This window comes from Klebsiella sp. LY (assembly GCF_004010915.1).
In the GTDB taxonomy this organism is placed as follows: Bacteria; Pseudomonadota; Gammaproteobacteria; order Enterobacterales; family Enterobacteriaceae; genus Klebsiella; species Klebsiella quasipneumoniae.
Genome location: NZ_CP022444.1, coordinates 790104 through 847774, shown reverse-complemented (window position 1 = coordinate 847774; position 57671 = coordinate 790104). Strand labels below are relative to the sequence as shown.

45 protein-coding genes and 2 pseudogenes (2 of these 47 cut by a window edge) are annotated in these 57671 nt (G+C 49.7%); 33 read left to right on the top strand and 14 right to left on the bottom strand.

Annotation, left to right across the window (positions count from 1 at the left end):
- Both CE636_RS06950 and CE636_RS06945 read right to left on the bottom strand, forming a co-directional pair.
- Positions 1 to 1475: the 5' end (the start) of an MdtB/MuxB family multidrug efflux RND transporter permease subunit gene (locus tag CE636_RS06950; protein ID WP_017899361.1), read on the bottom strand. Its footprint begins 1648 nt before the window's first position; the window shows 1475 of its 3123 coding nt (coding positions 1-1475); it begins with the start codon at positions 1473 to 1475; its stop codon lies off the left edge, out of view.
- On the bottom strand, positions 1475 to 2713 hold the full coding sequence (locus CE636_RS06945; protein WP_004201552.1) for an MdtA/MuxA family multidrug efflux RND transporter periplasmic adaptor subunit: 1239 nt from the start codon (positions 2711 to 2713) through the stop codon (positions 1475 to 1477). The genes CE636_RS06950 and CE636_RS06945 overlap by 1 nt, the downstream gene beginning before the upstream one ends.
- Positions 2714 to 3013: 300 nt before the next feature.
- Between CE636_RS06945 and CE636_RS06940 the strand changes: the two genes are divergently transcribed.
- Positions 3014 to 4288, top strand: a complete 1275-nt coding sequence (locus tag CE636_RS06940; protein WP_017899362.1) for a dicarboxylate/amino acid:cation symporter — start codon at positions 3014 to 3016, stop codon at positions 4286 to 4288.
- A gap of 273 nt (positions 4289 to 4561) precedes the next feature.
- Here CE636_RS06940 and CE636_RS06935 read toward each other — a convergent pair whose 3' ends face one another.
- From CE636_RS06935 to yegD, 5 genes are all read right to left on the bottom strand, one after another.
- Positions 4562 to 5173: a helix-turn-helix transcriptional regulator gene (locus CE636_RS06935; protein ID WP_004201550.1), complete on the bottom strand. Its 612-nt coding sequence runs from the start codon at positions 5171 to 5173 to the stop codon at positions 4562 to 4564.
- Between the two features lie 116 nt (positions 5174 to 5289).
- A complete protein-coding gene (locus CE636_RS28600) occupies positions 5290 to 5430 on the bottom strand; it encodes a small membrane protein (protein WP_004146563.1) in 141 nt (46 codons plus the stop codon).
- 237 nt (positions 5431 to 5667) lie between these two features.
- The gene (locus CE636_RS06930) at positions 5668 to 6375 is read right to left on the bottom strand and encodes a response regulator transcription factor (RefSeq protein ID WP_017899363.1); all 708 of its coding nucleotides are present in this window, start codon (positions 6373 to 6375) and stop codon (positions 5668 to 5670) included.
- A gap of 14 nt (positions 6376 to 6389) precedes the next feature.
- Complete coding sequence (locus tag CE636_RS06925; protein WP_025999156.1) at positions 6390 to 8246, bottom strand: sensor histidine kinase; 1857 nt, start codon at positions 8244 to 8246, stop codon at positions 6390 to 6392.
- Positions 8247 to 8534: 288 nt separating this feature from the next.
- The gene (gene yegD, locus CE636_RS06920) at positions 8535 to 9887 is read right to left on the bottom strand and encodes a molecular chaperone (RefSeq protein WP_004201546.1); all 1353 of its coding nucleotides are present in this window, start codon (positions 9885 to 9887) and stop codon (positions 8535 to 8537) included.
- A 137-nt stretch (positions 9888 to 10024) separates the two neighbouring features.
- Here yegD and alkA point away from each other — a divergent pair, with 137 nt between their 5' ends.
- The 4 genes from alkA (at position 10025) to asmA (ending at position 14179) form a co-directional block, all read left to right on the top strand.
- Positions 10025 to 10873, top strand: coding sequence for a DNA-3-methyladenine glycosylase 2 (gene alkA / locus CE636_RS06915; protein WP_017899366.1), 849 nt, complete (start codon positions 10025 to 10027; stop codon positions 10871 to 10873).
- A 114-nt stretch (positions 10874 to 10987) separates the two neighbouring features.
- Positions 10988 to 11629, top strand: coding sequence for a uridine kinase (gene udk / locus CE636_RS06910; RefSeq protein WP_002912442.1), 642 nt, complete (start codon positions 10988 to 10990; stop codon positions 11627 to 11629).
- A gap of 90 nt (positions 11630 to 11719) precedes the next feature.
- Positions 11720 to 12301: a dCTP deaminase gene (gene dcd / locus CE636_RS06905; protein ID WP_004151145.1), complete on the top strand. Its 582-nt coding sequence runs from the start codon at positions 11720 to 11722 to the stop codon at positions 12299 to 12301.
- A 30-nt stretch (positions 12302 to 12331) separates the two neighbouring features.
- A complete protein-coding gene (gene asmA / locus CE636_RS06900; RefSeq protein WP_017899367.1) occupies positions 12332 to 14179 on the top strand; it encodes an outer membrane assembly protein AsmA in 1848 nt (615 codons plus the stop codon).
- A 416-nt stretch (positions 14180 to 14595) separates the two neighbouring features.
- On the opposite strand, the gene CE636_RS06895 is transcribed toward asmA, so the two are convergent.
- Positions 14596 to 16179 (bottom strand): TerC family protein, encoded by a 1584-nt coding sequence (locus tag CE636_RS06895; protein WP_017899368.1) that lies wholly within the window; start codon positions 16177 to 16179, stop codon positions 14596 to 14598.
- Between the two features lie 758 nt (positions 16180 to 16937).
- Here CE636_RS06895 and galF point away from each other — a divergent pair.
- Positions 16938 to 17866 (top strand): annotated as a pseudogene (gene galF / locus CE636_RS06890) (GalU regulator GalF).
- 360 nt (positions 17867 to 18226) lie between these two features.
- Positions 18227 to 18856: a phosphatase PAP2 family protein gene (locus CE636_RS06885; protein ID WP_017899370.1), complete on the top strand. Its 630-nt coding sequence runs from the start codon at positions 18227 to 18229 to the stop codon at positions 18854 to 18856.
- 544 nt (positions 18857 to 19400) lie between these two features.
- On the opposite strand, the gene CE636_RS28595 is transcribed toward CE636_RS06885, so the two are convergent.
- Positions 19401 to 19547, bottom strand: coding sequence for a hypothetical protein (locus CE636_RS28595; RefSeq protein WP_158512652.1), 147 nt, complete (start codon positions 19545 to 19547; stop codon positions 19401 to 19403).
- Between the two features lie 266 nt (positions 19548 to 19813).
- On the opposite strand from CE636_RS28595, the gene CE636_RS06880 reads away from it, so the two are divergent.
- The 18 genes and pseudogenes from CE636_RS06880 to CE636_RS06800 all read left to right on the top strand — a co-directional run bounded on the left by CE636_RS06880 (position 19814) and on the right by CE636_RS06800 (position 40590).
- Positions 19814 to 21247 carry a capsule assembly Wzi family protein gene (locus CE636_RS06880; protein ID WP_017899371.1) on the top strand — a complete coding sequence of 478 codons (1434 nt, stop codon included), beginning with the start codon at positions 19814 to 19816 and terminating at the stop codon, positions 21245 to 21247.
- A 147-nt stretch (positions 21248 to 21394) separates the two neighbouring features.
- Positions 21395 to 22528: a polysaccharide export protein gene (locus CE636_RS06875; RefSeq protein ID WP_017899372.1), complete on the top strand. Its 1134-nt coding sequence runs from the start codon at positions 21395 to 21397 to the stop codon at positions 22526 to 22528.
- Positions 22529 to 22533: 5 nt separating this feature from the next.
- Positions 22534 to 22968 (top strand): protein-tyrosine-phosphatase, encoded by a 435-nt coding sequence (locus tag CE636_RS06870; RefSeq protein WP_017899373.1) that lies wholly within the window; start codon positions 22534 to 22536, stop codon positions 22966 to 22968.
- A gap of 17 nt (positions 22969 to 22985) precedes the next feature.
- Entirely contained in the window at positions 22986 to 25148 is a 2163-nt protein-coding gene (locus CE636_RS06865) for a polysaccharide biosynthesis tyrosine autokinase (protein ID WP_017899374.1), read from the top strand.
- A gap of 169 nt (positions 25149 to 25317) precedes the next feature.
- Entirely contained in the window at positions 25318 to 26259 is a 942-nt protein-coding gene (locus tag CE636_RS06860; RefSeq protein ID WP_017899375.1) for a glycosyltransferase family 2 protein, read from the top strand.
- A 32-nt stretch (positions 26260 to 26291) separates the two neighbouring features.
- A complete protein-coding gene (locus CE636_RS06855) occupies positions 26292 to 27230 on the top strand; it encodes a capsular polysaccharide synthesis protein (protein WP_017899376.1) in 939 nt (312 codons plus the stop codon).
- Positions 27231 to 27262: 32 nt separating this feature from the next.
- Entirely contained in the window at positions 27263 to 28306 is a 1044-nt protein-coding gene (locus CE636_RS06850) for an EpsG family protein (RefSeq protein ID WP_071600385.1), read from the top strand.
- A gap of 38 nt (positions 28307 to 28344) precedes the next feature.
- Positions 28345 to 29451 carry a glycosyltransferase gene (locus CE636_RS06845; RefSeq protein WP_017899377.1) on the top strand — a complete coding sequence of 369 codons (1107 nt, stop codon included), beginning with the start codon at positions 28345 to 28347 and terminating at the stop codon, positions 29449 to 29451.
- Positions 29452 to 29473: 22 nt separating this feature from the next.
- Positions 29474 to 30283, top strand: coding sequence for a glycosyltransferase (locus tag CE636_RS06840; protein WP_017899378.1), 810 nt, complete (start codon positions 29474 to 29476; stop codon positions 30281 to 30283).
- Positions 30284 to 30376: 93 nt separating this feature from the next.
- Positions 30377 to 31633 carry an oligosaccharide flippase family protein gene (locus CE636_RS06835; RefSeq protein WP_071600386.1) on the top strand — a complete coding sequence of 419 codons (1257 nt, stop codon included), beginning with the start codon at positions 30377 to 30379 and terminating at the stop codon, positions 31631 to 31633.
- Positions 31634 to 31665: 32 nt separating this feature from the next.
- Complete coding sequence (locus CE636_RS06830; RefSeq protein WP_223171686.1) at positions 31666 to 33609, top strand: Tat (twin-arginine translocation) pathway signal sequence; 1944 nt, start codon at positions 31666 to 31668, stop codon at positions 33607 to 33609.
- 263 nt (positions 33610 to 33872) lie between these two features.
- A complete protein-coding gene (locus CE636_RS06825) occupies positions 33873 to 34505 on the top strand; it encodes a hypothetical protein (RefSeq protein ID WP_017899380.1) in 633 nt (210 codons plus the stop codon).
- 1 nt (position 34506) lies between these two features.
- A complete protein-coding gene (locus CE636_RS06820) occupies positions 34507 to 35475 on the top strand; it encodes an IS5-like element IS903B family transposase (protein ID WP_077256550.1) in 969 nt (322 codons plus the stop codon).
- Positions 35476 to 35532: 57 nt separating this feature from the next.
- Positions 35533 to 36345, top strand: a pseudogene (locus CE636_RS06815) (undecaprenyl-phosphate glucose phosphotransferase); the annotation flags it as partial.
- Between the two features lie 173 nt (positions 36346 to 36518).
- Positions 36519 to 37925, top strand: coding sequence for an NADP-dependent phosphogluconate dehydrogenase (gene gndA, locus CE636_RS06810; protein ID WP_017899714.1), 1407 nt, complete (start codon positions 36519 to 36521; stop codon positions 37923 to 37925).
- A 171-nt stretch (positions 37926 to 38096) separates the two neighbouring features.
- On the top strand, positions 38097 to 39263 hold the full coding sequence (gene ugd, locus CE636_RS06805) for a UDP-glucose 6-dehydrogenase (RefSeq protein WP_004175261.1): 1167 nt from the start codon (positions 38097 to 38099) through the stop codon (positions 39261 to 39263).
- Between the two features lie 321 nt (positions 39264 to 39584).
- Positions 39585 to 39881: an acyltransferase family protein gene (locus CE636_RS29400; protein ID WP_228258415.1), complete on the top strand. Its 297-nt coding sequence runs from the start codon at positions 39585 to 39587 to the stop codon at positions 39879 to 39881.
- Between the two features lie 19 nt (positions 39882 to 39900).
- Entirely contained in the window at positions 39901 to 40590 is a 690-nt protein-coding gene (locus CE636_RS06800; protein ID WP_244609904.1) for an acyltransferase family protein, read from the top strand.
- 746 nt (positions 40591 to 41336) lie between these two features.
- Here CE636_RS06800 and CE636_RS28590 read toward each other — a convergent pair.
- On the bottom strand, positions 41337 to 41459 hold the full coding sequence (locus tag CE636_RS28590; RefSeq protein WP_000429184.1) for a small membrane protein: 123 nt from the start codon (positions 41457 to 41459) through the stop codon (positions 41337 to 41339).
- A gap of 399 nt (positions 41460 to 41858) precedes the next feature.
- Positions 41859 to 42863: an NAD-dependent epimerase gene (locus CE636_RS06795; protein WP_017899712.1), complete on the bottom strand. Its 1005-nt coding sequence runs from the start codon at positions 42861 to 42863 to the stop codon at positions 41859 to 41861.
- Between the two features lie 1076 nt (positions 42864 to 43939).
- On the opposite strand from CE636_RS06795, the gene CE636_RS06780 reads away from it, so the two are divergent.
- Genes CE636_RS06780 through wbdC form a run of 8 tightly spaced genes read left to right on the top strand, consistent with a single transcriptional unit; the run spans position 43940 to position 55847 of the window.
- Positions 43940 to 45355 carry a mannose-1-phosphate guanylyltransferase/mannose-6-phosphate isomerase gene (locus CE636_RS06780; RefSeq protein WP_012967599.1) on the top strand — a complete coding sequence of 472 codons (1416 nt, stop codon included), beginning with the start codon at positions 43940 to 43942 and terminating at the stop codon, positions 45353 to 45355.
- A gap of 24 nt (positions 45356 to 45379) precedes the next feature.
- Positions 45380 to 46762 (top strand): O9 family phosphomannomutase RfbK, encoded by a 1383-nt coding sequence (gene rfbK / locus CE636_RS06775; RefSeq protein WP_017899711.1) that lies wholly within the window; start codon positions 45380 to 45382, stop codon positions 46760 to 46762.
- Positions 46763 to 46767: 5 nt separating this feature from the next.
- Positions 46768 to 47553 (top strand): O9 family O-antigen export ABC transporter permease subunit, encoded by a 786-nt coding sequence (gene wzm, locus CE636_RS06770; protein WP_004203602.1) that lies wholly within the window; start codon positions 46768 to 46770, stop codon positions 47551 to 47553.
- A gap of 2 nt (positions 47554 to 47555) precedes the next feature.
- Positions 47556 to 48851: an O9 family O-antigen export ABC transporter ATP-binding subunit gene (wzt, locus tag CE636_RS06765; RefSeq protein ID WP_004203600.1), complete on the top strand. Its 1296-nt coding sequence runs from the start codon at positions 47556 to 47558 to the stop codon at positions 48849 to 48851.
- Between the two features lie 19 nt (positions 48852 to 48870).
- Entirely contained in the window at positions 48871 to 50997 is a 2127-nt protein-coding gene (locus CE636_RS06760) for a class I SAM-dependent methyltransferase (protein ID WP_017899710.1), read from the top strand.
- Positions 50998 to 51007: 10 nt separating this feature from the next.
- The gene (gene wbdA, locus CE636_RS06755) at positions 51008 to 53530 is read left to right on the top strand and encodes a polymannosyl GlcNAc-diphospho-ditrans,octacis-undecaprenol 2,3-alpha-mannosylpolymerase WbdA (protein WP_017899709.1); all 2523 of its coding nucleotides are present in this window, start codon (positions 51008 to 51010) and stop codon (positions 53528 to 53530) included.
- 46 nt (positions 53531 to 53576) lie between these two features.
- Positions 53577 to 54722: a glycosyltransferase family 4 protein gene (locus tag CE636_RS06750; RefSeq protein ID WP_004203596.1), complete on the top strand. Its 1146-nt coding sequence runs from the start codon at positions 53577 to 53579 to the stop codon at positions 54720 to 54722.
- 9 nt (positions 54723 to 54731) lie between these two features.
- Positions 54732 to 55847: an N-acetyl-alpha-D-glucosaminyl-diphospho-ditrans,octacis-undecaprenol 3-alpha-mannosyltransferase WbdC gene (gene wbdC / locus CE636_RS06745; RefSeq protein ID WP_017899708.1), complete on the top strand. Its 1116-nt coding sequence runs from the start codon at positions 54732 to 54734 to the stop codon at positions 55845 to 55847.
- Positions 55848 to 55885: 38 nt separating this feature from the next.
- Here wbdC and hisIE read toward each other — a convergent pair whose 3' ends face one another.
- The 3 genes in view from hisIE to hisA are tightly spaced (each overlapping or abutting the next) and all read right to left on the bottom strand, a layout consistent with a single transcriptional unit that may run on beyond the window.
- Complete coding sequence (gene hisIE / locus CE636_RS06740) at positions 55886 to 56482, bottom strand: bifunctional phosphoribosyl-AMP cyclohydrolase/phosphoribosyl-ATP diphosphatase HisIE (protein ID WP_004203593.1); 597 nt, start codon at positions 56480 to 56482, stop codon at positions 55886 to 55888.
- Positions 56476 to 57252, bottom strand: coding sequence for an imidazole glycerol phosphate synthase subunit HisF (gene hisF, locus CE636_RS06735; protein WP_017899707.1), 777 nt, complete (start codon positions 57250 to 57252; stop codon positions 56476 to 56478). The genes hisIE and hisF overlap by 7 nt, the downstream gene beginning before the upstream one ends.
- Positions 57234 to 57671, bottom strand: the 3' portion of a protein-coding gene (gene hisA, locus CE636_RS06730; RefSeq protein ID WP_004200373.1) for a 1-(5-phosphoribosyl)-5-[(5-phosphoribosylamino)methylideneamino]imidazole-4-carboxamide isomerase. The gene runs 300 nt beyond the window's last position; the window shows 438 of its 738 coding nt (coding positions 301-738); the start codon falls outside the window, past its right edge; the stop codon is at positions 57234 to 57236. Before hisA ends, hisF begins: the two co-directional genes overlap by 19 nt.

Here is a 57671-nt window from a genome sequence, read left to right as displayed (position 1 = left end):
GGCGTCAGGGTCAGGGAGACCACCGCCGAGATCAGGATGGCGACGGCGAGGGTAACGGCGAATTCGCGGAACAGGCGGCCGACGATATCGCCCATAAACAGCAGCGGGATCAGCACCGCGATCAGCGAGAAGGTGAGGGAGATGATGGTGAAGCCGATTTCTCCCGCGCCTTTCAGCGCAGCGGCCAGCGGCTTCTCGCCTTTCTCGATATAGCGCGAGATGTTCTCGATCACCACGATGGCGTCATCCACCACAAAGCCGGTGGCGATGGTCAGGGCCATCAGCGTCAGGTTGTTGATCGAGAAGTCGAGGAACACCATCACCGCGAAGGTGCCCACCAGCGACAGCGGCACCGCGACGCCGGGAATAATGGTCGCCGGCACGTTGCGCAGGAACAGGTAGATGATCATCACCACCAGGGCGATGGCCAGCATCAGCTCAAACTGGGTGTCGCGCACCGAGGCGCGGATGTTGGTGGTCCGGTCGGAGAGAACCTGCACCTTCACCGATTTCGGCAGGCTCTCGGTAAGCTGCGGCAGCATCTGGCGAATGCTGTCGGCGGTGTCGATAATGTTGGCCCCCGGCTGGCGCTGGACGTTCATCACGATCGCCCGCTGCTGGTTGGCCCACGCCCCGAGCCAGCTGTTTTCGGCCCCTTGTTCGACGCTGGCGACATCGCCGAGCCGGATCGGCGCCCCGTTCTGATAAGCGATAATCAGGCGGCGGTAATCCTCAGCGGACTGCATCTGATCGTTAGCGGAAAGCGTTACCGCGCGGGCCGGGCCGTCGAGGCTGCCTTTCGCCGAGTTAACGTTGGCGCTGGTGATGGCGGTGCGCACGGTTTCGCTGGTCAGGCCGAGGGCGGCGATGGCCTGGGCGTTAAGCTTCACCCGCACCGCCGGGCGCTGGCCGCCGGCGAGGGTCACCAGACCGACGCCGGAAACCTGAGAGATCTTCTGCGCCACCCGCGTCTCCACCATATCCTCTACCTGGGTCATCGGGATCGCGGAGGAGGTAACGGCGAGGGTCATGATCGGCGGATCCGCCGGGTTCACCTTGCTGTAGACCGGCGGGTTGGGTAGATCGTTCGGCAGCAGGTTGGTGGCGGCGTTGATGGCCGCCTGCACTTCCTGCTCGGCAACGTCCAGCGGCAGGGTCAGCTGGAACTGGAGCGTGACGACCGAGGCGCCGCCGGAACTTTGCGATGACATCTGCTTAAGCCCGGACATCTGGCCGAACTGGCGTTCCAGCGGGGCGGTGATGGCGGAGGTCACCACGTCCGGGCTGGCGCCCGGATAGAGGGTGACTACCTGAATGGTCGGGTAATCCACCTCCGGTAACGCGGAGACCGGCAGAAAGCGGTAGCCGATGATCCCGGCTAACAGGATCGCCACCATCAGCAGAGTGGTGGCCACCGGACGCATAATAAACAGCCGGGACGGGCCGCCAGTGCGGCCTGGGGGTAACACCTGCATCAGGAACGCGCTCCGTGTTTACCGCTCTGGCGCGGGGCGGGCTGCGCCTGCTCGCTGCCGCTGGCGGTGACAACTTCCACCTTCGCCCCCTCGGTCAGGCGGTCAATCCCGTCGGTGACCACGCGATCCCCGGCGGAAAGCCCGGCGCTGATGACCACTTTCTGGCTGTCCTGGATCCCCGGGGTGACGCTGTGTTTGCTGACCTTATTCTCATCGTTCAGCACCCATACAAAATGCCCTTCGTTGCCCATCTGCAGGGCGGCGGCAGGGATGACTACCGCGTTCTGCTGGGTGTCCACCAGCAGGCGGGCGTTAACGAACTGGTTGGGAAACAGGGCGTCGTCCAGATTGCTGAAGCGCGCCTTCAGCTTGATGGTCCCGGTGGTCGCATCGATCTGGTTGTCGAGGCTCAGCAGCTCCCCGACGCTGATTTTCTGCTTATTGGTGCGGTCCCAGGCTTCGACGCTGAGCGCTTTACCCGCTTTCTGCGCCTGCACCACCGTGGCGATGCTGTTTTCCGGCAGGGTAAAGACCACGTCGATCGGATGCGTCTGGGTGAGAACCACAATCCCGGTGGTATCCCCGCTGGAAATTTGGTTGCCGATATCCACCTGCTTTAAGCCGACGCGGCCGTCGATCGGCGCGGTAATGCGCGTCCAGTCGAGCTGCAGCTGGGCGCTGGCGACGGCTGCTTCATCGGCTTTTACGGTGCCAGCGGATTCCACCACCAGCGACTGCTGGGTGTCGAGCTCCTGGCGGGAGACGAGATTGGTTTTCACCAGCTGCTGGTAACGGGCGAGATCGCGGCGGGCATTCGCCAGAGTGGCGTTATCTTTCGCCAGCTGACCCTGCGCCTGGGCGAGGGCGACTTTAAACTGGCTGGGATCGATCTGCGCCAGCAGATCGCCGGCTTTGACCTGCTGACCCTCCTGGAAGTGAAGGCTAAGCAGCTGGCCGTCGACCCGGCTGCGCACGGTGACGGTATTGGCTGCCGTCACGGTACCCAGCCCGGTGAGATAGCGCGGGACCGCTTGTTCGGTCGCGGTGGCGGCCTGCACCGGCGCCAGCGCGCCGCCAAAGCGGCCATGGCGCGCGCCACCCGGCCCCTGCGGACCCTGCCCGGCGGCGGGCGTCCCGCTGCCGCTCGTTCCACGATCGTGCCAGAACCAGTAGGCGGCCCCGGCGATAATCACTACCGCCAGCGCGGCGCCCCAACGACGTATGTTACTGCCTTTCATTAGTTTACGGTCTCATCCTGAAGCGTTTCGCTGAATGATACTAGTTTAGTGAGGGAAGGGGCCGTAAAAATGGAGGAATTATGAAAAGAAGGTTGAGAAATGTCTGGATAACGGCGGCGACGCCGGGCGTTCTCGCCGCTGATTTCCGGTGTGATATCAACTTTTAGTTTAAAAAAGCAAAAAATAGTTGTATCCGCGGGGGCTTTAATTAGATTTATGCGGTGAATAAATCAGTGCATTCTCATAATAATAAAATATGCACTTAAAAATCAACGTGTTAAATAATCAGGGGTCATTGCTGTGGCAAACGCAAACAAACTCACGCTCTTCATCGTCGTTTTTATGCTGATGGGGATCCTCTCCGGCGCGGCTATCCATGCCTACGCGACGCCGACTACTATCTCCGCCTGGGCAGACAACATCACGCTGCTGACCGATCTGTTTCTGCGCTTAATCAAAATGGTTATCGCGCCCTTGGTGTTCAGCACCCTGACGGTCGGGATCATGCGTCTCGGCGAGACGGCGACCATCGGCCGGGTGGGCGGTAAGGCGATGGTGTGGTTTATCACTTCATCGGTATTATCCATTCTCGTCGGGCTGGTGATCGTCACCTTCCAGCACCCGGGCGCCGGGCTGAACCTGACGGTACCGAAAGAGGCGGTGGATACCGGCCTGGCGGTCAGCGGCATGACCCTGAAAGGGTTCCTGTCGCATACCATCCCTACCAGCATCACCGAGGCGATGGCCAACAACGAGATCCTGCAGATCGTGGTGTTCTCGATGTTCTTTGGCATCGCCGGCGCGTCGCTGGGCGAGAAGTTTAATGCTCCGCTGGTGGCGGCCCTTAACGTGGTGTCGCACATTATGCTGAAGGTGACCGGCTATGTGATGTACGTTGCGCCGCTGGCCATCTTCGCCGCCATCTCGTCGGTGATTGCCTCGCAGGGGTTGGGGATTTTACTCAACTACGCTTCGTTCATCGGCGGTTATTACCTGGCGGTGCTGTTGACCAGCGCGGTGCTGATTGCCGTCGGCTATATGGTGCTGAAGAAAGAGGTCTTCCGTCTGCTGAACATGCTGAAAGATCCGGTGCTGGTAGCCTTTACCACCAGCAGCTCGGAGGCGGCCTATCCGAAGACCCTCGAACGGCTGGTGAAGTTTGGGTGCTCGCGCAATATCGTCTCGTTCGTTCTGCCGATTGGCTACTCGTTTAATCTCGTCGGCTCGATGGTCTACTGCTCCTTCGCCGCGATGTTTATCGCCCAGGCCTACAACGTGCCGCTGAGCTTCAGCGAGATTACGGTCATGATGTTGACCCTGATGCTGGCCTCGAAAGGCATCGCCGGGGTACCGCGCTCGGCGCTGGTGGTGCTGGCGGCCACTATCCCCAGCTTCCATATCCCGGTTGCCGGGATCCTGCTGCTGATGGGCATCGACCATTTCCTCGATATGGGGCGCTCCGCCATCAACGTACTGGGTAACGGCATCGCCACCGCTATGCTGTCGAAAAACGAAGGTCTGCTGACCGACGAGGAAGGGCAGCCGGACTGGCAAGTGGAGAAAGTGGAAGCCTGATCCTGCCGCGCCCTCGCGCAGAGGGCGCCATTCCACGCCGAAAAAAGACCCCTGACAGGCACGTCAGGGGCAATGTGACGAAGTATCAGTTTTCCTCGTAAATAGTCTTTTTTCTTATATAAAGGCGCGCGGTAACGTCTTTATACCGAGGAAGCGTCAGAGTTTAACGTTATGTCTGGCAGCGCTGGCGCTTTTTTAGCATCCTGTGGCTATTTTCGGATTTACGACAATATCGCCAGGCGAATATCTTATTCTCTTCTGCTCGCTATTTACCTACCAGCGCTCTCGTAACAGATTCATAAACTGGAAAAAGTCATGGTTATTATTCAGACTGTATTTTTCCATAATCTTATTTTTATGATAGGCGGCGGTACGGGGACTGACGCGCTGCAGAGCGGCGATTTTACTCATATCCATCCCTTCGAGAATACCGTGCACCACGGCGGTCTGCGAGCGCGACAGCACGCGGTGCGGGCAGCTGGCGCAGCTGAGTTCCCGACCCGCGGCGTCGGTGGCTGACGGGCTCATACAATGCTGGAGCTCGCTTTTAATGATCGTCAGCAGTTGCGGAATACTGGCGGTTTTTAGCGAAACAAAAATAACCCCTTTCAGGCAGTTAATCATGAAATCATCTTCCGGCAACTGGTCGTAGCTGTGGAGGATAATCAGCGAGCTGCCTTTTTTCCTGTTTTTAATCAGCGTATTGCACAGGTAGATTTCGCCGGGGATCACTTCGCAAATGATGATATCTTCCCCTGACAGGTCATTATTACGCCAGGAAAAACGCGCCCGTATTTCGCCCTGCGTGAGGTCATTGACCATAGCCATCAGCGATTCACGGACAAAGGTATTGCGGGTGTTGATGGTGACATTAATGTTTCTCATGGCGTTATTTCCTTACGCAAAAACATAACGCCATGCTGTGACACATCCTCCGGGCGTATGCGGTGTGTTGACTGTATTAAAGTACCTACAATATGTTTTTATTATTCTACAGTGAATTATTTACGACGCATTGAACGCTTATCGTTAAAGGTAAATTTCTGCCGTCTCCTGTCTTTCAGATAGGAAATAAAACTGTATACAGAGATGCTGAAGAAAAAAATGCATAGCAATAAAACTAACCACGTTTGCATGGCCATTGTTTATACCTTGTTTGTGTTGCATGGTGTCAGAATTTGCCGCGAACGGCTAATACGTTTTGTTATATGCTTTTCTGTCCGATGAAAATCATACGACATCATCCTGATGTAGTAGCACTATAAGAAAGTTCTTAAGGTCATCGTCAGTCTCATTCCTCTCATTTCTCTCAGAAAATGAGAAAAATTAACACTTGCGAGTCATTCATATCCCGCGCGGCCGCCGACATGCCCCGTCGTTCAGGAGATAAAAGCCAGCCCCTTACCAAAGATTGCGCGTACGGGCAGGTGGATCCCCTGCTGGCGAGCCTTGTGGCGCAGGCGGCTAACCACCACGTCGATACGGTGCAGGTCAGGCTCGCTTTCATGGGCAAACAGGCAAGCATGAAGATCCAGTTTGCTACACACTTCGTTGCGATTGCGCATTAAGAGTTCCACCAGGCGATATTCCTGCTGGGTTAATTCCAGCGTCCGGGCGTCTGGGGAGATCAGTTTATCCTCATGCAGACGCCACAGTCCGGTAGCGGGAGCGGGAGCGGGGGCGGCGCTGGCCATCTCTGGCTGCTGAGGGGCCGGCCGATCCTGCTGCAGGCGGGCGCCGAGGGCGGTCAGGGTCTCCGCGAGATGGGCGAAGTTAACCGGCTTGATCAGATAGGCATCGGCCCCGAGGCTCAGCGCCTGCAGTTTATCCTGCTGTTGGCCGCGGGCGCTGACCACCACCAGACCGTAGTGCCCCAGCTCGTGCAGGTAGCTCAGCACGCTGAAGCCATCCTCGCCGGGCAGACCGATATCAATCAGCACGATGTCCACCGGATGGCTGTGCAGTTGCCGCCAGAAGGCCTCAGCGCTCCGCGTCCCCCATACCTCGAAGCCGCGATAGCCCAACCAGGCCAGCAGTTCATCCAGCAGATCGGGGTTATCTTCAATTATCGCCAGCCGTAAAGCCATGCGTCGTTCTCCTCTTAAGCAACCGTGGGGAGGGTGAGAATAAAGGTGCAGCCGTCCGGGCCATGCTCGGCCAGCCACAGTTTGCCATCATGAGCCTGCACGATCTGACGCGCAACATACAGTCCGAGACCGGTGCCGCCCGGCACCGGCGACGTATGTTCCCCGCGGCGATAGCGCTCAAAGATCAGTTCCGCCTGTCCGGCGGGGAGCCCAGGGCCGTAGTCGCGAATGCGCAGCTCTGTTTGCCCGGCATCAGCGTGAATATCGATGGTGATTTCGCCCGGCGGCGAATACTTGACCGCGTTATCCAGCAGGTTAGCGATGGCGATGCACAGCAGACCGGCATCGGCCTGCAGCTGGGGGCTTTCCACCGCGCCGTGATGGCGGATGTTCAGGTAGTGATCATGGGAGATGGCTACCACCGAGGCGGCCATGTTGATCACCGCCAGCAGGGCGGTCTGCTGGCGGTCAACGTGTAGATCGTGGGAGGCGAGGCGCGCGTCGGCGAGGCAGTTATCGGTGAGCTGTACCAGACGGGTGGCGGCGCGGCCGATGCGATCGAAGCGCGCCTCCTGGCTGGCGGAGGCCGCCGAGAGGCGGAGATTCTCCAGCGCCGCCTGGATCACCGCCAGCGGGGTGCGGAATTCGTGCGCCACCATGCCCATAAACTGCCGCTGGTGGAAGCTGGCCTCGCGCTCAATCTGCAGCTCGCGCGCCAGGCGCTGCTTCTGCTCCAGCTGGCGGTTTTCAGCCCGCACCCGCAGGATGGCAATGATCAGCACCGTAATGATGTGGACGATCAGCGCATACTGCCAGAGGGAATAGATCGCCATATGAAACGGGATAATACCGTGGATCGACAGCTGCACCAGCACCGCGGCGGCGACATAGAACGGCGGCAGGAGCCCCAGCAGGAGGGTGTTGCGGTCGATAGCTTTTTTGCGCCACAGCCACCAGGAGGTGAACAGCAACACCGGAGTGATAATGATAAAGATCACTCCTTCAATCTGCATCGCGAGGCCGTAAAAACCCAGCGGAATACTGACCTGCAGCAGCAGGTTGAGCACCACGGCGGCGATCAGCAGCCGGTAAAGCCGCGGCATATTTTTCTTTAAATCGAATATCTCACTGTGCAGCCAGAGGGCGGTGGCATAGCTGAACAGGGAGAGGCTACTGATCATAAAATCCTGGAAGGGCAGCGCGGCGTGGCCGAAGAACCACTCCGGGAAGCCGTGCAGGGCAGCCACCAGCGGATAATTGAGCGAGAAGAAGCAGATGCCCCATAGCAGACGCCGGCGCAGGGCCAGGGCCAGCCACAGCGCCACGCCGCTGGCGACCGCCGCGAGACCAAAATAGAAGCTCCAGAAGGCGGTGTCGGCGGCGGCCCGTTGCACATAGGCCTGCGGCGAAGAGAGCGAGGCCAGCAGGATCAGAGTGCTGGTGCTCTGCAGACGAAAGACTATCTCATAGCCGGCGGCGGTCGGCGGCGGAGGGAGGATCAGCACGCTTTCCCGATAGTGAAGATCGCTCTCGCGGGCCGGGTCGCGGTCGCCAAAGGTACGCGCTGTCCACGGCGCGTCGCTGCCCAGTGGCCGGTAATAGAGAGTCAGGTGGTCGACGAAAGAGGGACCAATCTGCAGCCAGCGCGACTCGTCGGCAAACCAGCTGCCAGGCAGCTCGCTGCGCAGCCACAGGGTTTTGCGTGAATAGCCGAAGGAGGGGATCTGCCGGGTGGTGGCGAGCTGGTCCACGGGCAGGCCGGCAAAGCGATCGATGGTCATCTGGCCGCTGTCGTCCGCGTACCATTCGACGGGGATATCCGTCCCCAGTTGTCGGGGCGCCGCCTGCGCCTGTGGGGCGGCCAGCAGCAAGAGCAATCCGCAGCTGACCAGCCAGCCTGCCAGGAACTGCGGCCGGCAACGCCGGACCGCCGCGAAGATCGCAGACACCCTTTTCAATCACGCCCCCTTGCGGCATGCAAAGATTACTGACCGCAGACGACTGGCTACGGTATGGATAATACGCCCCCGGAAGCGGAGGAAGGTGGACAGGCCTGTCCGGAAGAACAGGCCATTTTGCGTGGGAGACCAGGAATATTCCAGCGTAATCTGCAGCGCCACGATCAGGACAGACCTGCTGCGCGGCAGCGCCGGGGGGGACTAGCGGAAAACCACCTGCGCCCAGCGGGCCAGCCCGGCGGTTACCGAGCCAAAATCATCGCCACCGGCCAGCGGAATACCGGGCAGCCGGGCCGCCAGCGCCTTTTTGATCAGCGGCGAGCGGGCGCTACCGCCGGTAAGATAGATCACATCCGGGGTGGTCTGGCTGCTGTCGAGGGCGAGCTGCACCTGCTCCATAATGCGGGCCAGAGGCTGATCCAGCGCCGCTTCCAGACCCTGCTGAGCGATATCGGTAGCCAGCTCGTCCTGAATAAACGGCAGCGCGGTCTCAACGCGGGCGGCGCTGGAGAGGGCGATTTTGCTCTCTTCGGCGCTGCGCACCAGGCGATAGCTCAGACGCTGACGCCAGACCTTCAGCAGCAGGGCCACCTTATCGGCATCCCGGGCGCTGCGCAGCAGATCGTTCAGCAGTCGGCCATTGGCGGTACTGTAGAAATCGCTCTGCGCCGGGACGTCGTTGATCGCCACCGCATTCCACCACGGGAGGATCGGCAGCGCGGTGCCTTTCTCCGTTTCGCCGCCCATGCCGAGAAGGGGCATCAGGCATTTAAAGGCCAGGGCAATGTCGAGGTCGTTACCGCCGATGCGGCAGCCGCTGTGGCCGAGCAGGCTCTGCTGGCGGTCGGCGCGCTCCCGCCACTGCGGGCCCATCAGCAGCAGGGAACAGTCGGTGGTGCCGCCGCCGATATCGACGACCAGCACCCGCTTCTCTTCATTGAGGGTAGCTTCGAAATCCAGGCCGGCGGCCACCGGTTCAAACTGGAAGACCACGTCGCGAAAACCGGCGCGAAGGGCGGCCCGCTCAAGGATCCCCTGCGCCTGGGCGTTGGCGTCGTCGCCGCCGAGGCCCTGGAAGTTAATCGGTCGGCCAATCACCGCCTGGTCAATCTGCTCGGGCAGCTGGCTTTCCGCCTGCAGTTTGATGTGCAGCATCATGGCGCAGACCAGGTCTTCAAACAGGGCCACCTGCTGCGGCTTGAGGCCGCTGGCGCCGAGGAAGGACTTTGGCGATTTAACGAAGTAGACCTCTTGCGGATCTTCAACATATTGATGCAGTGAGGCGAGGCCGAACTGCACGCTGTTGCGCAGCACCTCGATGTCTTCGTCGCGGTTGGCGGCAATCGCCCGGCGCAGCAGCGCCTGGTTTTCATCGCTGTGGGTGGGGACGTCATGATGGCGATAGAGCCACTCGCTGACCGCTTCGCGCGTCGGCGCGCAGAGCATCGAGGGCAGCAGGGCGCTGCCGTTTTCCAGCGTCAACAGCTGGGGCTTGTTTTCCCGCATCACGGCCACCGAACAGTTGGCGGTGCCGTAGTCAAAACCAATAAACATCGTCTGCAAAATCCCCATGCCGGTGAAGAAGGGGGGCGACTTTAGCGGATCGCCGTCATGGCGACAACCGGAATTTAAAAGCAAGGCGCTGACGGTGAAGGGCGACTATCATTGAAACGCTATATAAAGGAGAGCTTATGGTGCTGTTACCCTGGACCCCGCCTTACGACTGGGCGTGGATGGTTGGTTTTCTGCAGGCGCGTGCGGTCGCTGGCGTCGAGCGTTTTCATGACGGCGGCTACAGCCGCAGCTTTCGCGTAGCAGGCCACGGCGGGCTGATTCATCTGGTGCCGGACGAGGAGGCGCAGGGCCTGCGGGTGACGCTCTCCCCGGGGCTGCAGCCGGTGGCTGAGATCTGCTATGCGCGAATTGGCCAGCTGTTCGATCTGGCCTGCGACCCGCAGCAGGTCGCTCGCACGCTGGGCGACCTGGCACAGGCGCGACCGGGGCTGCGCCTGCCCGGGGCGCTGGACGCTTTCGAACAGGCGGTGCGCGCGGTGCTCGGCCAGCTGGTGAGCGTGGCGATGGCCGCCCGGCTCACCGCCAAAGTGGCGGCCGGCTGGGGCGAACCGCTGGCGGACGCCCCCGGCTATGTCTTATTTCCGACGCCGGAGGCGCTCTCCCGGGCCGATCCGCAGGGGCTGAAGGCGCTGGGGATGCCGCTTCGCCGCGCGGAGGCGCTGATCCACCTCGCCCGGGCGGCGCTCAGCGGCGAGCTGCCCCTGACGGCGCCAGCGGACATCGACGCCGGGCTGCGTCAGCTGCAGACTTTGCCCGGGATTGGCCGCTGGACGGCAAACTACTTTGCCCTGCGCGGCTGGCAGGCGAAGGATATCTTTTTGCCGGACGACTACCTGATTAAACAGCGCTTTCCGGGAATGACGCCAGCCGCCATCGCCCGCTATGCCCGCCGCTGGCAGCCGATGCGATCTTATGCGCTGTTGCATATCTGGTATACCGATGACTGGGCGCCGGCGGCGGAATAGCCGTCCGGGGCGCATACCACTGGTATCGGGACGCTGAAATCCCTATAATTGCCGCGTTTGGCGGTCCGCCGCCACCCTCCATCTCTATCCAGGTTAATCAGGTCGCAAAAATTTATGACTGATATGTCCCATCAGTGCGTCATTGTAGGTATCGCCGGCGCATCGGCTTCTGGCAAAAGTCTTATCGCCAGTACTCTCTATCGCGAATTGCGTGAACAAGTTGGCGACGAACATATTGGCGTCATTCCGGAAGACAGCTATTACAAAGATCAAAGTCATCTGTCGATGGAAGAGCGCGTCAAAACCAACTATGACCACCCGAGCTCAATGGACCACAGTCTGTTGTTCCAGCACCTGCAGATGCTGAAAAGCGGCCAGCCGATTGAACTGCCGGTCTACAGCTACGTCGAGCATACCCGCACGCCGAACACCATTCACGTCGAGCCGAAGAAGGTGATTATTCTTGAAGGGATCCTGCTGCTGACCGACGCGCGTCTGCGTAACGAGCTCAACTTCTCTATTTTCGTCGACACCCCGCTCGATATTTGCCTGATGCGCCGCATTAAGCGCGACGTTAACGAGCGCGGCCGCTCCATGGACTCGGTGATGGCCCAGTATCAGAAAACCGTGCGCCCGATGTTCCTGCAGTTTATTGAGCCGTCGAAGCAGTATGCCGACATCATCGTGCCGCGCGGCGGCAAAAACCGCATCGCGATTGATATTCTGAAGGCCAAAATCAGTCAGTTCTTTGAATAACCTGGCCGAATTGTGTAACGTGCAAAGAGTAGCCCTGTTGCCCTCTCCGCCGCGAAGCGTGCGGGAAGCAGCCTTATAAGGAGAAAGCCCATGCGTCTGTGTGACCGAGATATCGAAGCCTGGTTGGATGAAGGGCGACTGGCCATCAATCCGCGCCCGCCCGTTGAGCGTATTAATGGCGCGACGGTTGATGTACGGCTGGGTAATAAATTCCGCACCTTCCGCGGCCACACGGCGCCGTTTATCGATTTAAGCGGCCCGAAGGCCGAGGTCAGCGCCGCGCTGGACCGCGTGATGAGCGAAGAGATCGTACTGCCGGAAGGGGAGGCCTTTTTCCTACATCCAGGCGAACTGGCGCTGGCGGTGACCTACGAGTCGGTCACCCTGCCTGCCGACCTGGTGGGCTGGCTTGACGGACGCTCCTCGCTGGCGCGCCTGGGGCTGATGGTGCACGTGACTGCGCACCGCATCGACCCGGGCTGGTCTGGCTGCATCGTGCTTGAGTTCTACAACTCCGGCAAACTGCCGCTGGCGCTGCGCCCGGGGATGCCCATCGGCGCGCTGAGCTTTGAACCCTTATCGGGCCCGGCGGCGCGGCCATATAATCGCCGTGAAGACGCCAAATATCGCGACCAACAGGGCGCGGTGGCGAGCCGAATCGACAAGGATTGATAACGTCAACGGGGTGTTGCTGAGGGTGCCATGAGACGAATACTGACAACGCTGATGATCCTGCTGGCGGTCATTGTCGCCGGGCTTACCTCGTTGGTATTGCTGGTCAATCCCAACGATTTTCGCGCCTATATGGTGCATCAGGTGGCAGAGCGCAGCGGTTATCAGCTTGAACTCGATGGCCCGTTGCGCTGGCACGTCTGGCCGCAGCTCAGCATTCTCAGCGGACGCATGACGCTGACCGCCCGAGGCGCCGAAGAGCCGGTGATCCGCGCCGACAACATGCGCCTCGACGTGGCGCTGTTGCCGCTGCTTTCGCACCAGCTGCAGGTGAAGCAGGTGATGCTCAAGGGGGCGGTGATCCAGCTGACCCCGAAAACCGAGGCGGTTCGCGACAGCGCCGCGCCGGTGGTGCCGCATGACAACACCCTGCCGCTGGCACCGGAGGACCGCGGATGGTCCTACGACGTGCGCCAGCTGCAGGTGGCCGACAGCGTGCTCTTCTTCCAGCATGAGAACGGCGAGCAGGTGACCGTGCGCGACATCCGCCTGCAGATGGAGCAGGATGAGAACCACCGGGCCACCGTCGATTTCTCCGGCCGCGTCAACCGCGACCAGCGCGACCTGGCGCTGAGCTTCTCCGCCACCGTGCAGGGTGGCGACTATCCGCACTCGTTAAAAGCCGACTTTAGCCAGCTCAGCTGGCAGCTGCGCGGCGCCGGGCTGCCCCCCGACGGCATCAATGGTCAGGGGAGCCTGCAGGCCAGCTGGCAGGAAGATAGCAAGACCCTGCGCTTTGATAATCTGAACCTGATGGCCAGCGGCAGCACCCTCATCGGCAACGGCAGCGTGGTGCTGGGAGACCGCCCGGACTGGTCATTGGATCTGCACGCCACCACCCTGAATCTTGACAGTCTGCTGGCATCCTCTTCGCCGGCGACCGACAGCAGCGCCAGCCAGCAGGGCCAGAGCCAGACGCGACCGCTGCGTCCGGTGATCGCCGACAGCGATGAGCGCGAAGATTATCAGAGCCTGCGCGGTTTTAACGGCCGGATGGCCCTGAGCGCCGACCAGCTGCAGTGGCGCGGCCTGAACTTCACCCAGGTGCAGAGCGAAATCAGCAATCAGCAGGGGCTACTGACGGTCAGCAAAATGCAGGGCACCCTCGACGGTGGCCAGCTCTCCCTCCCCGGAACCCTTGATGCCCGCGGCGACACGCCGCAGGCGACGTTCCAGCCGGCGCTGCAGAACGTGGAGATTGGTTCGCTGATCAAAGCCTTCAACTATTCATTAAGCCTGACCGGCAAGCTGTCACTGACCGGCGAGTTTTCCGGAACGCGCATTGACGCGGATGATTTCCGCCGTCACTGGCAGGGCCAGGCACAGCTCCAGATGACCGATACCCGAACCGAAGGACTTAACTTCCAGCAGCTGGTGCAACAGGCCGTGGAGCGCAGCACCAACGTGCGGGCGCAGGAAAACTATGACAATGCCACCCGCCTGGATGCCGTGAGCAGCCAGCTGACGCTGGATAACGGGCTGGTGACGCTGAACCGCCTGCAGGGGCAGTCCGATGTGATGGCGATGACCGGCGAAGGTCAGCTTGATTTGCAGAAAGAGAACTGCGATATGCGCTTTAACGTGCGCGTGCTCGGCGGCTGGAAAGGCGAGGGCAAACTTATCGACCGCCTGAAACAGACCGCTATCCCGCTGCGCATCTATGGCGACTGGCAGTCGCTGAGCTACAGCCTGCAGGTCGACCAGATCCTGCGCAAACAACTGCAGGATGAAGCGAAGCAGCGCCTCAACGACTGGGTCGAACGTAATAAAGGTAGCAAAGAGAGCAAAGACGCCAAAAAACTGCTCGATAAGCTGTAATCGTCCAGACCAGCAGCCCGGGACTTCCGGGCTGTGTCATTGTCGTCAAAGTGTGATGTCACGTTAATGCCGGGCGGCGGCTACGCCTGATCCGGCCAGGGTTGTGCGATAGGGGTAATTCCCCGGTCTGTGTCGCCCTCCCGTAGGCCTGATAAGCGAAGCGCCATCAGGCAGTGTGGCGGCTGTAGAGCATCAATTCCCCGTGATGAGAGAATATCGTCAAAGTGTGATGTCACCTTAATGCCGGGCGGCGGCTACGCCTGACGCGGCCTGGGTTGTGCGTCAGGGGGTAATTCCCCGGTTTGTGTCGCCATTCCTTAGGCCTGATAAGCGAAGCGCCATCAGGCAATAAACAGGGTCCCTGGCTATCAATTTTACGGCCCGGGATACCCCGGGCCGTTATTTATCCCTTAGGATTACACCTCATAATCCAGCTCATCCTGCTTTACCGGCGGGACGATCTGCACCTTTTGCACCCGATGGCTGTCGACCTGCAGCGTGCGCAGGGTATAACCGTCAATCTCAATGGTTTCCCCCACCTGCGGCACATGCTGCAGATACTCCATCAGCAGACCGGCAACGGTGTGGTACTCACGTTTATCATCCAGTGGCAGCGGAACGTACTGCACCAGATCCTCCAGCGGCATATGGCCGTTAACTGTCCACGAACCGTCCTGATGATGCTGAATATCATGTCGGGCGTCGATCTCCTCCACCTCGTTGGGCAGATTGCCGGCGATAGTCTCCATCACGTCGCTCAGGGTCACAATCCCCTCGACGGAGCCAAACTCGTCCACCACAAAGGCAAAGTGGGTGCGGGCCTGACGGAACTGCTCGAGCGCGGAGAGGAGCGGCAGCCCCTCCGGAAAGACCAGCGGCTGCCGCACCAGCGCCTGCAGATCCAGCGGCTCCTGGCGCAGGGACTGCTGGAGCAGGTCGATAACATGTACCACTCCCAGCAGGTCTTCATTATCTTTCCCGCCGGTCACCACCAGGCGGGTATGCTGATTTTTTTCCACCAGGCTGCGGATCTCTTCCTCCGGCGCACTGAGGTTGATGCGCTCGATATCATGGCGGGAGGTCATAATACTGCTGACGCTGCGCTGATTCAGGTTCAGCACCCGCTCAATCATCAAGCGTTCCTGCGGATTAAACAGTGGATGATGATCCTGATCGGCGACCAGCGACGCCGTGTCAGCATCCAGTTCAGCTTTTTCTTTCTGACCGCTCAGCAGGCTCATCACCGCCTCGGTGGTGCGTTGACGCAGCGTCATATTGGCGGAAAGAAAGCGACGGCGGTTAAACAGCGCCAGCTGGTTAAGGGCTTCAATCATCACCGAGAAGCCAATTGCCGCATATAAATAGCCTTTCGGAATAATAAAGCTGAAGCCTTCAGCAATCAGGCTGAAGCCGATCATCAGCAGGAAGCTCAGACAGAGGATTACGATGGTCGGATGGCTGTTAACAAAGCGCGTCAGCGCCTTGCTGGCCAACAGCATCAGGCTGATGGCGATAACCACGGCGGCCATCATCACCGCCAGGTGGTCGACCATGCCGACGGCGGTGATCACCGAGTCGAGGGAGAAAATGGCGTCGAGCACCACGATCTGCGCCACCACGGCCCAGAATTTCGCCCCTTTGCGCTGGGTGGGGTTATCGCTGTCTTTCCCCTCCAGCCGCTCATTAAGCTCAACGGTCGCTTTGAACAGCAGGAATAAGCCGCCAAACAGCATAATTAAATCGCGGGCGCTGAAGCTGAAGTCGCGAAAAGCAATTAACGGTTTGGTTAGGGTGACCAGCCAGGAGATAGAGGCCAGCAGCAGGAGACGCATGACCATCGCCAGCATCAGACCAGTGATCCGCGCGCGGTCGCGCTGGGCGGGCGGGAGTTTCTCGGCGAGGATAGCGATAAAGACCAGGTTATCGATGCCCAACACCAGTTCGATAACCACCAGCGTGACGAGACCTGCCCAGATTGACGGATCGGCAATCCATTCCATATGTATTAAAACCTGTACGACTGCGGTATGTGTTACCACGATCATGGATAAGATGAGTCTAAAATGCAATAACGACGCGGATATCGCCCTGCCATGGATGGATATATTTCCAGCACATAAAGCGAACCGATAAGAATTATGTTCCGGTAAAGAACAGTGAAAAAATAACACCATGGCCACTGCTCTGGAATAAGCGAGCCGGTATCAGAACTCCTTCAGCTGCGTATCAGCGAGGGCGGTAAAAGGGCTTCATCCCACGGTTCGTTACGGCGAGCATTGATGCGCACAGGAGAAGCGAAGCGCGAAGCCCGCTCACAAAACCGGCAAAATTCATATTATGAAGTGAGCGCAGAATAGGGCAGAACGCAGTTCATAGACGCCGAATTGCGGTAATATGTCACCATATCTGGCTGTTTATGCTGAAATATATTGTCTGGCGAAATTTATTATCTATATCTATTCTTTGCGGGCACAGGCACAGCGTGGCGGGCCCGGCGCCCCGGAAAGCCCGCCTGGCGCGCCTCTCCGCCACATGGTGTGGTGCAGGAAACGAGCCGCTGAATAACCTGAACGAAAATAAGATTATTCTCAGCTCTAACTGTTGGTAAATGGAAGTTGTGTGTATTCTTTTACGTGACAGTGAATTTAAGAATTTGGCGGGCAGATGCCCGGGCAGTATCCGTGTATTATCAGTTTCAATGGATTTGTGACATGTACAATTTTGCATAACTGCGTGTTTTGCAACCAAACAGGTGAAGATGAATATGGCGAATTTGAAAGCGGTTATTCCGGTCGCAGGACTAGGCATGCATATGCTGCCGGCCACAAAGGCAATTCCAAAGGAGATGCTGCCGATCGTTGATAAGCCAATGATTCAGTACATCGTTGATGAAATCGTCGCCGCCGGGATCAAAGAGATTGTCCTGGTGACGCACTCCTCGAAGAACGCGGTGGAAAACCACTTCGACACCTCCTACGAGCTGGAAGCCCTGCTTGAGCAGCGCGTGAAGCGTCAGCTGCTGGCGGAAGTCCAGGCCATTTGCCCGCCGGGCGTGACCATCATGAACGTGCGCCAGGCACAGCCGCTGGGTCTGGGCCACTCCATCCTCTGCGCCCGCCCGGTAGTCGGGGATAATCCGTTTGTCGTGGTGCTGCCAGATATTATCCTCGACGGCGGTACCGCGGACCCGCTGCGCTATAACCTCGCCGCCATGGTCGCCCGCTTTAACGAGACCGGCCGCAGCCAGGTGCTGGCGAAACGCATGCCGGGGGATCTCTCCGAATACTCCGTCATCCAGACCAAAGACCCGATGGTGGCGGAAGGCCAGGTGGCGCGTATCGTCGAGTTTATTGAAAAACCGGACGAGCCGCAGACCCTGGACTCCGATCTAATGGCGGTGGGGCGCTATGTGCTGTCGGCGGATATCTGGGCCGAACTGGAACGTACCGAGCCGGGCGCATGGGGCCGTATCCAGCTGACCGACGCCATTGCCGAACTGGCGAACAAGCAGTCCGTTGACGCGATGCTGATGACTGGCGAAAGCTATGACTGCGGTAAGAAAATGGGCTACATGCAGGCCTTCGTCACCTACGGAATGCGTAACCTGAAAGAAGGTACCAAATTCCGCGAAAGCATTAAAAAACTGCTGGCCTGAACGCCAGCCTGAGACCGAGCGGCAGGCTCTGAACATCCGTCCTGCCGCCCATAACGTTATGCAAAATTTATTCATAACGTGAATGTTATAACGATTGTAAAGAAACGTATGGCTTCGGAGACTTCTGGTAGTTTGTCTCTGGCCTCTGTGGTGCAATGGTCGGAGTAGCGGCAATAATGCTTTATGAATAGTCACTTAGTGCGACAATTCCTAAAGCCAAGGGAAAGCGGTCAACGTCAGCCAAAAATAAAACTTGACTGCGATCATGTTTCCGCTTTAAACATCTCACTTGCATGCATAAAAATGTGAAATGAATTGGCATGCGAGCTGGTACAGACATTACGGATAATCCCTGAGCACGGCAGTGGACATCATCGAAGGATCACAGGTATATGAACTGGCAACTCATCTCATTTTTTGGCGATAGCACCGTTTTGCTGCCCAGCGCAGCGGCGCTGTTTATTGTCCTGATGCTGCGTAAAACGTCGCGGTTGCTGGCGTGGCAGTGGAGTTTGCTGTTCGGCATCACCGGCGCTATCGTCTGCGCCTCCAAACTGGCCTTTATGGGCTGGGGTCTGGGCATTCGCGAGCTGGATTACACCGGCTTCAGTGGCCACTCTGCGCTCTCCGCGGCCTTCTGGCCTATCTTCTTATGGCTGCTTAGCGCCCGTTTTTCGGCGGGTGTGCAAAAAGCAGCCGTCGCCACCGGCTATATTCTGGCCGCTGTGGTGGGGTATTCACGGCTGGTCATTCATGCGCATTCCGTCTCGGAAGTGATCGCTGGCCTGCTGCTCGGCGCTGCCGGCAGCGCATTATTCCTGCTGCTGCAAAAACGTACCACCCATTCGGAAAGCGTGAGTATTTCCTGGGGCGGCGTCGCGTGCCTGGTGATGGTCCCCCTTATCCTGTTGCATAGCGGCAATAAAGCGCCGACTCAGTCCCTGCTTGGGGAAATCGCCACTGCAATTGGGCCGCTGGATAAACCCTTTACTCGAACTGATCTACATAAGCAGGTCTGGTAATCGCCATTTGTTTTACAGGGGAAATTAAGTTTTCGCCGGTTAAATAGACAAATAAGAAAATAATCTACTATATGACAGGCAATTGATAATTCATATTTATGAAATAATGAAGTGCTACTACATTGTTATTGCATATTTGTCTGGATATAGCAGGTATGAGACGTTTCTTAAATGCACTGAGAAAGGACCTGGAGCACGTCTGCTGAATATTCTGATACCAGGAAACTATTAGAAATTGTAGTTGACTTAGACGCCATCATCTGATTTTTGAATGTCGCGACCTTTCCGTAAAATGTGTTGTTTTACAGATGGTTAGCTTCATGCTTGATAGTGTGGCAACAACGTAACACTGTTTGGCCGTTTAACGTAGTGAATAATCTTAAGCGTTGATCCGCTTATTTTCGCCTATAAAAGGGCAAGCAGCATTAATTGGCAGATATTCGGCAGCAAGACTCCCAATTGTGACCGAAATCCCGTAGACTTAACGCCGCAAAAAATAAAGGCCTGACCAATTTATCACCCACAGGCCGATTAAATACGCCGTTCAGGTAGTCAGTGCGCTGGTAGCTGTTAAGCCAGGGGCGGTAGCGTCGCTGAAACCGCCTGCTGCAACACAAAACACTTTCTTTGAACGGCTATAAAAATCGACATACTCTGGGTGATCAGCGCCAAAGATATCAATCATGCTCATCAGATATCCTCATAAAGAGGTCAGGCGAAGCTGCTGATATCACCTATACACCAACTTTCCGATCACATCGATAGCCTGTACGGTAAAATTCGCCTACATTGTGAGCTGGGTGGATGTGATAAGGGTGACAAGCAGCTTAGGGTAACTGTACTTGCCTCGCCGGTGTTGCACAGTGAAGTCAGCTGGTGCCGCGAGCGCTTTCTATCTTGGTATTCCCCTCATTCTCATTGAGATACGACAGCGGGGCTGAAAATGGATCTTGTACAATGATAAAAATTGCGCGCATTGCCGTGACGCTGGGCTTGCTTTCCTCACTGGGAGCCCAGGCTTACGCGGCCGGGTTAGTAGTAAATGATAACGATCTGCGAAATGACCTTGCCTGGCTTTCCGATCGCGGGGTCATCCATCTGAGCCTGTCGACGTGGCCGCTGAGCCAGGAAGAGATCGCCCGGGCGCTAAAAAAAGCTAAACCGTCCTATTCTTCTGAGCAAGTGGTGCTGGCCCGTATCAATCAGCGACTGTCAGCGTTAAAAGCCGATTTCCGGGTTACCGGCTACACCTCAACCGACCAGCCGGGCACTCCGCAGGGGTTTGGCCAGACGCAGCCGGCAGATAATTCGTTAGGCCTGGCGTTCAACAACAGCGGCGAGTGGTGGGACGTACACCTCCAGGGCAACGTCGAAGGGGGAGAGCGGATCAGCAATGGCTCGCGCTTCAACGCCAACGGTGCCTACGGCGCGGTGAAGTTCTGGAATCAGTGGCTCTCCTTTGGCCAGGTACCGCAGTGGTGGGGGCCTGGATATGAAGGCAGCCTGATCCGCGGGGATGCGATGCGGCCGATGACGGGCTTCCTGATGCAGCGCGCAGAGCAGGCGGCACCGGAAACCTGGTGGCTGCGCTGGGTAGGCCCGTGGCAGTACCAGATCTCCGCCAGCCAGATGAATCAATATACCGCTGTGCCTCATGCCAAAATTATCGGCGGACGCTTTACCTTCACACCGTTCCAGTCTTTAGAATTAGGCGCGTCGCGCATTATGCAGTGGGGCGGGGAAGGGCGCCCGCAATCCTTCAGCAGCTTCTGGGATGGCTTTACCGGGAAAGACAATACCGGAACGGATAACGAGCCGGGAAACCAGTTGGCCGGATTTGACTTTAAGTTCAAACTTGAGCCGACCTTAGGCTGGCCTGTGAGCTTCTACGGACAAATGATCGGCGAGGATGAGTCTGGTTATCTTCCATCGGCAAACATGTTCCTCGGCGGGATTGAAGGGCACCACGGCTGGGGTAAAGACGCGGTGAACTGGTATATAGAAGCTCATGATACGCGAACTAATATGAGCCGCATTGGTTACAGTTATACCCACCATATTTATACGGATGGTTACTATCAGCAGGGTTATCCTCTGGGAGATGCGATGGGGGGGGATGGCCAGCTTGTCGCTAGTAAGGTTGAACTGATAACAGAGGACAATCAGCGTTGGAGTACGCGTTTGGTATATGCCAAGGTAAATCCAAAAGATCAACCAATTAATAAAGCATTCCCTCATTCAGACACCTTGAAAGGTGTGCAGTTGGGCTGGAGCGGGGATGTTTATCAGTCGGTCCGTTTGAATACTTCACTGTGGTACACCAACGCTAACAACAGTGACAGCGATGACGTTGGGGCCAGTGCAGGGATAGAGATACCGTTTAGTTTATAAGGCTGAATGCTGAAAACAGGGGGAGAGAGGGTGGTAGCCTCTGCAGGACGCAGTCAGCTTTTATCTCTCCATAGGCCGGCAGGGAAGCAACGGCTATGACAGCTGCTCAGGAATTGGCAAATTTTGGTTTACTGATGATGTGACATTATGAAGAAAAAACTTGTTAGATTTTCGGCATTAGCGTTGGCTATTGGGTTTTTATCGGGTTGTACAATTATCCCTGGTCAGGGATTAAATAGTCTGCGGAAGAACGTAGTGGAGCTTCCGGACAGTGATTACGATTTGGATAAACTGGTAAACGTTTACCCGATGACGCCGGGCCTGATCGAGCAACTCCGTCCGGAGACTGTGCTCGCTCGTCCAAACCCACAACTAGATAATTTACTGCGTAGTTATGAATATCGCATTGGGGTCGGCGATGTATTAATGGTAACAGTTTGGGATCACCCAGAGCTAACAACACCTGCAGGTCAATATCGTAGCGCCAGCGACACCGGTAACTGGGTTAATTCCGATGGTACAATTTTTTACCCATATATTGGTAGAGTACAAGTTGCTGGGAAGACTCTTAGCCAAGTGCGTCAGGATATCGCTAGTCGGCTGACAACATATATTGAAAGCCCACAAGTTGACGTTAGTGTTGCTGCCTTTCGCTCTCAGAAAGTTTACGTCACAGGCGAGGTTATAAAATCAGGGCAGCAGCCTATTACAAATATTCCATTGACGATAATGGATGCTATTAATGCCGCGGGAGGGCTCGCTCCAGATGCTGACTGGCGAAATGTTGTATTAACGCATAACGGAAAAGATACAAAGGTATCTTTGTACGCATTAATGCAAAAAGGAGATTTGACAGAGAATCATTTACTCTTTCCGGGCGATATACTGTTTGTACCGCGCAATGATGACTTGAAAGTATTTGTGATGGGCGAGGTTGGAAAACAAAGTACATTAAAAATGGACCGCAGCGGTATGACCGTCGCGGAAGCGTTAGGAAATGCAGAAGGTATGTCACAAGCTTTTAGTGATGCTACTGGTGTATTTGTTATTCGTCAGCTAAAAGGTGATAAGCAAGGTAAAATTGCTAACATTTATCAGCTCAATGCCCAAGATGCTTCAGCAATGGTGTTGGGTACAGAGTTCCAGTTACAACCCTATGACATTGTCTATGTTACTACCGCTCCTCTTGTTCGCTGGAATCGCGTGATATCACAACTTGTTCCAACAATTTCTGGTGTGCATGACATGACAGAAACGGGTAAATTTATTAGAACTTGGTAAAAAATATGTTTGACTCAATATTAGTTGTATGTACTGGCAATATTTGTAGATCACCTTTGGGTGAACGATATCTACGTCGAGAATTTCCTAATAAAAAAATTGACTCCGCAGGAACTGGTGCTCTAGTTGGATATCCAGCAGATGCAAGCGCTGAAAAGGTGGCAAATATTAATGGGTTATCCCTTGAGGGACATCGTGCACAGCAATTTACAGCAGATTTAGCCCGATACTATGAATTAATATTAGTGATGGAAAAATATCACCTTGAGAAGATTGCAAAAATAGCACCTGAAGCAAGAGGAAAGGTAATGCTATTTGGACAATGGCTGAATCATAAAGAAATCCCGGATCCGTATCGAAAAAGTGACGAAGCTTTTGCCTCTGTTTTCCAGCTAATTGATCAAGCTGGTCAAAGTTGGGTTGAAAAGTTAAGCAGATAATTATCAGGAATAATTGCATGCCATTAATTAAAAATAAAAAGCTAGATAAAGACGCTGATGAAATAGATCTGGGTCGCATCATAGGGGAGTTGATTGACCATCGTAAGCTTATAATCGCAGTAACAGCGCTGTTTACTTTCATTGCGTTACTGTATGCATTATTTGCTACTCCAATCTATCAGGCTGATGCTTTATTGCAAGTAGAACAAAAGCAAGGTAATGCCATCCTTAATAGCTTAAGTCAAATGCTTCCTGATAGTCAGCCACAATCAGCGCCTGAAATCGCACTATTGCAATCCAGAATGATTTTAGGAAAAACAGTCGATGATCTAAATCTTCAGGCTATAGCCGAGAAGAATTACTTTCCTATTTTTGGTCGTGGATGGGCTCGTTTAATTGGCCACAAACCAGAAAATTTGACTATCACGAGGTTATACTTACCATCTTCAGATAAGGAGTTACCTGAGCTAAATTTAACTGTAAAGGATAAATTACATTATACAGTTGAGTATAACGGAAAAAAAATTGACGGAGTTGTTGGTGTTTTATTAGATAGTGATGGAATAGCTTTAAAGATTGATCGTATAGATGCAAATGAAGGTTCAGACTTCACTGTTAGTTATATTTCAAAATTAAAAGCCATTACTGATTTGCAAGAATCTTTTTCAGTAACTGATCAGGGAAAAGACACTGGAATACTAACATTAACATTGAGAGGTGAAGACCCTAAGCATTTGAAACAGGTTTTAGATAGCATTAGTGATAATTATCTTGCTCAAAATATTGCAAGACAAGCAGCCCAAGATGCTAAAAGTTTAGAGTTCTTAAATGCTCAGTTACCTAAGGTCAGAAGTGATTTAGACTTAGCAGAAGATAAGCTGAATCAATATCGCCGGCAAAAGGATTCTGTTGATTTATCATTGGAAGCTAAGTCAGTGTTAGATCAAATCGTTAATGTCGACAATCAATTAAATGAACTAACCTTCAGGGAATCAGAGATATCACAATTATATACAAAAGAGCATCCTACATATAAAGCTCTAATGGAGAAGAGGAAAACACTTCAAGATGAAAAGTCAAAATTAAATCAACGAGTTACAGCTATGCCTAAAACTCAACAGGAAATTTTGAGATTAAGCAGAGATGTTAATTCTGGGCAAGCTGTTTATATGCAATTACTTAATCGGCAGCAAGAGCTTAATATAGCAAAATCAAGCGCTATCGGGAATGTAAGAATAATCGATAATGCAGTATCGCAGCCCAAACCCGTCAAGCCTAAAAAGATTTTGGTATTAGCAGTAGGATTTGTGTTGGGTCTGATGGTTTCATTGTCATTAGTGTTTTTACGAATATTTCTACGTAGAGGAATTGAAAGCCCAGAACAGCTTGAAGAAATTGGCATTAGTGTCTATGCAAGTATACCTGTCGCAGAAAATTCTGTAAAAAAAGCAAGTCAGATCAGACAATTTACACAAAAAAATGAAAAAGAATATACAACTTTCTTGTCTATAGAAAATCCTGCGGATTTAGCAATAGAGTCTATTCGTGGTCTTAGGACAAGCCTGCATTTTGCAATGATGGAAGCGCGAAACAATATTCTGATGATATCAGGAGCCAGCCCAAATGCAGGAAAAACTTTTGTAAGTTCAAATCTTGCAGCAATTATTGCTCAAACAGGTAAAAAAGTATTATTCATAGATACTGATATGCGTAAAGGATATACGCACAAGCTTTTTAATAAAAATAATGAGAATGGACTATCTGATGTTCTTTCGGGTAAAATAGCTTTTGAAAAAGCTATAAAGCAGATCGATTCTTGCGGTTTTGATTATATTTCAAGAGGTTCTGTACCTCCAAATCCGGCTGAATTATTAATGCATCGACGATTGAATGAGTTATTAATTTGGGCTAATAGTCAATATGATATCGTCATCTTAGATACGCCTCCAATATTAGCTGTAACTGACGCAGCGATTATTGGGCAGTATGTCGGTACAACTTTGCTTGTTGTACGCTTCGAGCAAAATACCGTTAAGGAGATTGAAGTTAGCTTTAAACGGTTTGAACAAAGTGGCGTGACAGTTAAAGGCTGCATTCTTAATGGTGTTATTAAGAAAGCTAGCAGTTATTATGGTTATGGGTATAACCACTATGGTTATAACTACGGAGAAGATAAATAGCATTTGACGTAAAAATTAAATGCCATCTTGAGGAAGATGGCATTTAATATTATCTGTTGTCTTAAACTATTGAACATTGTTGTATATCTCAATTATATTAAGACATGCACAAAGCAATATTAATAGTTGCGCTTTGTAACACAAAATGTTATTTACGGGAAGGAAGTAAATGAAAATTTCTGTCGTTATTCCATACCACAATGACTCTAAAACAATAGCTAGGGCAATAAAAAATGCAATTAACCAAAGTCATCAACCTCATGAAATAATTATTATTGATGATTTTTCTGATGATAGCACACACCTTCAAGAAATTATTAGCGAAATAAAAGAACAAACAAATATAGATATTAAATATATCAGAAATACTAATAATATGAATGGTGCATACTCAAGGAATGTGGGGATTGTATCGAGTACTGGACAGTTTGTAGCTTTACTTGATGCTGATGATTTCTGGAAAAGCTGTCATCTGGAACAGGCATTGAGTTCGTTGATAAATAATAAGTCGGATTTTGTGTTTTCAAATATTATTAATATTTCTCACGATGGTGTGGAAACCATCAGGAAAGTGACTAATCCTGAATTATTAGAGAATAAGTTTGATGTGCTTTTGTACTCCCCGCCACAAACTAGTTCTTTTTTCTTCTGTAGAGAAAAACTATTAGAGGCAGGTATCCTTTTTGATGAATCTCTTTCAAGGCATCAGGACTATCAGTTTTTTCTAGATGTTTTGAATAGTGGTCTGAAGGCATCATATTTAGATAGTTACAGTACTTATTATTATTTAGGCAATGGAAAAAGAAATTTAAAAGAAACTCAATTTCATTCTATGCTGGGTTTTTGGGAAAAGAATAAGAACTTGTTCACAAGTAAAAAACTTGCGCCAATGATAAATAGAATATTACTCGATTTATATATATGTCTTGATAAAAAAAGAGCTCGAAAGATAAAAGAAAGCTATTCTGTATCTAGACAGAATTATACTTTTCCTATCCAAATAATTGCACGAATAATAGGGCAGAGCACTAATTTTCGGAAAAAAATAGGAATGAGCATGTTTTATTTATATTATAACCCTAGTGCCTTTTTCAAAAAAATAAAGAAATAAACTATATGCAAATTCAGCATTAAAGGATTGTTATGAATAATGTAAAGCTTAGAAAGTCTGAATTATTTATTTTTAAAATGACGGATCTTTTGTTAAAGTCTTCAAAGTTACTAACAAGATACAAGATTTTTCCGAGACATATTTATCTTACCATCAAAAAAGTCAAAGATAAAAATATAATGAGGTGGTTAGATAAGACCTTTAAATTATCTACGTCAGTAAAACAGTATCAAGGTGAAAATAAAAATAAAGTAAATAAAATTTGGATATGTTGGTTGCAAGGTGAAGATAACGCACCTGATATTGTAAAAAAATGCATTGAAAATATCAAAGTATATAATTCGGAAAAATTTGAGGTTTATATTATCACTTGGGATAACTATAAGGAATATGTGCAAATACCTAAGCATATACATATAAAAACTGAGCAGGGTTTGATTAGTAAAACTCATTTCTCTGATATACTCAGATTTGCATTGCTTGCGGAACATGGGGGATTATGGATAGATTCAACATACCTAACTCTAAAACCTTTACCTGAGTATATTAATGAAGCATCGTTCTTTACTCTTGCTGGAAACAGTGAAAATACTAATGAGTTTGTACCAGCAGGAAGATGGTCAGGTAACTTTCTAAAATTTCCAAAAAATAGTGAATATGCGGTTTTTATCAGAGATATATTCTATGATTATTGGGAAGAGAATGATATATTAATAGATTATTTCTTAATTGATTACCTCATCTTGCTAACATATGTATCATTTGAACAATTTAAAAGAGAAATCGATGATCTACCAAAGTATGGCGAAAATTCATTTTTGATGTCAAAAATAATGTTTAACAAATTGAATGAAATGGATGATCTAAAAATTGAAAATGATAAAATTAAAATTTTCAAAATGAGTTATAAAAATATTGAACAGTTCATTCATAGATCTGAAGGTACGTATTACGAAAAGTATATTAAATAAGCACCAATGACAATATCTCTTAGGTGAGTAAAATGCTTCCGTATTTATTGGTACTATTCGTTTGTTGCGCATGGGCTGGATTAGAAAAAATAAACTTAAAGCGTAATGCTTTATGGGTTCCTTGCTGCATATTAGTCAGTTTTGCTGCTATGAGAGCATATTATATTGGGACTGATGCACCAATATATACTCTGCCATTTAGGATCAGCAATGTTACTCATGGATTTGAATATGATCCGAATATAGAATATGGTTATCAATTTGTTGTTAATTGTTTGCTTCAGTTAGTTGATGACTATTCTTGGTATTTTGCAGTAGTAGCCATGATAGTTGTATTCCCTGTGCTGCTATTCATGCGTAAATACTCTACCAACTATGTTCTTTCGTTATTCATATATATAACCTTTGGTTTCTATACAGCTTTATTCAATCCTGTTCGGCAAATGATTGCTGTATCTATATGTGTGTTTGCTATTAAATATTTATTAGAAAAAAAATTATTAAAGTATTTTATAATAATCGCTTTAGCATCCACGTTTCATATATCAGCATGGGTTATGTTACCTATGTATTTTGTTTGTCACGTAAACGTTAAATTAGAGATAAAGCTATTATCCGCTTTTCTGATATCGTTAATAGGGTCTTCGTTCATTATTAACATTCTTGCCGAATCAAATGATCGGTATTCTAATTACACGAGTGCAATGACGAAAAACGGCAGTGGTCTATATACTGTGGCATTTTATGTAATTATTGCATCCTTTATTTATCTTTTTGGTGGGCAGGAAAGGAAAGTTAATAAAGATTATAATTGTTTTGAACAGTTATTATTATGTGGTGTTATGGCATTAATACCAATTGCAGCACTAAGTACGGACCCCTCAGGGCCACAACGCATTATCACTTATTTCATTTTTTATGTAGTAGTTTTAATTCCAGTGATTTTGAAAAGGTTTAATAATGCATTCATCTATCTAATTTTTGGTATTTTAAGTGTTATATATTTCATGTTGACAACTTTTTTATTTGGTTCGATATATCCATATGAACTAAATGGTGTATTTAGAATTTTTTGAATGTTTCAAAAATTGATTAAGGTTGAATAAGGAATAAAATGTTGACCCCAAAAAAATTAAAGGTATTGCATGCTGCCGAAACGGTGAAAGGTGGCGTGGGGACCGTTATTAATAGTTTAGTATCATATCAACGAGAAAATAATGAAATTGACGATGTAATTTGTTTTGTTCCTGCGCAGCATGCAGATGTTATAACTGGTATCGAAAAAGAAAAAATATATACATTTGAACGAAATAAAAGAGGAATAAGTGCTTCACTATTATTTTCAATAGGATTGGCAAGAAATATTATTAACTTTAAGCCGGACGTTATTCATTTACATAGTACCTTCGCAGGCTTTTTGGGTAGAGTCATTATTTTCTTATTGCTTAAATGGCCAAAGACAAGAGTTGTATACTGTCCACATGCGTTTGCATTTATCATGAATTGCCATGGTTTTAAAAAGAAACTATATGTTGGGGTAGAGAACTTATTATGTAGAATTACAGATAAAATCATATGCGTGAGTAAATATGAGTATGACCAAGGGCTATTGGCCGGATTACCAAAAAACAAAATGGAAGTGATACATAATGGTGTGGAAATACCAGATATAAGTTTAAAAATTAAAAGTGACACATTAAAAGCTATTTATGTTGGTCGCTTTGATTATCAAAAAGGTATAGATATCTTACATAATGCCCTCAGATTATTTATGAGTTTTGAGAATACTTATAATATAAATTTCAAAATAATTGGAGATTTTGTAGCCGATGGTAATAGTGAACAAAAAATAGAATCGAAAGGTAAAATAAATATTGACTACGCTGGATGGCTATCAGCGGATAAAATACGTAATGAGTATAAGAGCGCAGATTTAATTATTATCCCTAGTAGATGGGAGGGGTTTGCAATGGTTCCGCTTGAAGCTATGAGTTATGGTGTTCCTGTGATTGCAAGTGATATCGGTCCTTTCAAAGAAATAATCAAGCATGGTGTATCAGGCATACTTTTTCGTACTGAACATTATGAAGAGTTAGCTGATATTTTGATAAATATTAATAAATATGATCTTGATAGTATGAGTAATAATGCACTTTCCAATTTAAAGAAAGAGTATACAGATACAAATATGAATCAAAAAGTAATTAAAATTTACCAATAAGAGCTATTTTTAAGGGGGCGATATGTTGAAAGACTTGATTAACAAATATGCAGTATTGATACCGACATACAATGATAACCTAGAAAATATAGAGAAAACATTCTCCAGCATCCCATTTGATGCTAATATTCTAGTAATAGATGATGGTAGTAAAATACCTTTTGAAAGCTTGACTGCGCAAGCTTTGTGTAGATATATAAATCTCAAAATAAAACGTTTAGAAATTAACAAAGGCATCGAAAATGCCTTAAATATAGGCAGTAGCATATTATCCACTGAATATAAATATATTGCTAGATTAGATATCGGAGACTATGGACCCTCAAATAGATTTGAAAAACAAGTTAGCTATCTGGAAGAAAATACAGATTGCGTACTAGTTGGTACTTGGGGCAGATTCATTGATATTGACGGTAAAGAATTATTTATTAGTAAATTACCTGTTGAGGATGCGGATATTAGAAAAAAAATGTATTTGAATAATATGTTTATACATCCTTCTGTTATGATGCGAAGTGATTCACTGATAAAAATTGGTGGATATCAAGGGATATATAAGTCATGTGAAGATTATGATCTTTTCTTTAGGTTGATGTCTATTGGAAAGGTGCATAACTTGCCTGAAGTACTAATTAATTATGAAGTAAACTTTTTAAGTATTTCATCATTGAAAAGAAAAACACAAATCAAAAATAGATTAAAATTGCAATTAAAGTATTTTAAAATAATCAAATTTGGATTCTTTCCCATTTATGGGATATTGAGAACTTTAGCTATCCTTTTTGTAAGCAGAGAGAATACGAATCGTATTCGGACGTTATTAAAAAAATAATATTTACATCTGCCTTTTTTACGTTTGGTCTAAAATTTCAGCTGGATATGATGAGTCTTTTGAGACTTGAAATTTATACATTGAGGAATTATTTTGAATAAAAAAATAATCTCTAATTCAATTTGGATGATGTCAGAGAAAATAATTTCTATCTTCGGGTTAATCTTTGTTACTTCTTTTGTAGCTAAGTATGTTGGGCCCACTATTTTTGGTGATATTGCTTTGGCAATGTCAATTTTTCAGCTTGTTCAAATAATTTCGCAGCTAGGATCAGATGTATTGATCTTTAAAAGAATTAGTAGGAAAGTGTCATCAGGAGTTAATTTAATTAATGTTACTCTCCCATTGAGGGTGTCAATATATTTACTATTTTCACTTCCGGTCTTATTATATAGTTTCATATATAATCATCATTCCGGTTTTTACTATGTTTTAGCAGCTTTTATTGCATGCCTTTTGCAAGCTCTAGATGTATATGCAATTTACTATGATGCATTACTTAAGTCTAAAGTTAACACATTAATCAATATCGTAGGTTTGATTATTTCACTTTTAGTTCGATGGTTTATTGCATTCTTTGAATTGAATCCGTTGTGGTTGGTAATCCCCATAATTCTTGCGGCTTTAATTCCGTTTTCTATTAGGTATATAGTTTATATAACGAATAACGCGTCAACGAAAATTTCACCAAGATATCAAAAAAAATATAAAATTTATCTTTTGAAGGCAGGATCGACATTTGTATTGTCATCCGTTTCGGTAGCAATTTATACTCGATTATCCATCTTTATTTTAGGTTTTTTCTATAGTTCTTCTGCAGTAGGTCTTTTCTCAGTAGCATCAACTCTTGCAACTTCGTGGGCTTTTATTTTAAATTCGATAATTGTATCAACCCTCCCGTCAATTTTTTCTGAGAATAATAAAGAACATGCTTTAAAGCAAACAGCAAAACTGAACATCATAGTTATTTTGATTTCTGTACCAATTGTTCTTGGTGTATATTTACTGGGTGGCTATTTTATTGACTTTTTCTACGGGGCGAAATATCATGATGCAGTTGAACCTTTAAGAATACTATGTATCTCAACTGTTATAGCCGCTTTAGGCACAGTTTCTGCGAGATTTATTGCAAAATACTCTGGATATTTATATCTTTCAAAGAAAATGTTATCAGTGGCAATCACTAGTTTATTTTTAAATCTGCTATGTGTATATTTCGGTGGTGTAAAAGGTGCTGCGTTTGCGACTTTAACTACTGAGTTTATATCGCTAACATTGTTCAATTACTTTTTTAAAAACGGCTTGGTTTTAAAACTTCACAAGGATACATGTCTACTTAAGTTGAGATAAGCTGAATTATTTTTTACTAAATGGTGGAAAAAATGTTTACTCGTAGAGGTGTATTAAAAACCATTTTCCCTGCATCAGTGTTTTCTTTTTTTATCAATAAAAGTTTCGGACAAAACTCTGTCACTCATATGGAGTGTAGTTCGCATAAGGAAAACATTGAAGCTTCTAATTTTTATTTTACTTCAGTTAATGAATTACGTAAAAAAAATGGGATTGAATCTGAATTAATTTACATTAAAAAAACAAGACCTACTGGGAGTGTTGATTACATTCCGTATAAACTAGACTCCAAAGATAAGGTAGCCAAAGATAATGGTTGGCTAACTATTGTGACGAAAGATGGAAAACGATATAAGCGGTTTCTTAACAATGAGAATATAAATTTAGAATGGGCTGAAATAAAAGATGGTGATGACATCGCACAATCATGGCAAGATGCTATAGATTTTTTGATATACTCCTCACAATTAATTGATTTTTATGCTCTTCCAGCAATAGAAATACCGAGAGGCAAATACAAGATAACAAATGGTATCATTTGCCCCCCGTTTGTTAAAAATGTAGCCATGGGGCAAGTGATTATAGATGGCACAGATTATGAGGAAATGAACTCTCCTATTTTCTGGATAAAAGGCTACAAATTTAATTATGATCAACAATTATTAGTTGGTGAGATATTATCAGCAACAATGGGCGGCGGGTTTACATTTATAGGTCCGCTTCCAGGTAGCAAGAAACATATAGTTGTTCTTAGAATAGGTAACACTGATAAAGAAAATGGACGTAATGGTTTCTCCAATTGTAATATTTCGATGTCCAATGTACATATCAAAAGAGGAACAATTGGGCTTGAATTAACATCTTTTGATGTTTTCTTATGTTCCTTTTCGTATTGTACATTTGGGCCTGGTAGCTATAAAAATATTTGCGTTTCAGATATATTTGACCGCAAATCTAATAATGCAGGAGAAAGGATATCATTTACTGATTGCGTAATCTATGGTGGAGGGCAAGGAGCTCATGTTTTTATAAGCGTACCAGGATTTAATATCGACTTTACTAATGTTAGCTTTGACTATTGTTTCGGTGACTATATTTATATAGACGCTTCTTATACTAAGTTACGGATTATTAATTGTCATATGGAGGGATTCGATGGTTATGTCATTAACTCAAATGATACGAAAAAAATTAGTAATTGTGTAGTCTCTTTATTTAATACAGACATAATGAGTACACTTGGTGATGGTAATCATGTTAAGATAGTTAATGATACAATAATTTCGGCTAACTCTATATGTAGACCTTTTTTTAATCATTTTAAAGGTGTTCAAGTAGTATTGAATCAGTCGGGTAATGTTAGTCAAGTCATTCCACCTTTTAACGAAAATATTTTTTGGATGAACCCTAAGGCTAATGGCGATCTGAAGATTATTAATTATCAAGGTGAACATCCTAAACCTATCTCTAAAAATAAACTAATGCTGTGTATTGAGAATTTTAACGAAGAAAAATTCTCCTATACCAATTCAGATATAATTAATGCAGAAGTTGACCATGATCTTTCTCTAAATTTAAGAGTAATAAATAATACTGCGATTGCAAGTTTTATTCTAAATCAAACTGAATTCCTTCCCTGTACCCAATTGCATTCATATGCAGCAGTATTATTTCTTGGTTTTTCAGATAAAAATGAAACCTTAAAAAGTAATCAACAATTATATATAGAAACACAATATATTTGGTTTGATTATAATCAGAAGCAAATTCTTCAAGAATCTGTTAATGTATCCTTTCAAGATATGTTAAAGTCATTTGAAGAAATGTTACCTAATATTTCAAAGATAGATACTTTTCCGGTGTGGCCACTTCAAAAACAAGCTCCTCCTTGTGCTTGTTATTTCAAAGTTAGATGGCACATTGGGAAAATTGAAAATGTTATTAATCTTAAAAAAATTTTTGTTTGGGAAATATAGATGAGCAGCATAGATGCATACAGTTATTGAATCGTATGTTAAAGTTGATTTACACGAATCATTTATAATGTTCATCCTTAACTTTATTACGCATGTCGATATTATTTATAATTATGGTTGACAGAGACTTTTTCAATTTTATTGAGTTAATCAAGCGGTATTAATTAATCAATATATCACTGTAAATACCTTTTTGTTCAATAATAGATCTTAACTCTAACCTCCCATATACAGCCTTGAGTACCAAATAGGAAGGATTTTGCATGGCTACATTTTACAATCGGTCGCGTTCAAACGCTAACGCCTCCTTGATTTCAATGGCTCAAAGATTTTCTGATATATTAATAATCATAATGGGGCTTTATTTAGTCTGTTTTTTTAATGCCTTGACCTTTCAGACCTCTCATGCCATGATGACACTTATATCACTAGTTATTTTTCAAATGATCGGTGGTATAACTGATTTTTACAGATCATGGAGAGGTGTTAACTTTTCAACGGAGTTTATTCTAATACTAAAAAACTGGACTTTAAGTTCGTTAATAGCTTTAGGCTTATATATCATTAAATACTGCCTTGAATTCAAGCTTATTCTATTTATGCAATGGTATTTAATTGTTAATGCTGGTTTTTTTATTTGCCGACTTTTTATCCGTATTATTTCCGGCTTGATGAGAAAACTAGGATACAACACTAGAAATGTAGCCGTTGTTGGCACCCTCCCAGCCGGAATTAATTTACTTAAAAGCTTCAACGAAGAACCTTGGCTAGGTTTTGTAGTTAAAGGCATATATCACGATGAGCCTTATAATGAGCTTTCTAATTATGGGGATGTACCATATGCAGGTGGTGTTGATAAGTTAATGGCTTTGTTGAATAAATCGAACTTTTGCTGAGTTGAAGGATCAGATCACGCATCTTCCCGACAACGCAGACCGTTCCGTGGCAAAGCAAAAGTTCAAAATCTCCAACTGGCCCACCTACAATAAAGCCCTCATCAACCGTGGCTCCATAACTTTCTGGCTGGATGATGAAGCTATTCAGGCCTGGTATGAGTCAGCAACACCTTCTTCACGAGGCAGACCTCAGCGCTATTCTGACCTTGCCATCACGACTGTGCTGGTCATTAAACGCGTATTCAGGCTGACCCTGCGCGCTGCGCAGGGCTTTATTGATTCCATTTTTTCTCTGATGAACGTTCCGCTACGCTGCCCGGATTACAGCTGTGTCAGCAGGCGGGCAAAGTCGGTTAATGTCAGTTTCAAAACGCCCACCCGGGGTGAAATCGCACACCTGGTAATTGATTCCACCGGGCTGAAGGTCTTCGGTGAAGGCGAGTGGAAAGTCAAAAAGCATGGCCAGGAACGCCGTCGTATCTGGCGTAAGCTGCATCTCGCCGTTGACAGTAAAACACATGAAATCATCTGCGCTGACCTGTCGCTGAACAATGTGACGGACTCAGAGGCCTTCCCCGGGTTAATCCGGCAAACCCACCGGAAAATCAGGTCAGCCGCCGCCGATGGCGCTTACGATACCCGGCTATGTCACGATGAACTGCGGCGTAAGAAAATCAGCGCGCTTATCCCTCCCCGAAAAGGTGCGGGTTACTGGCCCGGTGAATATGCAGACCGTAACCGTGCAGTGGCTAATCAGCGAATGACCGGGAGTAATGCGCGGTGGAAATGGACAACAGATTACAACCGTCGCTCGATAGCGGAAACGGCGATGTACCGGGTAAAACAGCTGTTCGGGGGTTCACTGACGCTGCGTGACTACGATGGTCAGGTTGCGGAGGCTATGGCCCTGGTACGAGCGCTGAACAAAATGACGAAAGCAGGTATGCCTGAAAGCGTGCGTATTGCCTGAAAACACAACCCGCTACGGGGGAGACTTACCCGAAATCTGATTTATTCAACAAAGCCTAAGTTAATTAAAGAAGCACGTGCAGGCAAGATAGATCGCGTTTATGTTGCAATGAGTATGAAAGATGAATCTAAAATAAAAAACATCGTAAGTCAATTAACCGATACTACATGTTCAGTATTATTAATTCCAGATATATTCACTTTTAATATTCTCCAATCCAGAACTGAAGAGATAAATGGCGTACCCGTTGTTCCTCTTTTTGATTCACCGCTGAATGGAATTAATATGGTCTTCAAACGATTGGAAGATATAATCGTTTCATTCATCATTTTGGTTTTAATATCTCCAATTTTGTTGGTAATTGCTATTGCTGTAAAAACCACCTCTAAAGGCCCTATTATTTTCAGACAAGTTCGATATGGAATGGATGGTAAACCAATTAAAGTCTGGAAATTCCGTTCAATGACCGTAATGGAAAATGATGATAAAATTATTCAAGCTACTAAAAATGATGTAAGAGTCACCAAAGTAGGTAGATTTCTTCGTAGCACTTCATTGGATGAATTGCCTCAGTTTTTCAATGTTCTTTTTGGGCAAATGTCTGTTGTCGGACCCAGACCTCATGCTGTATCTCATAATGAACAGTATCGTTCATTAATACAGGGATATATGCTTCGTCATAAAGTTAAACCAGGTATAACCGGGTTAGCACAAATTAATGGATGGCGTGGAGAGACAGATACCCTTGAAAAAATGGAAAAACGCATAGAATACGATTTACTTTACATCCGAGGGTGGAGTATCTGGCTAGATATAAAAATTATATTTCTTACTGTATTTAAAGGTTTTATTAATAAATCTGCCTACTAAGATATTATTTCATTAAATAATGATACAGGTTTCTGTATGCCTTCTAGCACAAAACTTAGACATTGTGCTACCGTATGATTTTTTACTATGAGCCCTTTCTAATTTGGGCTAGTATTATCATTATATTTAAGCTGCGAACGTGTCGCAGTGACCACACCAGACAGGAGTATGTAATGTCCAAGCAACAGATCGGGGTTGTCGGTATGGCTGTGATGGGGCGTAACCTTGCGCTGAACATTGAAAGCCGTGGTTATACCGTCTCCGTTTTCAACCGCTCCCGTGAAAAGACCGAAGAAGTGATTGCCGAAAACCCAGGCAAGAAACTGGTCCCTTACTACACAGTACAAGAGTTTGTTGAATCCCTCGAAACACCACGTCGAATCCTGTTGATGGTGAAGGCCGGGGCTGGCACCGACAGCGCCATCGATTCCCTGAAGCCTTACCTTGATAAAGGCGACATCATCATTGATGGCGGCAACACCTTCTTCCAGGACACCATCCGTCGTAACCGTGAACTGTCTGCCGAAGGTTTTAACTTTATCGGTACCGGTGTTTCCGGTGGTGAAGAGGGGGCTCTGAAAGGGCCTTCCATCATGCCTGGTGGGCAGAAAGAAGCCTATGAGCTGGTTGCTCCAATTCTGAAGCAGATTGCTGCCGTTGCTGAAGACGGTGAGCCATGTGTGACCTATATCGGTGCGGACGGTGCTGGCCATTATGTGAAGATGGTTCATAACGGCATCGAGTATGGTGACATGCAGTTGATTGCTGAAGCTTATGCGCTGTTGAAAGGCGGTCTGGCACTTTCCAACGAAGAACTGGCGCAAACCTTCACCGAATGGAACGAAGGCGAGCTGAGTAGCTACCTGATCGACATTACAAAAGATATCTTCACCAAGAAGGATGAAGAGGGTAAATACCTCGTTGATGTTATTCTTGATGAAGCAGCAAACAAAGGTACCGGTAAGTGGACCAGCCAAAGCTCACTGGATCTCGGCGAACCTCTGTCTCTGATCACCGAGTCCGTTTTTGCTCGTTATATCTCTTCTCTAAAAGACCAGCGTGTAGCCGCTTCGAAAGTGCTGAGTGGTCCGCAGGCTCAGCCGGCCGGTGATAAAGCTGAATTTATCGAAAAAGTGCGTCGCGCTTTGTACCTCGGTAAAATCGTTTCCTATGCTCAAGGCTTCTCTCAGCTGCGTGCTGCTTCTGATGAATACAACTGGGATCTGAACTACGGAGAGATCGCTAAGATTTTCCGCGCGGGTTGCATCATTCGTGCACAGTTCCTGCAGAAGATCACCGATGCGTATGCGCAAAACGCGGGCATTGCTAACCTCCTGCTGGCGCCATACTTCAAACAGATCGCTGATGACTATCAGCAGGCGCTGCGTGATGTCGTGGCTTATGCCGTGCAGAATGGTATTCCGGTACCGACGTTCTCTGCCGCCATTGCCTACTACGACAGCTACCGTTCTGCAGTTCTGCCAGCTAACCTGATTCAGGCTCAGCGTGATTACTTTGGTGCGCATACCTATAAGCGTACTGATAAAGAAGGTACATATCATACAGAGTGGAATGATTAAATAAATGCAAAAGTTAAGGCCCTTTATTTGGAAGGGCCTTAAATTACAATATCCTTCTCCTTGTTAGTTATTTTTATGTAATGGTGTTTTTTTTTAATAAAAATAAATTACTATAGGATTTATTTCAAGACTATTAGCCCTCATCCAGTTAACTGATTAAAGTGTAATATCATGAAAATTACTATTTCCGGTACAGGTTATGTAGGTTTATCTAATGGTGTTCTGATTGCGCAAAACCATGAAGTAGTTGCCCTGGATATCGTACAGGCCAAAGTGGATATGCTTAACCAGAAGATCTCTCCAATTGTGGATAAAGAGATTCAGGAATATCTGGCAGAAAAACCGTTAAATTTCCGTGCCACCACGGACAAGCACGACGCCTATCGTAATGCCGACTACGTGATCATTGCGACGCCGACCGATTATGATCCCAAAACTAACTACTTCAACACCTCTACGGTTGAAGCGGTTATTCGCGATGTCACAGAGATCAACCCGAACGCGGTGATGATCATTAAATCGACCATCCCCGTTGGTTTCACCCGTGACATCAAAGAACGTTTAGGGATTGATAATGTTATTTTCTCTCCTGAGTTCCTGCGTGAAGGTCGTGCGCTGTACGACAACCTGCACCCATCGCGCATTGTCATTGGTGAGCGCTCTGCGCGCGCCGAACGTTTTGCAGACCTGTTGAAAGAAGGCGCGATTAAACAGGATATCCCGACCCTGTTTACCGATTCCACTGAAGCAGAAGCGATCAAACTGTTCGCGAACACCTATCTGGCGCTGCGAGTTGCCTATTTTAACGAGCTCGACAGCTATGCTGAAAGCCAGGGGCTGAACAGCAAGCAGATTATCGAAGGGGTATGCCTGGATCCGCGTATCGGCAACCACTATAACAACCCGTCCTTTGGCTATGGCGGCTACTGCCTGCCGAAAGATACCAAGCAGCTGTTGGCGAACTACGAATCGGTTCCAAACAATATCATCGCGGCAATCGTCGATGCCAACCGTACCCGTAAAGACTTTATTGCAGATTCAATTCTCGCCCGTAAACCAAAAGTGGTGGGTGTGTATCGCCTGATCATGAAGAGTGGTTCGGACAACTTCCGTGCCTCTTCTATTCAGGGCATCATGAAGCGCATCAAGGCGAAAGGTATTCCGGTTATTATCTATGAACCGGTGATGCAGGAAGATGAGTTCTTCAACTCCCGCGTCGTGCGTGATCTGAATGCCTTCAAACAAGAAGCGGATGTGATCATTTCTAACCGTATGGCGGAAGAGTTGGCGGATGTTGCCGATAAGGTTTATACCCGAGATCTGTTCGGCAATGATTAATTTATAAATTTTTGTATTTATTATTTATATAGAGTAACTAATTAACTTTAGTAGCTTATTAATTGGCTCCTCTCTTTGTATGTTTAGTATTAGACTAAAATAAGGGAGGGGTTTTTTATGAATATACCATAATGACAATGGGGATGTTGTTTTTAAGCATTAATGGGTAATTATAAACTGCTTTCTTAGATTAGTCTTTTAAATTAGAATTCTTAATATGTTAAATATTTTATTTTATTAATTTGCAGCATTTTGATTAGCCTCTTAATATGAGTGTTTTATAAAAAGCGTGTTGTTCTACCTCAATATGGAGCAAAATTAATGCAGAGAGATGTCACGATTGATATTCTTAGAGTTTGTGGATTGCTACTTATAATGCTTGCGCATGTTAATCCGCCTAATCTTATTTTCCAGATAAGAACATTTGATGTTCCTATGATGGTTTTTGTATCAGGAGTTTCTTACTTTTTGTCCAAAAAAGCAGATGTAAGCTATTTTTCTTATGCATTTTCTCGCTTTAAGAGATTAGTGTTACCAGTCTGGATTTTTTTTGTTTTTTTTCTTCTTGACTATTTATCTTTTCAGGCCAGTGAATTTCTTAGACTTGTTGTCCGTTAAAAACATTCTATCAACATATATGTTAAACGGCTTTGGATATGTATGGGTTATTAGAGTTTTTTTAATCATAGCCATCTTATCACCTTTATACGTCTACTTGACAAAAAATTCAAGTTCGTATTCAATCGCTATAATTGTTCTTTTTTTACTATTGTTTAGTTTACTGTTATCAATATTTCCATATGAAAAACATGGGAAATTATTATCGCATGTTTTTGATGATGTGCTGTTTCCAGCAATATCCTACGGTGCTGTTTTCATTTTAGGGTATAATTACTTTCTTTTTAATACCAAACAAAAGATATTTGTATTCTCGTTATTTTTGCTAGTGTTTTGTCTTTATTTGATGTTAAATTATTTCATGTTTGGGGTGGTGAATGGACCGCAGTCTTATAAATACCCACCTACATTATATTACATCGCATATTCTATCGTTGTTATGTTGGTATTATACCACGCCGTTAATTTATTTATGTTACGACGCAACGTGTGGCCTATTATCCTTATTATTTCTTCTAATACAATTTGGATATATTTATGGCACATACCTGTTGTAGAGTATTTTTATAGATATAATAACGAAACTAATTTTTTCTTAAAGTATTTAGTGGTTTTTTTTGTTAGCACATCTATAGCATTAACACAGAGATTTTTGGTTATGCACTTTTTCCCAAAATCCAAACTAATGAAGGTGATCTTTACCGGTTGATTTTAATTATTATTACTATCATTTATGTATAATTTATTAAGCATTCTAAGTATAATTGTTTAGGCTGAAGGGAATTAGAATCGATTTTTATCAGACTGGCGGAAGTGTGTCGCCAGTTTGGTTTTTACGCATATTATTTTTCTCAATATTTAATTCTTAAAATGTTTGTTTTTATATTTTTATCTCTAATGCAACTATTTGATGGTAATAGATTTGAACAATTTTATAGTGTTGAGGGGCTGGTGTTTTGATTGATTGCATATTATTTATGCATATTTTAATCATCATGAACACCATTGACTATAATGACTTGGGCGACCTTTTTTTTAACTAAAAAATGCTGGGTGGAACATGAGTAAGAATAAGTAACGTAGATAAAGAAATATATTATCATAAGCCTAACCTTCCTACTGTCCACTATACTTTCAATAAATTGTGATGAACCTAACGATCCTGCTCAAAACCCGTTGCGGGTTGAAAACAGGTCCGATAAGTTAAACTTACCTTGTGAAGAGCTACCGTCACTGTGATGTAGATGCCGGAGATAAGCGCCGGGAGGTAAAACGAAGCCTGCAACGCAGGCTTTTGTTATTTATGCCCTGAGGAAATATGTGGAACAGGGCGCGAGTAACGTTATTTTTTCTTGCCTTAAGGCCACGCCAAAACGCAGAATGAACGGTCATTCTGTCATATCATTTTTTTATCTCTTAATATTATCTTAATCTAAATGCAATATGGAGCGAGTCTTACCACTTGCGTTTATTAAACGTCAGTTTTGTTTTCTTTCTGTCTTTCAGATATGAAATTAAAAAGAAAACAGACACAGCAAGTAGTATGGCAGCCACCACTAAGAAAAATAGGTTTTCCATAATATCTACCACAGCTTTTTGTTGGTTGAATCATTAGCATGTTAAGCAACACTTCAGCCCGGAAGCGCTGAATTGCGATCTCTAACATATCCTGTTCTTAAGAAAATTCCTACAGAAAGTAATGTCTTTTATTTATCAGGAGAAAATGCTGAAGGAGCCATTAAAAATAGTATTGAAAAGAGTAATAGCAGGGGACCAGGCTTAAAGTTGTTGGCTTTTTCGCTGGCGTGCAGATGAAACTGGTTTCAGCACCGTCGTTAAAACCATTAAAAATTATTCTTTAGCACAAAAAAGTATAGCCTGTGCCAGGCTCGGGTAAAGAAATGAATGATAAAGGAAGACAATACGGGATGCTTATCCGTTGCCGCAATCAGCGGATTGCGGCAGGGCAGAGACAGGTTAGATCTGATAGTAATCCTTATACCACTCCACGAAGTTCTTCACGCCTTCTTTCACTGATGTCTGTGGCTTAAAGCCCACCAGGTCATACAGCGGCTGGGTGTCTGCACTGGTGTCCAGCACATCGCCCGGCTGAATCGGCATCATATTCTTCTTCGCTTCCATCCCCAGGGCTTCTTCCAGGGCGGTGATATAATCCATCAGTTCCACCGGCGAGCTGTTGCCAATGTTATAGACCCGGTACGGCGCGGAGCTGGTAGCCGGGGAACCATTCTCAACGGTCCAGTCGGCATTGGCCTGCGGGATCACATCCTGAACGCGCACCACCGCCTCGACGATATCGTCGATATAGGTGAAATCGCGCTTCATCTTGCCGTAGTTGTAAACGTCGATACTTTTCCCTGCCAGCATCGCTTTCGTGAACTTGAACAGCGCCATATCCGGGCGGCCCCACGGACCATAGACCGTAAAGAAGCGCAGCCCGGTGGTCGGGATGCCGTACAGATGGGAATAGGTATGCGCCATCAGCTCATTGGCTTTCTTGGTGGCGGCGTACAGGGAAACCGGATGATCGACGGAATCCTCCGTGGAGAACGGCATTTTGCGGTTAAGGCCGTAAACCGAACTGGAGGAGGCGTATACCAGGTGTTTCACTTTGGTATGGCGGCAGCCTTCCAGAATATTCAGGTACCCCATCAGGTTTGCGTCGGCGTAGGCATACGGGTTTTCCAGCGAATAGCGCACGCCGGCCTGGGCCGCCAGGTGGATCACGCGGTCAAACTGTTCTGCGGCGAACAGCGTCGCCATACCCTCACGGTCGGCAAGATCCAGCTGCTGGAAATGGAATGCCGGAGAGGACAGGCGATCCAGACGGGCCTGCTTCAGGCTGACGTCATAGTAGTCGTTCATGTTGTCGATCCCGACAACGTCATGCCCATCATTCAGCAGGCGCTGCGCGATATGAAAGCCGATAAAACCTGCGGCACCAGTGACCAAAAACTTCATATTTTTCCTCCGGGGTGTGGATATCCCGTTCTACATAACGGCCGATTTTACACTGGCTTGCGGCTGGGATCACTTGCTTTGCCGCGTCTTATCCGCCAGGCGTGAAGTGAAGGGCGCTTTTTTCTGGCAAAATCGTGGTGGCAAAGGCTGATAAATAACAACGTTTCTCATTTGACTGTTAGCTGTCGAATAATAACCTTATGACCTGTCAGCGGTTTAGCGATTCATGGTGCAATCATAAAGGTCGCCAATCCCCCCGGTATGGCGTAATTTTGTTTAAAGTTATATTTTCGTCAGCGGATGATTTAGCAAATGGGCAAAATCTCTGCAGTGTTTTCTCTGGTTTTTTGATGAATATCAATGGATTAGATTGGTTTTGTTTGTTTAGTGAATGTTTATAATGTGTATTATTTGAGTAATCCATTAATCAGTAGGCTTTTTTATTTTTATTCCCCGCGACCAGCGCTATAATCTGCGGACGATTTTCTTTGTGGAATGTGCAGTGTAGAGCATGAGTCGTTTATCCCTCCTGTCGGAACAAAGCGCCGTCGCCATGTGCAAAGGGCCATCAAGCCTGGCCGCGCGTTGTCTCCCTGGCGGCGAAAGCGATGTCTCTTCTTATCTTTCCCCGCATCGTGGACGCTCCTTTCTGACGCTTGCTGGCACCGGCAGGCCGCCTGTTTCCCTTTCGTCGGTGGCGGAAAGCGCACGCGTGATACCCTGCGTAAATGAGAAAGTCCTGATGGTTAACCCGGCGGCAAATGCGGAAAGTGTGGTGCGTTTGGCGGCCAGGTGAGGGAAGATGCATGTTAAAAGCAGAGATATGCCTGAAGGTATATCTCTGCTTTTAGGTTTTCAGGACACCCGTTCCGTCAGGCTGGCTTTTCAGACCGCTGAGTGAACGTTCTGCCGACAACCTGAAGCGAAAGAGGGTGGCGTTTAGCCTGAAGCACGGGAGCAGTACGCATTTTGGTTGCGACAGCCAATGGCGGTAGCGTGCCTGAAAAAGGCCATTCCACCCGACGGTCGATTGATTGATAGTAAAATAAAGCAATTATTTATTTAAGGATTTCATTATGTTACTTCCTGTAATTATGGCTGGTGGTACCGGCAGTCGTCTCTGGCCGATGTCTCGCGAGCTTTACCCGAAACAGTTCCTCCGGCTGTACGGGCAGAACTCCATGCTGCAGGAAACCATCACCCGACTCTCGGGCCTTGAAATCCATGAACCGATGGTCATCTGTAACGAAGAGCACCGCTTCCTGGTGGCAGAACAGCTGCGCCAGCTCAACAAGTTGTCGAACAACATTATTCTTGAGCCGGTCGGGCGCAACACCGCCCCGGCCATCGCCCTGGCGGCTCTTCAGGCCACCCGCCACGGCGACGACCCGCTGATGCTGGTTCTCGCCGCCGACCATATCATCAATAACCAGCCAGTCTTCCACGACGCCATCCGCGTCGCCGAGCAGTATGCCGATGAAGGCCATCTGGTCACCTTCGGTATCGTGCCGAACGCCCCGGAAACCGGCTACGGCTATATCCAGCGCGGCGTGGCCCTCACCGACAGCGCCCACACCCCGTACCAGGTGGCCCGCTTCGTGGAGAAGCCGGACCGCGAGCGCGCCGAGGCCTACCTCGCCTCCGGGGAGTACTACTGGAACAGCGGCATGTTTATGTTCCGCGCCAAAAAATACCTCTCCGAGCTGGCCAAATTCCGCCCGGATATCCTCGAAGCCTGCCAGGCCGCGGTCAATGCCGCCGACAACGGCAGCGACTTCATCAGCATTCCGCATGACATTTTCTGCGAGTGCCCGGATGAGTCTGTGGACTACGCGGTGATGGAGAAAACCGCCGACGCGGTGGTGGTCGGTCTTGATGCCGACTGGAGCGACGTCGGCTCCTGGTCCGCCCTGTGGGAGGTCAGCCCGAAAGATGAGCAGGGTAACGTCCTCAGCGGCGACGCGTGGGTGCACAACAGCGAAAACTGCTACATCAACAGCGACGAGAAGCTGGTGGCGGCCATCGGCGTGGAAAACCTGGTGATTGTCAGCACCAAGGACGCCGTGCTGGTGATGAACCGCGAGCGTTCCCAGGACGTGAAGAAGGCGGTCGAGTTCCTCAAGCAGAACCAGCGCAGCGAGTACAAGCGCCACCGCGAGATTTACCGTCCCTGGGGCCGCTGCGACGTGGTGGTTCAGACCCCGCGCTTCAACGTCAACCGTATCACCGTGAAACCGGGCGGCGCCTTCTCGATGCAGATGCACCACCACCGCGCCGAGCACTGGGTCATTCTCGCCGGTACCGGCCAGGTGACGGTCAACGGCAAGCAGTTCCTGCTGACCGAGAACCAGTCCACTTTTATTCCGATTGGCGCCGAGCACAGCCTGGAAAACCCGGGCCGCATTCCGCTGGAAGTGCTGGAGATCCAGTCGGGGTCGTACCTCGGCGAGGACGACATTATTCGTATTAAAGACCAGTATGGTCGTTGCTAATTTTTTTTCGGGACAAAACGCAGAATGACACAGTTAACATGCTTTAAGGCTTATGACATCCGTGGTGAACTGGGCGAGGAACTGAACGAGGACATCGCCTACCGTATCGGCCGCGCCTACGGCGAATTTCTGAAACCCGGGAAGATAGTGGTGGGGGGCGATGTACGCCTCACCAGCGAGTCGCTGAAGCTGGCGCTGGCCCGCGGGCTGATGGACGCCGGCACCGACGTGCTGGATATCGGCCTGAGCGGTACGGAAGAGATTTACTTCGCCACCTTCCACCTCGGGGTGGACGGCGGTATCGAGGTGACGGCGAGCCACAACCCGATGAACTACAACGGCATGAAGCTGGTACGCGAGAACGCGAAGCCCATCAGCGGCGACACCGGCCTGCGGGATATCCAGCGCCTGGCGGAGGAGAACCAGTTCCCGCCGGTGGACCCGGCGCGTCGCGGCACCCTGCGTCAGGTATCGGTGCTGAAGGAGTACGTCGACCACCTGATGGGCTACGTGGACCTGGCGAACTTCACCCGTCCGCTGAAGCTGGTGGTGAACTCCGGCAACGGGGCGGCGGGGCACGTGATTGATGAGGTGGAGAAACGCTTCGCGGCGGCCGGGGCGCCGGTGACCTTTATCAAGGTGCATCACCAGCCGGATGGCCATTTCCCGAACGGTATCCCGAACCCGCTGCTGCCGGAGTGCCGCCAGGATACCGCCGACGCGGTGCGTGCGCATCAGGCAGACATGGGCATCGCCTTTGACGGCGACTTCGACCGCTGCTTCCTGTTCGATGACGAGGCGTCGTTTATCGAGGGGTACTACATTGTCGGCCTGCTGGCGGAAGCGTTCCTGCAGAAGCAGCCGGGGGCGAAAATCATTCACGACCCGCGTCTGACATGGAACACGGTGGACATCGTGACCCGCAGCGGCGGGCAGCCGGTGATGTCGAAGACCGGGCATGCGTTCATCAAGGAGCGGATGCGCCAGGAAGATGCCATCTACGGCGGGGAGATGAGCGCGCACCATTACTTCCGCGACTTCGCCTACTGCGACAGCGGGATGATCCCGTGGCTGCTGGTGGCGGAGCTGCTGTGCCTGAAGAACAGTTCGCTGAAATCGCTGGTGGCGGACCGCCAGGCGGCATTCCCGGCGTCGGGGGAGATCAACCGCAAGCTGGGGAATGCGGCGGAGGCGATTGCCCGCATCCGGGCGCAGTATGAGCCGGCGGCCGCCCACATCGACACAACGGACGGTATCAGTATTGAATACCCTGAGTGGCGCTTTAACCTGCGCACGTCCAACACGGAGCCGGTGGTGCGTCTGAACGTGGAGTCCAGAGCGGATACGGCGTTGATGAACGAGAAAACCGCCGAGCTGCTTAACCTGTTAAAAGAGGAATCGCTTTGAGTCCTATGTTTTCAGCGATCTATCGCTACCGTGGCTTTATTATTGACAGCGTTAAACGGGACTTTCAGTCCCGTTACCAGACCAGCTTTTTAGGCGCGGCATGGCTGATTTTACAGCCGATCGCCATGATTTCCGTCTATACATTAATCTTTTCTGAGTTAATGCGTGCCCGCCTGGCGGGCATGGACGGCCCTTTTGCCTATAGCATCTACCTCTGTTCCGGGGTGTTAACCTGGGGGCTGTTCACGGAAACGCTTAACAGTCTGGTCAACGTTTTTCTGACCAACGCCAACATTCTTAAAAAGCTCAGCTTTCCGCGGATCTGTTTACCGATCATCGTCACGGCTTCGGCGTTCATTAACTTTCTGATCATTTTCGGTCTGTTTGTGCTGTTTCTGATCGTCACGGGGAATTTCCCGGGCATGATTTTCTTTGAAATCATTCCGGTGCTGATCGTCCAGATGCTGTTCACCCTGGGCCTGGGGATTATCCTCGGCGTGCTGAACGTTTTTGTCCGCGACATCGGCCAGTTCGTCAATATCCTGCTGCAGTTTTGGTTCTGGTTTACGCCTATTGTTTACGTGTCCAAAACGCTGCCGGAATGGGTATCAGGCCTGCTGGCCTATAACCCGATGGCGACCATTATCGGTTCCTACCAGAATGTGATGCTCTATCACCAGAGCCCTGACTGGATGGCGCTGCTTCCGGTCACGGTGGTGTCGGTCATTCTGTTTTTATTTGCCTGGCGTTTATTTAAAAAACATGCCGCTGATATTGTGGACGAGATTTAATCATGAGTATCAAAGTTCAGCACGTCGGCAAGGCGTATAAATATTACCCATCCAAATGGAACCGGGTCATTGAGAAACTGCTGCCGGGCGATAAGCCGCGGCACAGCAAAAAATGGGTGTTAAAAGACATCAATTTCAGCATTGAACCCGGTGAAGCAGTCGGTATTGTCGGGGTGAACGGCGCAGGTAAAAGTACGTTGCTGAAGCTGCTGACCGGCACCACCCAGCCCACCAAAGGCAGCATTGAGATCCAGGGGCGCGTCGCTGCGCTGCTGGAGCTGGGCATGGGTTTCCATCCCGACTTTACCGGCCGGCAGAACGTGTATATGTCCGGGCTGATGATGGGCCTGAGCCGCGAAGAGATCGAGCGCTTAATGCCGGAGATCGAAGCCTTTGCAGATATCGGCGACTACATTGAAGAGCCGGTCCGTATCTATTCCAGTGGCATGCAAATGCGTCTGGCGTTCGCCGTGGCTACCGCTTCTCGCCCGGATATTCTGATCGTCGATGAAGCGCTCTCCGTTGGCGACTCCCGCTTTCAGGCGAAGTGCTACGCCCGCATTGCGGACTTCAAAAAGCAGGGCACCACGCTGCTGCTGGTTTCCCACAGCGCCGGGGATATCGTCAAGCACTGCGACCGCGCCATCTTCCTCAAAAATGGTGACATCTGCATGGACGGCACCGCCCGTGACGTGACCAACCGTTACCTGGATGAGCTGTTTGGCAAACCTGATAAAGACAGCGCGAAGAAAAGCGAAACGGCTACCTCGTCAGCCAGTGGTGAAAGCCAGATGTCGCTCGATGAGATTGAAGATGTGTACCACACGCGACCAGGCTACCGTCCGGAAGAGTACCGCTGGGGGCAGGGGGGCGCGAAAATCATCGATTACCATATTCAGAGCGCCGGGGTTGATTTTCCGCCATCGCTGACGGGCAATCAGCAGACCGATTTTCTGATGAAGGTCGTGTTTGAATACGATTTTGATTGCGTGGTGCCAGGCATCCTGATTAAGACTCTCGATGGCTTATTCCTCTACGGAACCAACTCTTTCCTCGCCTCAGAAGGGCGCGAGAATATTTCGGTTTCCCGCGGCGATGTTCGGGTGTTTAAATTTAGCCTTCCGGTGGATTTAAACAGTGGCGATTACCTGCTGTCATTTGGTATCTCTGCCGGCAACCCGCAGACGGATATGACGCCGCTGGACAGACGTTACGACTCCATTATTTTACATGTGACCAAGAGCATGGATTTCTGGGGTGTCATCGATCTTAAGTCGTCCTTTACTAGCTACCAATGACGTTGAGAAAAACGATTCCATGACTAAAAACTTAAACACGCTGGTTAGCGAATTACCTGAGATTTATCAAACTATTTTTGGACATCCCGAGTGGGATGGCGACGCCGCTCGCGATTGTAATCAACGTCTCGATTTGATTACCGAACAGTACGATAACTTATCCCGGGCGCTGGGCCGCCCGCTTAAAGTTCTCGATCTGGGCTGCGCTCAGGGCTTTTTCAGCCTGAGCCTGGCAAGCAAAGGCGCGACTATCGTTGGTATCGATTTCCAGCAGGAAAATATTAACGTGTGCCGCGCGCTGGCCGAAGAAAACCCCGACTTTGCCGCCGAATTCCGGGTAGGCAGAATTGAAGAGGTGATCGCCGCGCTGGAAGAGGGCGAGTTTGATCTGGCCATTGGCTTAAGCGTGTTTCATCATATTGTTCATCTTCATGGTATCGATGAAGTTAAACGTCTGCTCTCGCGCCTGGCGGATGTTACCCAGGCGGTGATCCTTGAGCTGGCGGTGAAAGAAGAACCGCTCTACTGGGGCGTTTCTCAGCCGGAAGATCCGCGCGAACTGATTGAGCAGTGCGCGTTTTATCGCCTGATTGGCGAGTTTGATACCCATTTATCCCCCGTTCCGCGCCCGATGTACCTGGTCAGCAACCACCGGGTGCTGCTCAACGATTTTAATCAGCCGTTCCAGCACTGGCAAAATCAGCCCTATGCCGGGGCCGGCCTGGCGCATAAGCGCAGCCGTCGCTACTTCTTTGGCGAAGATTATGTGTGCAAGTTTTTCTATTACGACATGCCTCACGGCATCCTGACGGCGGAAGAGAGCCAGCGTAATAAACATGAACTGCATAATGAAATAAAGTTCCTGGCGCAACCGCCAGCGGGCTTTGACGCGCCGGCATTACTGGCCCACGGCGAAAACGCCCAGTCTGGCTGGCTGGTGATGGAAAAGCTCCCGGGTAGCTTGCTGAGCGATATGCTGGCGGCCGGGGAAGAGATCGATCGTGAAAAAATCCTTGGCAGCTTGCTCCGTTCCTTAGCGGCGCTGGAGAAGCAAGGGTTCTGGCATGACGATGTACGCCCGTGGAACGTGATGGTCGATGCCCGGCAGCATGCCCGCTTAATCGACTTCGGGTCTATCGTCACCACCCCACAGGACTGCAGCTGGCCGACAAACCTTGTCCAGTCGTTCTTCGTGTTTGTGAATGAGCTGTTTGCCGAAAACAAAAACTTAAACGGTTTCTGGCGCTCGGCGCCCGTGCATCCGTTCAACCTGCCGCAGCCGTGGTCAAACTGGCTGTATGCAGTCTGGCAGGAGCCGGTTGACAGCTGGAACTTTGCTCTGCTGTTGTCGCTGTTCGACAAGAAAGCGAAACTGCCGTCAGCTGAACAGCAGCGTGGGGCGACGGAGCAGTGGATTATCGCTCAGGAAACGGTGCTGCTGGAGCTTCAGTCCCGGGTGCGCAATGAAAGTGCCGGCTCGGAGGCGATGCGTGGGGAAATCCAGGCTCTGGAGCAGCAGATCGTTCAGCTGCAGGCGGCACAGGATGCGTTAGTCGAAAAAGCGCAACAGCCAGTGGAAGTCAGCCATGAGCTGAGCTGGCTGACTGAGAATATGGCGCAGCTGACCGCGCTGCTGGAGTCGGCAAAAGCTCACGCCCAGGCTGACATTCAGCCCGAGCTGCCGCCGGAAACCGCTGAGCTCCTCCAGCGACTGGAAGCCGCGAACCGGGAGATTCACCATTTACATAACGAAAACCAGCAGCTTCGCCAGGAAATTGAAAAAATCCATCGCAGCCGTTCCTGGAGAATGACCAAGGGTTATCGTTATCTGGGACTGCAGATCCATTTGCTGAGACAGTATGGTTTCGTGCAGCGTTGTAAACATTTTATTAAGCGCGTCCTGCGCTTTGTTTTCTCGTTTATGAGAAAACATCCGCAGGTAAAACATACCGCGGTAAATGGGTTACATAAGCTGGGTCTTTATCAACCGGCATACCGTTTGTATCGTCGTATGAATCCGCTGCCGCATAGCCAGTATCAGGCTGATGCGCAGATTTTATCGCAGACTGAGCTGCAAGTGATGCATCCGGAGCTTCTACCTCCGGAGGTTTATGAAATTTATCTCAAACTAACGAAAAATAAATAAGGAGATTAACTTGCATATTTTGATTGATGTCCAGGGCTACCAGTCGGAAAGCAAATTCCGCGGTATCGGTCGCAGTACCCTGGCCATGAGCCGCGCCATTATTGAAAATGCCGGTGAGCATCGCGTCAGTATTCTGATCAATGGTATGTATCCCATTGACAATATTAATGATGTAAAAATGGCTTATCGGGACCTGCTGACGGACGAAGATATGTTCATCTTCTCCGCCGTCGCGCCAACGGCCTATTGCAATATCGATAACCACGGTCGTAGCAAAGCCGCCCAGGCGGCCCGCGATATCGCTATCGCCAATATCGCGCCTGATATTGTCTATGTTATTAGCTTCTTCGAAGGCCATGGGGATAGTTATACCGTGTCTATTCCGGCGGACAATGTGCCGTGGAAGACGGTGTGCGTATGCCACGATCTGATCCCGCTGTTAAATAAAGAACGTTATCTCGGCGACCCGAATTTCCGCGAGTTTTATATGAACAAGCTGGCGGAGTTTGAGCGGGCGGATGCGATCTTCGCTATTTCGCAGTCGGCGGCCCAGGAAGTGATCGAATATACCGACATCGCCAGCGATCGGGTATTGAACATCTCCTCGGCGGTGGGCGAAGAGTTTGCGGTGATCGATTATTCCGCTGAGCGTATTCAGTCTTTAAAAGACAAATACAGCCTGCCGGATGAGTTTATCCTAACGCTGGCGATGATCGAGCCGCGGAAAAACATTGAAGCGCTTATTCATGCTTACAGCATGCTGCCTGCCGAACTGCAGCAGCGCTATCCGATGGTGCTCGCGTATAAGGTGCATCCTGAAGATCTGGAGCGTATTCTGCGTCTGGCGGAAAGCTATGGCCTCTCCCGCAGTCAGCTTATCTTTACCGGCTTCCTGACCGACGACGATCTGATTGCCCTGTACAACCTGTGCAAACTGTTTGTGTTCCCGTCGCTGCATGAAGGTTTCGGCCTGCCGCCGCTGGAAGCGATGCGCTGCGGGGCGGCGACCTTAGGTTCAAACATTACCAGCCTGCCGGAAGTCATTGGCTGGGAAGATGCGATGTTCAATCCGCATGACGTGCAGGATATTCGCCGGGTGATGGAGAAGGCGCTGACCGATGAGGCGTTTTACCGTGAGCTGAAGGCGCATGCTCTGACGCAGTCGGCCAAATTCTCCTGGGCCAATACCGCCCATCTGGCGATCGATGGTTTCTCTCGTCTGCTGCAGTCGTCCAAAGGGGCACATGCTGGGCAGGCGGAAGGCGTGACCGCCTCGCGGATTCAGACGATGCAGAAAATTGATGCGCTGAGCGAAGTCGACCGTCTCGGTCTGGCGTGGGCCGTTGCGCGCAATGGCTTTAAGCAGCATACCCGCAAGCTGCTGGTGGACATTTCGGTTCTGGCGAAGCATGACGCGAAGACCGGGATCCAGCGCGTCTCGCGCAGTATTCTCAGCGAATTACTGAAATCCGGCGTGCCGGGTTATAAGGTTTCCGCCGTCTACTACACCCCAGGCGAGTGTTACCGCTACGCTAACCAATATCTGTCCAGTAACTTCCCGGGCGAATATGGTGCCGACGAGCCGGTGCTGTTCAGCAAAGATGATATTCTGATCGCCACCGATCTGACCGCGCATCTCTTCCCGGAGGTGGTGACGCAAATTGACAGCATGCGCGCCGCCGGGGCGTTCGCCTGCTTCGTGGTGCATGATATTTTGCCATTACGACGCCCGGAGTGGAGTATCGAAGGCATTCAGCGTGAATTCCCGATCTGGCTGTCCTGCCTCGCGGAGCATGCCGACCGGCTGATCTGCGTCTCTGCAAGCGTCGCCGAGGATGTGAAAGCGTGGATTGCGGAAAATAGCCATTGGGTGAAACCGAATCCGCTGCTGACCGTCAGCAACTTCCATCTGGGCGCCGACCTCGATGCCAGCGTACCGTCCACTGGCATGCCGGACAATGCACAGGCGCTGTTAGCCACGATGGCCGCAGCCCCGTCATTTATCATGGTGGGCACCATGGAGCCGCGCAAAGGTCACGCCCAGACGCTGGCCGCCTTCGAGGAGCTGTGGCGCGAGGGCAAAGACTACAACTTGTTTATCGTCGGCAAACAGGGCTGGAACGTTGACAGCTTGTGCGAAAAATTACGCCATCATCCTCAGCTGAACAAAAAGCTGTTCTGGTTGCAGAATATCAGCGACGAGTTTTTGGCCGAGCTATACGCTCGTTCACGGGCGCTGATCTTTGCCTCGCAGGGGGAGGGCTTTGGCCTGCCGTTGATTGAAGCGGCGCAGAAAAAGCTGCCGGTGATTATCCGCGATATCCCGGTGTTTAAAGAGATTGCTCAGGAACATGCGTGGTATTTCTCCGGGGAGGCGCCGGCTGACATTGCTAAGGCCGTCGAAGACTGGTTAGCCCTGTATGAGCAAAACGCGCATCCTCGCTCCGAAAATATCAACTGGTTAACCTGGAAGCAGAGCGCGGAATTTCTCCTGAAAAACCTGCCGATTATCGCGCCAGCCGCGAAGCAATAATCGCTATCAACAGGGCCGCCCCGGTGGCCCTTGTGATGAGTTCGTTATGAAAATTATTTTTGCTACTGAGCCAATTAAATATCCGTTAACGGGCATCGGTCGGTATTCCCTGGAACTGGTTAAGCGACTGGCGGTTGCTCGTGAAATCGAAGAGCTGAAGCTGTTTCACGGCGCGTCGTTTATCGACCAGATCCCCCAGGTTGAGAATAAAAGCGATACCAAAGCCAGCAATCATGGTCGTCTGTCGGCGTTTCTGCGCCGCCAGCCGCTGCTGATTGAGGCGTATCGCCTGCTGCATCCGCGGCGCCAGGCGTGGGCATTGCGCGATTACAAAGACTACATTTACCATGGCCCTAACTTCTATCTGCCGCATCGCCTGGAACGCGCCGTAACCACGTTTCATGACATCTCTATATTTACCTGCCCGGAATATCATCCAAAAGATCGGGTTCGCTATATGGAGAAGTCCCTGCACGAGAGCCTGGATTCGGCAAAGCTGATCCTGACCGTCTCTGACTTCTCGCGCAGTGAAATCATCCGCCTGTTCAACTATCCGGCGGAGCGGATCGTCACCACCAAGCTGGCCTGCAGCAGCGACTATATTCCGCGCAGCCCGGCGGAGTGCCTGCCGGTCCTGCAGAAATATCAGCTGGCGTGGCAGGGCTATGCGTTGTATATCGGCACCATGGAGCCGCGTAAAAATATCCGCGGTCTGCTGCAGGCCTATCAGCTGCTGCCGATGGAGACCCGCATGCGCTACCCGCTGATCCTCAGCGGTTATCGTGGATGGGAAGACGATGTGCTGTGGCAGTTAGTCGAGCGCGGTACGCGAGAAGGGTGGATCCGTTACCTGGGCTATGTCCCGGATGAAGACCTGCCTTATCTGTACGCGGCGGCCAGAACCTTTGTTTATCCCTCCTTCTACGAGGGATTCGGTTTACCTATTCTTGAAGCGATGTCTTGCGGTGTGCCGGTAGTATGTTCCAATGTCACTTCTTTGCCTGAGGTGGTTGGCGATGCCGGCCTCGTTGCCGATCCTAATGATGTAGACGCGATTAGCGCGCATATTTTGCAGAGCCTGCAGGATGATAGCTGGCGGGAAATCGCCACCGCGCGCGGTCTTGCCCAGGCGAAACAGTTTTCGTGGGAGAACTGTACGACCCAGACCATTAACGCCTATAAATTACTCTAAGGGTGTCAGTTGAGAGTTCTACACGTCTATAAGACCTACTATCCCGATACCTACGGCGGTATTGAGCAGGTCATTTATCAGCTCAGTCAGGGCTGCGCCCGCCGGGGAATCGCAGCCGATGTTTTTACTTTTAGCCCGGACAAAGAGACAGGACCTGTCGCCTACGAAGACCATCGGGTCATTTATAATAAGCAGCTTTTTGAAATTGCCTCCACGCCGTTTTCGCTGAAAGCGTTAAAGCGTTTTAAGCAGATTAAAGATGATTACGACATCATCAACTACCATTTTCCGTTTCCATTCATGGATATGTTGCATCTCTCGGCGCGGCCTGACGCCAGAACGGTGGTGACCTATCATTCTGATATTGTGAAACAAAAACGGTTGATGAAGCTGTACCAGCCGCTGCAGGAGCGATTTCTCGCCAGCGTCGACTGCATCGTCGCCTCGTCGCCCAACTACGTGGCCTCCAGCCAGACCCTGAAAAAATATCAGGATAAAACGGTGGTGATCCCGTTTGGTCTGGAGCAGCATGACGTGCAGCACGATCCGCAGCGGGTGGCGCACTGGCGGGAAACCGTCGGCGATAACTTCTTCCTCTTCGTCGGCGCTTTCCGCTACTACAAAGGGCTGCACATTCTGCTGGATGCCGCCGAGCGTAGCCGGCTGCCGGTGGTGATCGTCGGGGGAGGGCCGCTGGAGGCGGAAGTGCGTCGTGAAGCGCAGCAGCGCGGGCTGAGCAATGTGGTGTTTACCGGCATGCTCAACGACGAAGATAAATACATTCTCTTCCAGCTCTGCCGTGGCGTGGTCTTCCCCTCGCATCTGCGCTCCGAGGCGTTTGGCATTACGTTACTGGAAGGCGCGCGCTTCGCCAGGCCGCTGATCTCCTGTGAGATCGGCACCGGGACCTCGTTCATTAACCAGGACAAAGTGAATGGTTGCGTGATCCCGCCGAATGACAGTCGGGCGCTGGTGGAGGCGATGAATGAGCTCTGGCATAACGATGAAACCGCCAGCCGCTATGGCGAAAACTCGCGTCGTCGTTTTGAAGAGATGTTTACTGCCGACCATATGATTGACGCTTACGTCAATCTCTACACTACTCTGCTGGAAAGCAAATCCTGAGGCTAGCTACCCCCGCCGTTGCGGCGGGGGTCAACGCGTTAGTGACGACTCTTCAGATTATCAATCACTTCCCCGAGATCCAGCCCCTGGTCCTGCAGCAGCACCAGTAGGTGATACATCAGGTCCGACGCCTCATTCTTCAGCTCGAAGCGGTCGTTCACCGTGGCGGCCAGCGCGGTCTCCACGCCTTCTTCTCCCACTTTCTGCGCGATGCGCTTGGTGCCGCTGGCATACAGCTTCGCCGTGTAGGAGCTCTCCGGGTCGGCGTGCTTACGCTCAGCCAGCAGCTGCTCCAGCTGATAGAGGAACAGCCACTGGTGTCCGGCGTCGCCGAAGCAGCTGGTGGTGCCTTTGTGGCAGGTCGGCCCGATCGGGTTCACCAGCACCAGCAGCGTATCGTTGTCGCAGTCCGGTGTGATGCTCACCACGTTGAGGACATTGCCCGAGGTTTCACCCTTGGTCCACAGCCGCTGTTTGGTGCGTGAGTAAAAGGTGACCTTGCCGGTGGCTTCGGTTTTCTCCAGCGCGTCCTTGTTCATGTAGCCCAGCATCAGCACTTCGCCGGATACGGCGTGCTGCACGATGGCCGGCATCATGCCGTCCGTTTTTTCCCAGTCCAGCTGTTCAGTCAACATACCCTTATCTCCACGCCCTGTGCCGCCAGGTACGCTTTCAGTTCGCCAATATTAATAATCTGTTTGTGGAATACCGAGGCCGCCAGCGCGCCGTCAACGTCGGCGTCGCGGAAGGCTTCGAGGAAGTGTTCCATGGTGCCTGCGCCGCCGGAGGCGATCAGCGGCACATGGCACACCGCGCGGACCTTCGCCAGCTGCTGCAGGTCGTAGCCGTTGCGCACCCCGTCCTGGTTCATCATATTGAGGACGATCTCGCCCGCGCCGCGCTTCTGCACTTCCTCCACCCAGTCGAGGGTTTCCCACTGCGTCACCCGGGTGCGGCTCTCGTCGCCGGTGTACTGATTAACGTGATACTTGCCGGTCTGTGCATCAAACCAGGTATCGATCCCCACCACGATGCACTGCACGCCAAAGCGGTCTGCAAGGCGGGTGATCAGCGTCGGGTCGGCGAGAGCAGGGGAGTTAATCGAGATCTTATCGGCGCCGAAGGAGAGGATCTGCGCCGCGTCTTCCAGCGACTTGATCCCGCCCGCCACGCAGAAAGGAATATCGATTACTTCCGCCACCCGCGACACCCAGCTCTTATCGACCACCCGGCCGTCGCTGGAGGCGGTGATATCATAAAACACCAGCTCGTCGGCGCCTTCGTCGGCATAGCGCTTGGCCAGCGGGACGATATCGCCGATGATCTCGTGATTACGGAACTGCACGCCTTTCACTACCTGGCCGTCGCGGACGTCGAGGCAGGGGATTATCCGTTTTGCCAGCATTGAATGGCCTCCGTTACGTTGAATTTGCCTTCCAGCAGCGCGCGACCGACAATCACGCCGCGCACCCCGGTGCCGCGCAGGGCGGCAATATCATTGAGATCGCCGATGCCGCCGGACGACTGAAACGCCACCTGCGGGTAGCGGGCGCAGACTTCCTCGTACAGCGAGACGTTGGAGCCCGCCAGCGTGCCGTCGCGGGAGATATCGGTGCACAGCACATGCTGCAGGCCGACCGGCAGATAGCTCTCCACCAGCTCCTCCAGGGTCACGCCGGAGTTTTCCTGCCAGCCGCTGACCGCCACCTGCTTATTGCCGTCGGCGTCGATACGCACGTCGAGGGCCAGCACCAGCCGTTCAGGGCCAAAGCGTTTAAACCAGCCTTTCACTTCCTCCGGGGATTTCACCGCAGTGGAGCCGAC

What these genes read in the sequence shown, in the direction of transcription:
- asmA (WP_017899367.1), top strand. Translation starts at nt 12,332, where the DNA reads ATGAGACGAATACTGACAACGCTGATGATCCTGCTGGCGGTCATTGTC.
- dcd (WP_004151145.1), top strand. Translation starts at nt 11,720, where the DNA reads ATGCGTCTGTGTGACCGAGATATCGAAGCCTGGTTGGATGAAGGGCGA.
- gndA (WP_017899714.1), top strand. Translation starts at nt 36,519, where the DNA reads ATGTCCAAGCAACAGATCGGGGTTGTCGGTATGGCTGTGATGGGGCGT.
- hisIE (WP_004203593.1), bottom strand. Translation starts at nt 56,482, where the DNA reads ATGTTGACTGAACAGCTGGACTGGGAAAAAACGGACGGCATGATGCCG.
- CE636_RS06935 (WP_004201550.1), bottom strand. Translation starts at nt 5,173, where the DNA reads ATGAGAAACATTAATGTCACCATCAACACCCGCAATACCTTTGTCCGT.
- CE636_RS06850 (WP_071600385.1), top strand. Translation starts at nt 27,263, where the DNA reads ATGCTTCCGTATTTATTGGTACTATTCGTTTGTTGCGCATGGGCTGGA.
- CE636_RS06885 (WP_017899370.1), top strand. Translation starts at nt 18,227, where the DNA reads ATGAACTGGCAACTCATCTCATTTTTTGGCGATAGCACCGTTTTGCTG.
- CE636_RS06760 (WP_017899710.1), top strand. Translation starts at nt 48,871, where the DNA reads ATGACTAAAAACTTAAACACGCTGGTTAGCGAATTACCTGAGATTTAT.
- CE636_RS06880 (WP_017899371.1), top strand. Translation starts at nt 19,814, where the DNA reads ATGATAAAAATTGCGCGCATTGCCGTGACGCTGGGCTTGCTTTCCTCA.
- CE636_RS06840 (WP_017899378.1), top strand. Translation starts at nt 29,474, where the DNA reads ATGTTGAAAGACTTGATTAACAAATATGCAGTATTGATACCGACATAC.
- alkA (WP_017899366.1), top strand. Translation starts at nt 10,025, where the DNA reads ATGGTGCTGTTACCCTGGACCCCGCCTTACGACTGGGCGTGGATGGTT.
- CE636_RS06830 (WP_223171686.1), top strand. Translation starts at nt 31,666, where the DNA reads ATGTTTACTCGTAGAGGTGTATTAAAAACCATTTTCCCTGCATCAGTG.
- CE636_RS06780 (WP_012967599.1), top strand. Translation starts at nt 43,940, where the DNA reads ATGTTACTTCCTGTAATTATGGCTGGTGGTACCGGCAGTCGTCTCTGG.
- CE636_RS06800 (WP_244609904.1), top strand. Translation starts at nt 39,901, where the DNA reads ATGTTAAACGGCTTTGGATATGTATGGGTTATTAGAGTTTTTTTAATC.
- CE636_RS06825 (WP_017899380.1), top strand. Translation starts at nt 33,873, where the DNA reads ATGGCTACATTTTACAATCGGTCGCGTTCAAACGCTAACGCCTCCTTG.
- CE636_RS28590 (WP_000429184.1), bottom strand. Translation starts at nt 41,459, where the DNA reads ATGGAAAACCTATTTTTCTTAGTGGTGGCTGCCATACTACTTGCTGTG.
- rfbK (WP_017899711.1), top strand. Translation starts at nt 45,380, where the DNA reads ATGACACAGTTAACATGCTTTAAGGCTTATGACATCCGTGGTGAACTG.
- CE636_RS28600 (WP_004146563.1), bottom strand. Translation starts at nt 5,430, where the DNA reads ATGGCCATGCAAACGTGGTTAGTTTTATTGCTATGCATTTTTTTCTTC.
- CE636_RS06895 (WP_017899368.1), bottom strand. Translation starts at nt 16,179, where the DNA reads ATGGAATGGATTGCCGATCCGTCAATCTGGGCAGGTCTCGTCACGCTG.
- wzt (WP_004203600.1), top strand. Translation starts at nt 47,556, where the DNA reads ATGAGTATCAAAGTTCAGCACGTCGGCAAGGCGTATAAATATTACCCA.
- CE636_RS06855 (WP_017899376.1), top strand. Translation starts at nt 26,292, where the DNA reads ATGAATAATGTAAAGCTTAGAAAGTCTGAATTATTTATTTTTAAAATG.
- udk (WP_002912442.1), top strand. Translation starts at nt 10,988, where the DNA reads ATGACTGATATGTCCCATCAGTGCGTCATTGTAGGTATCGCCGGCGCA.
- hisF (WP_017899707.1), bottom strand. Translation starts at nt 57,252, where the DNA reads ATGCTGGCAAAACGGATAATCCCCTGCCTCGACGTCCGCGACGGCCAG.
- yegD (WP_004201546.1), bottom strand. Translation starts at nt 9,887, where the DNA reads ATGTTTATTGGTTTTGACTACGGCACCGCCAACTGTTCGGTGGCCGTG.
- CE636_RS29400 (WP_228258415.1), top strand. Translation starts at nt 39,585, where the DNA reads ATGCAGAGAGATGTCACGATTGATATTCTTAGAGTTTGTGGATTGCTA.
- CE636_RS06845 (WP_017899377.1), top strand. Translation starts at nt 28,345, where the DNA reads ATGTTGACCCCAAAAAAATTAAAGGTATTGCATGCTGCCGAAACGGTG.
- CE636_RS28595 (WP_158512652.1), bottom strand. Translation starts at nt 19,547, where the DNA reads ATGAGCATGATTGATATCTTTGGCGCTGATCACCCAGAGTATGTCGAT.
- ugd (WP_004175261.1), top strand. Translation starts at nt 38,097, where the DNA reads ATGAAAATTACTATTTCCGGTACAGGTTATGTAGGTTTATCTAATGGT.
- CE636_RS06930 (WP_017899363.1), bottom strand. Translation starts at nt 6,375, where the DNA reads ATGGCTTTACGGCTGGCGATAATTGAAGATAACCCCGATCTGCTGGAT.
- CE636_RS06865 (WP_017899374.1), top strand. Translation starts at nt 22,986, where the DNA reads ATGCCATTAATTAAAAATAAAAAGCTAGATAAAGACGCTGATGAAATA.
- CE636_RS06875 (WP_017899372.1), top strand. Translation starts at nt 21,395, where the DNA reads ATGAAGAAAAAACTTGTTAGATTTTCGGCATTAGCGTTGGCTATTGGG.
- CE636_RS06750 (WP_004203596.1), top strand. Translation starts at nt 53,577, where the DNA reads ATGAAAATTATTTTTGCTACTGAGCCAATTAAATATCCGTTAACGGGC.
- CE636_RS06945 (WP_004201552.1), bottom strand. Translation starts at nt 2,713, where the DNA reads ATGAAAGGCAGTAACATACGTCGTTGGGGCGCCGCGCTGGCGGTAGTG.
- CE636_RS06870 (WP_017899373.1), top strand. Translation starts at nt 22,534, where the DNA reads ATGTTTGACTCAATATTAGTTGTATGTACTGGCAATATTTGTAGATCA.
- wzm (WP_004203602.1), top strand. Translation starts at nt 46,768, where the DNA reads ATGTTTTCAGCGATCTATCGCTACCGTGGCTTTATTATTGACAGCGTT.
- CE636_RS06860 (WP_017899375.1), top strand. Translation starts at nt 25,318, where the DNA reads ATGAAAATTTCTGTCGTTATTCCATACCACAATGACTCTAAAACAATA.
- CE636_RS06795 (WP_017899712.1), bottom strand. Translation starts at nt 42,863, where the DNA reads ATGAAGTTTTTGGTCACTGGTGCCGCAGGTTTTATCGGCTTTCATATC.